The 55,010-nt window shown below is 71.7% G+C and carries 56 protein-coding genes (1 of these 56 running past the window's edge); 22 read left to right on the top strand and 34 right to left on the bottom strand.

Annotated elements, in window-relative coordinates:
• Nucleotides 1–579 precede the first annotated feature (579 nt).
• Entirely contained in the window at nt 580–2,268 is a 1,689-nt protein-coding gene (locus miv_RS16970; protein WP_207177884.1) for a methyl-accepting chemotaxis protein, read from the top strand.
• Between the two features lie 70 nt (nt 2,269–2,338).
• On the opposite strand, the gene miv_RS16965 is transcribed toward miv_RS16970, so the two are convergent.
• The 8 genes from miv_RS16965 to hrcA all read right to left on the bottom strand — a co-directional run bounded on the left by miv_RS16965 (nt 2,339) and on the right by hrcA (nt 9,902).
• Nucleotides 2,339–2,890, bottom strand: a complete 552-nt coding sequence (locus miv_RS16965; RefSeq protein WP_131800358.1) for a PH domain-containing protein — start codon at nt 2,888–2,890, stop codon at nt 2,339–2,341.
• Between the two features lie 205 nt (nt 2,891–3,095).
• Entirely contained in the window at nt 3,096–3,677 is a 582-nt protein-coding gene (locus miv_RS16960) for a hypothetical protein (protein WP_048461641.1), read from the bottom strand.
• A gap of 82 nt (nt 3,678–3,759) precedes the next feature.
• Entirely contained in the window at nt 3,760–4,029 is a 270-nt protein-coding gene (gene minE, locus miv_RS16955; protein ID WP_048461642.1) for a cell division topological specificity factor MinE, read from the bottom strand.
• On the bottom strand, nt 4,026–4,841 hold the full coding sequence (gene minD, locus miv_RS16950) for a septum site-determining protein MinD (RefSeq protein WP_207177883.1): 816 nt from the start codon (nt 4,839–4,841) through the stop codon (nt 4,026–4,028). Before minD ends, minE begins: the two co-directional genes overlap by 4 nt.
• A 168-nt stretch (nt 4,842–5,009) precedes the next feature.
• Nucleotides 5,010–5,714, bottom strand: a complete 705-nt coding sequence (gene minC, locus miv_RS16945; protein WP_048461603.1) for a septum site-determining protein MinC — start codon at nt 5,712–5,714, stop codon at nt 5,010–5,012.
• Nucleotides 5,715–5,794: 80 nt separating this feature from the next.
• Entirely contained in the window at nt 5,795–6,646 is an 852-nt protein-coding gene (locus miv_RS16940; protein WP_207177882.1) for a tellurite resistance TerB family protein, read from the bottom strand.
• A 182-nt stretch (nt 6,647–6,828) separates the two neighbouring features.
• A complete protein-coding gene (locus tag miv_RS16935; RefSeq protein ID WP_207177881.1) occupies nt 6,829–8,673 on the bottom strand; it encodes a DEAD/DEAH box helicase in 1,845 nt (614 codons plus the stop codon).
• Between the two features lie 122 nt (nt 8,674–8,795).
• The gene (gene hrcA, locus miv_RS16930; protein ID WP_048427015.1) at nt 8,796–9,902 is read right to left on the bottom strand and encodes a heat-inducible transcriptional repressor HrcA; all 1,107 of its coding nucleotides are present in this window, start codon (nt 9,900–9,902) and stop codon (nt 8,796–8,798) included.
• A 218-nt stretch (nt 9,903–10,120) separates the two neighbouring features.
• Between hrcA and miv_RS16925 the strand changes: the two genes are divergently transcribed.
• The 3 genes from miv_RS16925 (at nt 10,121) to rdgB (ending at nt 12,182) form a co-directional block, all read left to right on the top strand.
• Nucleotides 10,121–10,450 (top strand): hypothetical protein, encoded by a 330-nt coding sequence (locus miv_RS16925; protein ID WP_244496731.1) that lies wholly within the window; start codon nt 10,121–10,123, stop codon nt 10,448–10,450.
• A gap of 386 nt (nt 10,451–10,836) precedes the next feature.
• Entirely contained in the window at nt 10,837–11,550 is a 714-nt protein-coding gene (rph, locus tag miv_RS16920) for a ribonuclease PH (protein WP_048427016.1), read from the top strand.
• Nucleotides 11,550–12,182 carry an RdgB/HAM1 family non-canonical purine NTP pyrophosphatase gene (gene rdgB / locus miv_RS16915; RefSeq protein WP_207177880.1) on the top strand — a complete coding sequence of 211 codons (633 nt, stop codon included), beginning with the start codon at nt 11,550–11,552 and terminating at the stop codon, nt 12,180–12,182. The genes rph and rdgB overlap by 1 nt, the downstream gene beginning before the upstream one ends.
• A gap of 82 nt (nt 12,183–12,264) precedes the next feature.
• Here rdgB and miv_RS16910 read toward each other — a convergent pair whose 3' ends face one another.
• Nucleotides 12,265–12,690, bottom strand: a complete 426-nt coding sequence (locus tag miv_RS16910; protein ID WP_048427018.1) for an organic hydroperoxide resistance protein — start codon at nt 12,688–12,690, stop codon at nt 12,265–12,267.
• Nucleotides 12,691–12,912: 222 nt separating this feature from the next.
• Between miv_RS16910 and miv_RS16905 the strand changes: the two genes are divergently transcribed.
• The gene (locus miv_RS16905; protein ID WP_048427019.1) at nt 12,913–13,395 is read left to right on the top strand and encodes a MarR family winged helix-turn-helix transcriptional regulator; all 483 of its coding nucleotides are present in this window, start codon (nt 12,913–12,915) and stop codon (nt 13,393–13,395) included.
• A 25-nt stretch (nt 13,396–13,420) separates the two neighbouring features.
• Here the strand turns inward: miv_RS16905 and miv_RS16900 are convergent, their stop codons facing one another.
• A complete protein-coding gene (locus miv_RS16900; RefSeq protein ID WP_058620220.1) occupies nt 13,421–14,260 on the bottom strand; it encodes an aldo/keto reductase in 840 nt (279 codons plus the stop codon).
• 287 nt (nt 14,261–14,547) lie between these two features.
• Between miv_RS16900 and miv_RS16895 the strand changes: the two genes are divergently transcribed.
• The 4 genes from miv_RS16895 (at nt 14,548) to miv_RS16880 (ending at nt 17,770) form a co-directional block, all read left to right on the top strand.
• Nucleotides 14,548–15,726 (top strand): methionine ABC transporter ATP-binding protein, encoded by a 1,179-nt coding sequence (locus miv_RS16895; protein ID WP_058620219.1) that lies wholly within the window; start codon nt 14,548–14,550, stop codon nt 15,724–15,726.
• On the top strand, nt 15,716–16,381 hold the full coding sequence (locus miv_RS16890) for a methionine ABC transporter permease (RefSeq protein WP_048427022.1): 666 nt from the start codon (nt 15,716–15,718) through the stop codon (nt 16,379–16,381). Before miv_RS16895 ends, miv_RS16890 begins: the two co-directional genes overlap by 11 nt.
• Nucleotides 16,382–16,427: 46 nt before the next feature.
• Nucleotides 16,428–17,207, top strand: coding sequence for a MetQ/NlpA family ABC transporter substrate-binding protein (locus tag miv_RS16885; protein WP_058620218.1), 780 nt, complete (start codon nt 16,428–16,430; stop codon nt 17,205–17,207).
• 305 nt (nt 17,208–17,512) lie between these two features.
• Nucleotides 17,513–17,770 (top strand): hypothetical protein, encoded by a 258-nt coding sequence (locus tag miv_RS16880; protein WP_058620612.1) that lies wholly within the window; start codon nt 17,513–17,515, stop codon nt 17,768–17,770.
• 145 nt (nt 17,771–17,915) lie between these two features.
• On the opposite strand, the gene miv_RS16875 is transcribed toward miv_RS16880, so the two are convergent.
• From miv_RS16875 to miv_RS33740, 3 genes are all read right to left on the bottom strand, one after another.
• Nucleotides 17,916–18,125 (bottom strand): hypothetical protein, encoded by a 210-nt coding sequence (locus miv_RS16875; RefSeq protein ID WP_048427024.1) that lies wholly within the window; start codon nt 18,123–18,125, stop codon nt 17,916–17,918.
• Between the two features lie 206 nt (nt 18,126–18,331).
• Complete coding sequence (locus miv_RS16870) at nt 18,332–20,155, bottom strand: cation:proton antiporter domain-containing protein (protein WP_048427025.1); 1,824 nt, start codon at nt 20,153–20,155, stop codon at nt 18,332–18,334.
• 178 nt (nt 20,156–20,333) lie between these two features.
• Nucleotides 20,334–20,459, bottom strand: coding sequence for a hypothetical protein (locus miv_RS33740; RefSeq protein WP_274534361.1), 126 nt, complete (start codon nt 20,457–20,459; stop codon nt 20,334–20,336).
• A 381-nt stretch (nt 20,460–20,840) separates the two neighbouring features.
• Between miv_RS33740 and miv_RS16865 the strand changes: the two genes are divergently transcribed.
• Together miv_RS16865 and miv_RS16860 are read left to right on the top strand one after the other, a co-directional pair.
• Nucleotides 20,841–21,425 (top strand): DUF2147 domain-containing protein, encoded by a 585-nt coding sequence (locus miv_RS16865; RefSeq protein WP_048427026.1) that lies wholly within the window; start codon nt 20,841–20,843, stop codon nt 21,423–21,425.
• 541 nt (nt 21,426–21,966) lie between these two features.
• Complete coding sequence (locus miv_RS16860) at nt 21,967–22,470, top strand: Ros/MucR family transcriptional regulator (protein ID WP_048427027.1); 504 nt, start codon at nt 21,967–21,969, stop codon at nt 22,468–22,470.
• Nucleotides 22,471–22,695: 225 nt separating this feature from the next.
• Here miv_RS16860 and miv_RS16855 read toward each other — a convergent pair whose 3' ends face one another.
• Complete coding sequence (locus miv_RS16855) at nt 22,696–23,043, bottom strand: DUF6481 family protein (RefSeq protein ID WP_048427028.1); 348 nt, start codon at nt 23,041–23,043, stop codon at nt 22,696–22,698.
• Between the two features lie 281 nt (nt 23,044–23,324).
• Between miv_RS16855 and miv_RS16850 the strand changes: the two genes are divergently transcribed.
• From miv_RS16850 to miv_RS16835, 4 genes are all read left to right on the top strand, one after another.
• Complete coding sequence (locus miv_RS16850; RefSeq protein WP_048427029.1) at nt 23,325–24,371, top strand: HD-GYP domain-containing protein; 1,047 nt, start codon at nt 23,325–23,327, stop codon at nt 24,369–24,371.
• Entirely contained in the window at nt 24,368–27,376 is a 3,009-nt protein-coding gene (locus miv_RS16845; protein WP_244748557.1) for a hybrid sensor histidine kinase/response regulator, read from the top strand. The genes miv_RS16850 and miv_RS16845 overlap by 4 nt, the downstream gene beginning before the upstream one ends.
• Nucleotides 27,377–27,551: 175 nt before the next feature.
• A complete protein-coding gene (locus miv_RS16840; protein ID WP_048427030.1) occupies nt 27,552–28,532 on the top strand; it encodes a cation diffusion facilitator family transporter in 981 nt (326 codons plus the stop codon).
• A 369-nt stretch (nt 28,533–28,901) separates the two neighbouring features.
• Nucleotides 28,902–29,327, top strand: a complete 426-nt coding sequence (locus tag miv_RS16835) for a Ros/MucR family transcriptional regulator (RefSeq protein WP_048427038.1) — start codon at nt 28,902–28,904, stop codon at nt 29,325–29,327.
• Nucleotides 29,328–29,476: 149 nt separating this feature from the next.
• Here the strand turns inward: miv_RS16835 and rimM are convergent, their stop codons facing one another.
• The 4 genes from rimM to miv_RS16815 all read right to left on the bottom strand — a co-directional run bounded on the left by rimM (nt 29,477) and on the right by miv_RS16815 (nt 32,534).
• On the bottom strand, nt 29,477–30,199 hold the full coding sequence (gene rimM / locus miv_RS16830) for a ribosome maturation factor RimM (RefSeq protein WP_207177879.1): 723 nt from the start codon (nt 30,197–30,199) through the stop codon (nt 29,477–29,479).
• A 10-nt stretch (nt 30,200–30,209) separates the two neighbouring features.
• Nucleotides 30,210–30,569 (bottom strand): 30S ribosomal protein S16, encoded by a 360-nt coding sequence (gene rpsP, locus miv_RS16825; RefSeq protein WP_048427032.1) that lies wholly within the window; start codon nt 30,567–30,569, stop codon nt 30,210–30,212.
• A gap of 76 nt (nt 30,570–30,645) precedes the next feature.
• Nucleotides 30,646–32,280 (bottom strand): signal recognition particle protein, encoded by a 1,635-nt coding sequence (gene ffh, locus miv_RS16820; RefSeq protein ID WP_207177878.1) that lies wholly within the window; start codon nt 32,278–32,280, stop codon nt 30,646–30,648.
• 32 nt (nt 32,281–32,312) lie between these two features.
• Nucleotides 32,313–32,534 (bottom strand): eL24 family ribosomal protein, encoded by a 222-nt coding sequence (locus miv_RS16815; protein ID WP_048427034.1) that lies wholly within the window; start codon nt 32,532–32,534, stop codon nt 32,313–32,315.
• 275 nt (nt 32,535–32,809) lie between these two features.
• On the opposite strand from miv_RS16815, the gene miv_RS16810 reads away from it, so the two are divergent.
• The 3 genes from miv_RS16810 (at nt 32,810) to ribB (ending at nt 36,094) form a co-directional block, all read left to right on the top strand.
• Entirely contained in the window at nt 32,810–33,316 is a 507-nt protein-coding gene (locus miv_RS16810) for a hypothetical protein (protein ID WP_048430613.1), read from the top strand.
• A 266-nt stretch (nt 33,317–33,582) separates the two neighbouring features.
• Nucleotides 33,583–34,725: a chorismate synthase gene (gene aroC, locus miv_RS16805; RefSeq protein ID WP_207177877.1), complete on the top strand. Its 1,143-nt coding sequence runs from the start codon at nt 33,583–33,585 to the stop codon at nt 34,723–34,725.
• Between the two features lie 274 nt (nt 34,726–34,999).
• On the top strand, nt 35,000–36,094 hold the full coding sequence (gene ribB / locus miv_RS16800) for a 3,4-dihydroxy-2-butanone-4-phosphate synthase (protein WP_407942722.1): 1,095 nt from the start codon (nt 35,000–35,002) through the stop codon (nt 36,092–36,094).
• Nucleotides 36,095–36,532: 438 nt separating this feature from the next.
• Here the strand turns inward: ribB and miv_RS16795 are convergent, their stop codons facing one another.
• From miv_RS16795 to miv_RS16755, 9 genes are all read right to left on the bottom strand, one after another.
• On the bottom strand, nt 36,533–37,822 hold the full coding sequence (locus miv_RS16795) for an O-acetylhomoserine aminocarboxypropyltransferase/cysteine synthase family protein (RefSeq protein ID WP_058618632.1): 1,290 nt from the start codon (nt 37,820–37,822) through the stop codon (nt 36,533–36,535).
• A gap of 26 nt (nt 37,823–37,848) precedes the next feature.
• Nucleotides 37,849–38,172, bottom strand: a complete 324-nt coding sequence (locus tag miv_RS16790) for a response regulator (RefSeq protein ID WP_244276617.1) — start codon at nt 38,170–38,172, stop codon at nt 37,849–37,851.
• Nucleotides 38,173–38,406: 234 nt separating this feature from the next.
• Entirely contained in the window at nt 38,407–39,603 is a 1,197-nt protein-coding gene (locus tag miv_RS16785; protein ID WP_207177875.1) for a sensor histidine kinase, read from the bottom strand.
• A gap of 143 nt (nt 39,604–39,746) precedes the next feature.
• A complete protein-coding gene (locus miv_RS16780; protein ID WP_048430617.1) occupies nt 39,747–41,024 on the bottom strand; it encodes an O-acetylhomoserine aminocarboxypropyltransferase in 1,278 nt (425 codons plus the stop codon).
• Nucleotides 41,025–41,256: 232 nt separating this feature from the next.
• Nucleotides 41,257–41,529 (bottom strand): hypothetical protein, encoded by a 273-nt coding sequence (locus miv_RS16775; protein WP_207177874.1) that lies wholly within the window; start codon nt 41,527–41,529, stop codon nt 41,257–41,259.
• 156 nt (nt 41,530–41,685) lie between these two features.
• On the bottom strand, nt 41,686–41,886 hold the full coding sequence (locus miv_RS16770) for a Trm112 family protein (protein ID WP_048430619.1): 201 nt from the start codon (nt 41,884–41,886) through the stop codon (nt 41,686–41,688).
• Between the two features lie 87 nt (nt 41,887–41,973).
• Nucleotides 41,974–42,642 carry an LON peptidase substrate-binding domain-containing protein gene (locus miv_RS16765; RefSeq protein WP_048430620.1) on the bottom strand — a complete coding sequence of 223 codons (669 nt, stop codon included), beginning with the start codon at nt 42,640–42,642 and terminating at the stop codon, nt 41,974–41,976.
• Nucleotides 42,643–42,781: 139 nt separating this feature from the next.
• Nucleotides 42,782–43,690, bottom strand: coding sequence for a thioredoxin (gene trxA / locus miv_RS16760; RefSeq protein WP_048430621.1), 909 nt, complete (start codon nt 43,688–43,690; stop codon nt 42,782–42,784).
• 166 nt (nt 43,691–43,856) lie between these two features.
• Nucleotides 43,857–44,321: a MarR family winged helix-turn-helix transcriptional regulator gene (locus tag miv_RS16755; RefSeq protein WP_058618637.1), complete on the bottom strand. Its 465-nt coding sequence runs from the start codon at nt 44,319–44,321 to the stop codon at nt 43,857–43,859.
• 77 nt (nt 44,322–44,398) lie between these two features.
• Between miv_RS16755 and miv_RS16750 the strand changes: the two genes are divergently transcribed.
• Nucleotides 44,399–46,186 (top strand): chloride channel protein, encoded by a 1,788-nt coding sequence (locus miv_RS16750; RefSeq protein ID WP_207177873.1) that lies wholly within the window; start codon nt 44,399–44,401, stop codon nt 46,184–46,186.
• Nucleotides 46,187–46,192: 6 nt separating this feature from the next.
• Here miv_RS16750 and miv_RS16745 read toward each other — a convergent pair whose 3' ends face one another.
• From miv_RS16745 to miv_RS16735, 3 genes are read right to left on the bottom strand one after another with little or no spacing between them, the layout of a single operon-like run.
• Entirely contained in the window at nt 46,193–46,681 is a 489-nt protein-coding gene (locus tag miv_RS16745; RefSeq protein WP_048461592.1) for an Lrp/AsnC family transcriptional regulator, read from the bottom strand.
• A 51-nt stretch (nt 46,682–46,732) separates the two neighbouring features.
• On the bottom strand, nt 46,733–47,656 hold the full coding sequence (locus miv_RS16740) for an ROK family protein (protein WP_207177872.1): 924 nt from the start codon (nt 47,654–47,656) through the stop codon (nt 46,733–46,735).
• A 4-nt stretch (nt 47,657–47,660) separates the two neighbouring features.
• Entirely contained in the window at nt 47,661–49,007 is a 1,347-nt protein-coding gene (locus miv_RS16735) for a dicarboxylate/amino acid:cation symporter (protein ID WP_207177871.1), read from the bottom strand.
• 439 nt (nt 49,008–49,446) lie between these two features.
• Between miv_RS16735 and lgt the strand changes: the two genes are divergently transcribed.
• Nucleotides 49,447–50,088: a prolipoprotein diacylglyceryl transferase gene (lgt, locus tag miv_RS16730; protein ID WP_207177870.1), complete on the top strand. Its 642-nt coding sequence runs from the start codon at nt 49,447–49,449 to the stop codon at nt 50,086–50,088.
• Between the two features lie 367 nt (nt 50,089–50,455).
• Nucleotides 50,456–50,638: a prolipoprotein diacylglyceryl transferase family protein gene (locus miv_RS33385; protein WP_244748556.1), complete on the top strand. Its 183-nt coding sequence runs from the start codon at nt 50,456–50,458 to the stop codon at nt 50,636–50,638.
• A gap of 8 nt (nt 50,639–50,646) precedes the next feature.
• On the opposite strand, the gene miv_RS16720 is transcribed toward miv_RS33385, so the two are convergent.
• Nucleotides 50,647–51,549 (bottom strand): CYTH domain-containing protein, encoded by a 903-nt coding sequence (locus miv_RS16720; RefSeq protein WP_048429768.1) that lies wholly within the window; start codon nt 51,547–51,549, stop codon nt 50,647–50,649.
• A gap of 151 nt (nt 51,550–51,700) precedes the next feature.
• Entirely contained in the window at nt 51,701–52,303 is a 603-nt protein-coding gene (locus miv_RS16715) for a TetR/AcrR family transcriptional regulator (RefSeq protein ID WP_244748554.1), read from the bottom strand.
• A gap of 92 nt (nt 52,304–52,395) precedes the next feature.
• Between miv_RS16715 and miv_RS16710 the strand changes: the two genes are divergently transcribed.
• The gene (locus tag miv_RS16710; RefSeq protein WP_207177867.1) at nt 52,396–53,697 is read left to right on the top strand and encodes an MFS transporter; all 1,302 of its coding nucleotides are present in this window, start codon (nt 52,396–52,398) and stop codon (nt 53,695–53,697) included.
• A 25-nt stretch (nt 53,698–53,722) separates the two neighbouring features.
• Here the strand turns inward: miv_RS16710 and miv_RS16705 are convergent, their stop codons facing one another.
• A complete protein-coding gene (locus miv_RS16705) occupies nt 53,723–54,130 on the bottom strand; it encodes a DUF2000 domain-containing protein (RefSeq protein WP_207177866.1) in 408 nt (135 codons plus the stop codon).
• Between the two features lie 33 nt (nt 54,131–54,163).
• On the bottom strand, nt 54,164–55,010 hold the 3' portion of the coding sequence (locus tag miv_RS16700) for an AraC family transcriptional regulator (protein WP_244748553.1). The gene runs 8 nt beyond the window's last position; 847 of the gene's 855 nt are visible here — the last part of the coding sequence; its start codon lies off the right edge, out of view; its stop codon occupies nt 54,164–54,166.

Genomic DNA, 55,010 nt, shown 5'->3' with positions numbered 1-55,010 from the left:
CGCGCGGCGAACGACGCGCCGGCGCGCGAGAAGACCATCCTGCGCGGGATCTCGCAGGCGCAGGACAAGAAGTTGGTCGTCGGACAGAAGATACGGCGCAACCGTTCCGTCCGTCGATCCGCCGCTCCGTCTCGTCCATGGCCGTGTTCCGTCGTCGCAGCCCCGCCGCAGAGGGCCGAAGATGCGCAACGACGGGCGATGCAGGCGGCCAACGGACGGGACCGGCGATGGCTTCGCGTCGATGGCGATCCGTCTCCGGGCGCGGAGCCGCCAGGATTTCGGAACGATGGGACGCGGCTCCAGCCGGTTTCGTCCACGAGCATGCGACAGGACGATCCTCGGATCGTGTCGTCGCTCCAATCGTTGCCGTGCCGCGCCGACGGATTGCAACCGCCAGTAGTTGAATAGTAGATTGTTCATAAAATAAAACCAGGGGTATATTACCAATTTTTCCTGTTCTCACTCTTATCTTATATATTTCTCAGTTGGCGAAATCTCAAAGTAGGAACTTTGTTAAGAAATAAATCTTATCAACGGCCACGTCATAGTTTGGAACGACGTCGGGTACTGGATTCTACGATGGTCAAGCTCAGCATCGGGCGCAAGCTGGCGCTGTCCTCCACGGTCACGGCATTGTTCGTCGGCGGCGCCGTCTACAACCAATGGTCCAGCAACACGGAGATCCGCGCGGCGAACGACGCGCTGGCGCGCGAGGAGACCATCCTGCGCGGGATCTCGCAGGCGCAGGTCGCCGTGGCCCGGATCCAGCTCAACCAGAAGACCATGGAGTTGGCGCGCAACGCCACCGCCTCCGACGCGGCGGCCGCCGCTGCGCTTGAGGAGGCACGCGGAGTCGCGGCGGCCCTCGAACGGCCGATCGCGGTCGCACTCGAACCCGAGATCCTGCGCGAGAGCGCGCGTGCCGTGAGCGACCTCGCCGCCGAGGTGCAGCGTTACGCCGACGCCGTGCGGGTCGATCCCTATGGCCGCCAGTCCGACCCGGCGGCAGCCACCGCCTCGCGCGAGGAGATCGCGACCCTGATCGAACGGGCAGAGACGACGATCGGCAAATCCGTCGCCAACGCCAACCGCCTCACCGAGGCCGCCATGACGGCGGCCTCCGAGCGGATCGACTCGGCCACCCGCCTCGGCCTCCTGGCCGGGGCCGCCATGCTGCTCAGCCTGCTCGGCGCCGCGATCCTGCTGATGCTCAACATCCAGCGGCCCCTCTCGCGCCTCGTCGCCGTGCTCGAGCGCATGGCCGCCGGCGAGATCGACGCCACCATCGCCGAGGCCCGCCGCAACGACGAGATCGGCGCCCTCGGCCGCGCCGTCGAGAGCATCAAGGCGATGGTCGCCCGCAAGGCCGCCGAGGACCTGGAACGCCGCCAGATCGCCGATGCGGCCGCCGCCGCCGCTCGCCAGACCGCCATGACCGAACTGGCCGACGGCTTCGAGACCGCGGTCGGCGGCATCGTCGGCGCGGTCTCGTCCTCGGCCTCCGAGCTTCAGCTCACCGCCCAGTCGATGACCGCCACCGCCACCCAGACGGCGGCGCAATCGACCAGCGTCGCGGCGGCGGCCGAGGAGGCGGCGACGAATGTCGGCACGGTGGCGGCGGCGGCCGAAGAACTCGGCGCGTCGATCTCGGAGATCGGCCGCCAGGTCGCCGGCTCGGCGCAGCTTGCCCAGAAGGCGGTGTCGGAGGCCGACCACACGACGCAGTTCGTGCAGGCGCTCGGCCAGACCTCGGCGAAGATCGGCGACATGGTCGGGCTGATCTCGAACATCGCGAGCCAGACCAACCTGCTGGCGCTGAACGCCACCATCGAGGCGGCCCGGGCCGGCGAGGCGGGGCGGGGCTTCGCGGTGGTGGCCGCGGAGGTCAAGGAACTGGCCAACCAGACCGCGCGGGCGACCGACGAGATCGCACGCCAGATCGGCGAGGTGCGGGACGTGACGGACCAGACCGTGGGGGCGATCGGCACGATCACGGCGCTGATCCGGGAGATCGACGTGGTGGCGGCCTCGATCGCGGCGGCGGTGGAGCAGCAGGGTGCGGCGACGCAGGAGATCGTGCGCAACGTGTCGCAGGCATCGGTGGGGACGAGCGCGGTGACCGGCAACATCGCCGGGGTGGCGCAGGCCTCGGAGACGACCGGGATGGCGGCGACGCAGGTTCTGACCTCGGCCTCGGCCCTGTCGCGCCAGTCCGAGCATCTGACCGCGGAGGTGCACCGGTTCCTGGCGACCGTCCGGGCCGCCTGATCCGGCGCTCGAACCGTGATGCGGCCGGCCCGGGAGCGATTCCCGGGTCGGCCAACTCGGCTCGACGGGGTCAGCGGCGCGACCGGCTCTCGATCAGCGCGTAGACCGCATCGGGATCCGGGATCCCGATGAATTGCGGCGTCGCATCGAGCGTCGGCGTCCACAGGCCAAGACCGGCGCCGAAATTGTTGTTGTATGTCCGCAGCTCCGGCGCGCCGAACACGATCGTGCCGGTTCCATCCGGGTGGTTCTTGATCTCGACCTCGGGCAGGTGCGCGAGGTCGAGGGAGGTCCGCTTCGGCCACAGGCCGTCCCGTACGATCAGGATGCGCCGGTCGGTCACCGCGTAGGAGAGGTGCCGGCGCAGGTACCGGTCCACGACGAAGCGGCCCACCAGCATGTAGAGCCCGGCGGCCAGGAACGGGAGGCCGAGCAACTGGGGCACTGGCCCCATCCCGGCCTCCCAGGCCCTGGCCGTCGCGACCAGCAAAGAGCCGGTCCAGAACAGGCCGAAGGGAATCAGCGCGAGATCGATCCAGCGCAGCATCACGCCGGAATACGGCTTGCCCTGCCAAAGAATTCGCTCGTCGGCGAGAAGCTGTGGCGCAACCGTTTCGTTCATCATCCCTCCGCGTCGTCGATCATGTCTGCGCAGCGCCGTGACGAGGCAGACAGTCATAGATCGGACGACGTTCGTCGGGAAAGCCTGACGCTGCGGGACGGCAGATGACCGAGGACCGATCGATGACGCCCGGTCCGCCTGCCGGTCCGCGCCGCGACGAGCGGTGAAACGCCGGGCTCGCGACATGCCCCGGCGCGGCGTGGGGTCAGGCCTTCGGGGCCTCGTCCTCGGGCGGCGCGTCGGGGGGCGGTGCGTCCGGGGGCGGCGGCGTGTCCGGGGCTGGCGGTGCCGGTGGGACGTGGTCCTTGCGCCACTGGGCGAAGAGGCTCTGGAGCACCGCCACGGTGTCGCGCACGGCCTTCGCCTCGTCGTCGACCGAGACGCCCTCGGAGACCGAGTTGCGGGTGGTGAGCACCGCCCGCTCCTCGATCTCGGTCAGGCGCTCGAGGAAGTCGGGGCGCGCGGCGAGCAGATCGAGGGCGTCGCCCATGGCGGTGGCGAGGGTCGTGGCGAGGAGGCCGGCGGTCGCGACGTCGCCGACCGAGGCCTCGTAGGGCTCGGGGACTTCGTCGTCCTCGTCCTCGTCGGCCTCGGCCGCCGCCTGGAGCCCTTCGACCAGGGCCTCGACGATCTCGACCGCGGTGTCCTCCGGCACGGCGAGCCGCACCGCGACCTCGACGTCCTCGCCGCTGAACCCGGCGGTGCCGAGGGTGACCTGGAGGATGCCCGGGCGGCGCAGGCTCAAGGCCATCAGGGTGTTGGCGTAGATGGTGGGCGCGTCCGGCATGACCTCGACCTCTTGCGGTCGGGCGCCGCAAACCCGGCGCCCGACCGCCCTATAGGATGCTCTCGTCGCCGATGCGACGGGCTCAGGCGCTGGCGAGCCGGGCGACCTTGTTGTCCGGCAGCTCGATGTCGACGCCGAGCGTCGAGACCGCGTCGCCCCGCTCCATCGTCACCTTCACCTTGTCCTTGTCGATGGCGACGTGCTTGGCGATCACCGCCAGGATCTCCTCGCGCAACACCGCCACCAGGTCCGAGCGCCCGAAGGCCGTCCGCTCGTGCGCCAGCAAGATCTGAAGACGCTCGCGCGCCACCGGCGCCGTCCCGCGCCGCGACAGGAAGCTCAGCAGGTTCATGCTGCCCTCCGCGTGAACAGCTTGCCAAGGAGAGACCGCTTCTCGGACGGCACGGTCATCGCCACCGTCTCGCCCTTGAGGCGGCGCACCGCGTCCGCGTAGGCCCGCGCCGGTGCGCTCTGCGGCGCGTTCAGCGTCACCGGGCTGCCGAGGTTCGAGGCCTTCAGCACCTCCTCGCTCTCCGGGATCACCGCCAGAAGCGGGATCGACAGGATCTCGAGAACGTCGTCGATCTTCAGCATCTCGCCGCGCTCGGCCCGGCCGGGGTCGTAGCGGGTGAGGATCAGGTGCTTCTCCAGCCGCTCGCCCTTCTCGGCCCGCTCGGTCTTGGAATCGAGCAACCCGATGATGCGGTCGGAATCGCGCACCGAGGAGACCTCGGGGTTGGTGACGACGACCGCGATGTCGGCGTGGCGCATGGCGAGCGTGGCGCCGCGCTCGATGCCGGCGGGGCTGTCGCAGATCACCCAGTCGAATTTTTCGCGCAGCTCGCCGATGACGCGGGCGACGCCCTCGTCGGTGAGCGCGTCCTTGTCGCGGGTCTGGGAGGCGGGGAGGAGCGAGAGGGTGTCGAGGCGCTTGTCGCGGATGAGGGCCTGGGGGAGCTTGGCGTCGCCCTGGACGACGTTGATGAGGTCGTAGACGACCCGGCGCTCGGCGCCCATGATGAGGTCGAGGTTGCGCAGGCCCACGTCGAAGTCGACGACGCAGACGCTCTGGCCGGTCTTGGCCAGGGCGGCCCCCAGAGCGGCCGTCGTGGTGGTCTTGCCCACCCCTCCCTTGCCGGATGTCACCACGATGACCTTGGCCATTGGACCCCCTTAACCGATCGAATTGCGAAGTCGCGGCCGGCGCGGCCGCTGCGTGTGTTTTCTTTCGAGATCCGTCCCCGGCGGGTGGCCGGAGCGGGGTGCGACGAGAGCGTTTTCGGACGAGGCGGGCACCGGTTCGTCGATAGAAAATGCAGCAAAATCAATATTCTAGTCGAGGGCTGCCGCCTTCATCGCGTCGCCTTCGAGCCAGACCTGCACGGCGCGGCCGCGCAAGGACGGGTCGATGTCGTCGGCGATGCGGTAGAGGCCGTCGATCGCGAGCAGTTCGGGCTCGAACTTGCGGCAGAAGATGCGGGCGCCCGGAGTGCCGGCGGCCCCCGCGATGGCGCGCCCGCGCAGGGCCCCGTAGATGTGGATCGACCCGCCGGCGATCACCTCGGCGCCGGAAGCCACCGAGCCCATCACCGTCACGTCGCCCTCGGGGAAGAGGATCGCCTGGCCGGAGCGGACCGGGCTCTCCAGCATCAGCGACTTCGCGCCCGTCACCCGCTCGACGGGAGCGGCGGGCGGCGCCTCGCCGGGCATCGCCACCTCGCCCGAGGGCCGGCCGCCGTTGAGCGGCGGCGGCATCCCGGGGCCGAGGGATCCCGCCCCGGCGCCCTCGATCCCCATGATCGGGATCTCGCGCGCGTTGAGGGCGGCCACCAGATCCTTGAGCGCCTCCCGGCTCGGGGCCAGGGCGGTCACGTCGAGGATCACCGCGCGGCCGGCGAAGAACGCCGGAGAGCGCTTGGCAAGCGCGTCGAGATCGGCGAGCCAATCCTCGATCGGCGCCTCGGGCGCGAGCACGACCGCCAGGAACGAGCGGCCGCGGAAGCGGATCGGTGGGCGGGGTGGGGTCTGGCTGGTCACAGGTTTACGACTCGTTACCAGCCCATCAGGCGCGCCGGATGGTTAGCGAATGGTTAACGCCGGTAACGAAGTCTTCACCTTTACGGTGAGGCGGCGGCGAGCGTGGCCTCGATGTGGCGCGCAAGCCCCGGATCGAGCCCGAGCCGCCGGGCGAGATGGTCGAGATAGGCCCGCTCCTGGGCCGTGTCGACGCTGATCGCCATCAGCGAGGCGGTGTAGAGCTCGCTCGCCTGTTCCGGGCTGCGGGCGAGGCGCGCCACCGCTTCGACGTCGACGGGTGCGCGCAGGGCATCCATCAGGAAGGCCTTGTCGTCGGCGTCGAGCGCGTGCCGGTCCATCTCGCCGAAGATCCGCCGCTGCTCGTCGGCGTCGATATGGCCGTCGGCCTTGGCGGCGGTGATCATCGCGATCAGGAGCGCGCGGGCCCGGTCCTGCTCGTCGGCCGCCGAGGCCGGGGCGAAGCGGGTGCCGCCGAGCATCCGGGCCGCCTCGTCGGCGGAGGGGATGAAGCCGGCCGCCCGCGGGGCAGCGGTGCCGCGCTGCCCCTGGTTCGCCTGCCAGCTCTGGTAGGCCTGATAGGCCAGGGTGGCGACGAGGGCGAGGCCGCCGACCCGGCCGGTGGAGCCCATGCCCCTACCCATGCCCCTACCCATGCCGGGTATTCCGAACCCGCCTCCGAACCCGCCATGCCCACGCCGCCCGCCGAGGACGAGCGAGGCGAGGCCCCCGAGGATCGCCCCCTTGGCGCCGCCCCCGCCGAGGGACCGGGCGACCTGTTCGAGGGGGGAGGGGGCATGCCCGGACTGGCCCTGGCCGTAGGGCGCTTGACCGGGATGGCCGCCGAAGGGACCGCTGGCAAAGGGACCACTGGAATGCCCGCCCCGGGGCGCGCCGCCGAGGAACTGGTCGAGCAGGCGCTTGGCGTCGAACATCTGGGGGCTCCTCCGGTCGGAGCCGACGAGATGGGGAGTAGGGGCAGTCCCGCAAGGGCTGCGAGGGAACGGCAGCGGCGGAAGTGTCACGTCGTATCGCCCAGTCGAGCGCATTCCCCTCTCCCCCACGGGAGAGGGAATCCCGCGCCTTTCTGGCGCTCGGGTTTGTCAGATCAACGTCGTCACCCCGGCCGCCGCTCCATTCCCGCCCAGCGCCGCCGCACGCTCCAGGCGTAGCGGGTGTCGCCTTCCAGGAGATGCAGGTGGTCCTGCAGCCGGTTGCGCTCCAGCCAGGCGAGCGCCGATTCCAGCTCCTCGGCCGTCATCGCGGCCCGGCTCTTGTTGCCGAAGAGGCGTTTGAGCACCGCGTTGTAGCGGTGGGGCAGGGGCGCGCCGCCGGGGCGCCGCAGCTCGGCCTCGTCGTCCACCGCCTGCGCCGTCACCATGGCGGCGACCCGGGCGCGCAGGGCCCGCTCGATCCGCGACGGCGGCACGGCGACGGCGTCGCCGTCCTTCGCCTCGGGGCGGGCGAGGGCGACCGAGGGGCCGGGCCGCAGCATGGCGTAGCGCAGGCCGAGCGCGTTGCTCTCCAGCGGCACGATGCCGTCGTCGGTCGGCGCCGGCGGTCGCGGCTCGGGCGAGCCGGCGCCGGCCGGGCGCTTGCGCGGGCGGGTCGCGGTCGCCTGCTCGGTCTCGATCCGGGCCCGGAACTGGGCGAAGAGCGGGTCGTCGGGGTGGAAGACCAGGGCGTGCTGGTCGGCATAGTCGCCGGCATGGGGATCGACCCGGGTCGCCCGGGCGATCATCTGCTCGAGCCAGGGGCGCGAGCGGATGTGGGTGAGTGCCGCCACCACCGCGACCTCGGGGGCGTCGAGCCCCTCGTAGGCCATCGCCACCGTGACCAGCACGGCGGGTTCGGGGGTGAGGCGGAAGGCGGCCAAGGCCGCATGGGCGTCGGCCTCGGCCGAGGTGGCGATGCGTACGTCGCGGCGTGCCTGCTCCTCCGGCATCCAGGCCTGGAGCATGGCGTGGTAGCTCTGCGCGCTCGCCTGGTCGGGGGCGACGACCAGGAGCTTGCCGAGGCCGCGCACGGCATCGGTGCCGCGCAGGCCGCGCTGGCGCCGCCGCTCGGCCCGCAGGCGGCGGGTAGCGAAGAAGGCTTCCCGCAGGAGGTCGCGGGCGAACCCGGTGCGGAGCGCCGTGAACAGGGCCGGCCGGGTCGTCGCGCTCGGACCCGACCCCGAGAGCCGGTGCGGGCCGACCCGGGCCTGACCGGAGGTGCGCCCGCCTTCCAGCCAGCTCGCCTCGCCGTCGAGGGCGCCGAAATTGACCGGCAGCACGGCCTTCTCGGCCAAGGCCTCGGCCCGCGAATAGCCGATCACCGCCCATCCCGGCGCGTCGATGTCCGGCGTCGGGGCGCCGTTCTCGGTGCGGTAGGGCAGCCACAGGATGCGCCGGCCGTCGGCCCGCTCCAGGGTGCCGGAGAGCAGGAGCCGCAGATGCGCGGCGCGAAACAGCGGCAGCAGCGCCTGGCTCCAGGCCGCGGCCTCGGTTCTGGCCGCCTCGCCCCCGGCATCCCCCTCGGCCAGCGCCGGCAGGTGGTGGACCTCGTCGACGACGAGGAGGGTGCGGTGGCGGCGCATCTCGGCGAGGTGCAGGGCGGGAGCGGCCGCCACCGCCTGGTAGGTGGTCACGTAACCGGAGAGCCCCCGGCTCGGATCGGGCGAGTTGTCGGCCGCCCGCACCGAGAGATCATGACCGAGCGCCGCCCGCCAAGCCGGATCGGCGAAGGCTTCCTCCGCCTGGAGCCGCAGGGAATCCCGCGGCACGATCCAGACCACCCGCTCGACGATCCCCGCGGCGATCAGCTTCGAGGCGGCGATGACCGGCAGCAGCGACTTGCCGCCCCCGGGCGTCACCGCGGCCAGGATGTCGCCGATGCCCGATGCCTCGCCGCGGGCGAGCGCGGCCACGAGCTCGGACAGGCTGCGCTGGTGGCTGCGCAGGGGGCGGGACGGGGCACTCAAGGTGTCAGGGAATCACGGACCATCCCCCGACCATGACGGAGCCGGTCGCGCTTGTGAATCCGGGGGACAAGCGGGATTTTCGCGTTTCCCACACCACAAACCGGTTGCGCCGCAGGCGTGGTTCAGCCGCGCCCGCGCTCCAGCATCCGCGACACTACCCGGGCGGTGAAATCGACCATCGGGACGATGCGGGCGTAGTTGAGCCGGGTCGGGCCGATGACGCCGACGACGCCCACGATGGTCTGGCTGCCGTCCCGGAAGGGGGCCGCGATCATCGACGAGCCGGAGAGCGAAAACAGCTTGTTCTCCGAGCCGATGAAGATCCGCACGCCCTCGCCGCCCTCGGCGCGGGACAGGAGGTCGATCACGTCCTTCTGGCTCTCGAGGTCGCTGAAGAGCAGGCGGATGCGCTCCAGGTCCTCGGCCGCCCGCAGGTCGTCGAGGAGGTTGGCCTGCCCCCGCACGATGAGCTGGCGCTCCTCGCTCGGACCGACCGAGCGGGCCAATCCCGCATCGACCAGGCGCTCGGTCAGTTCGTCGAGCTCCTGCTTCATCGCCGCCCGGGCCGCCTCGATCTCGCCGCGCACCTCGCCGAGGGTGCGGCCGCGGATGCGGGCGTTGAGGAAGTTCGAAGCCTCCTGGAGCGCCCCCGCCGGCAGGCCGTGCGGCAGGTCGAGCAGGCGGTTCTCGACCGAGCCGTCGTCGGAGACCAGCACCACCAGGGCGCGGCCGGGATCGAGGCGCACGAACTCGATGTGGCGCAGGCGCGGGTTCTGCTTGGCCGTGACGACGACGCCCGCCCCGCGCGAGATGCCCGACAGGAGCACGGAGGCTTCGGTCAGCGCGCTCTCGAAGGTGTGGTGGCGCGAGGCGGCGGCGCGCATCTGCGCCTCGATCCGGCCCTTCTCCTCCTGGCCGACATCGCCGAGTTCGAGCAGCGCATCGACGAAGAAGCGCAGCCCGTGCTCGGTGGGAAGCCGCCCGGCGCTGGTATGGGGGGCGTAGATCAGCCCGGCCTGTTCGAGGTCCGACATCACGTTGCGGATCGAGGCCGGGGAGAGCGCCATCGGCAGGATGCGGGCGAGGTTGCGCGACCCCACCGGCTCACCGTTGGAGAGATAGCTCTCGACGATCTGCCGAAAGATCTCCCGGGACCGCTCGTTGAGCTCGGCAATGGCACGGGCCTGCCCGGAACCGACCGGCAGGGGTGGAAGATCGCGCGTGTTCATCAACCCTACGGGAGCCTGACTACCCCTCACTGTGAGGCGCCGCCGCGCCGGGCGCAAGCGGACGGGAAGCCGCGCGAGGCCGGAATCGCGGAGTCCGCCCGCGTCTAGCGCGTCACGCCTGAACGGGGGCCGACACGCGGTCTCACGACGCGTTCAGCCCGCCGGTCCCAGAGTGCCGCCATGCCCGCAGCGATGCGGCGGAACCAACGGAGGCGGACATGCTGACGATGCGCGATCCCGTGAAGGCCGGCAGGCGGCTCCTCGCGGCAGCGGCCCTGGTGGCGGGCGGTCTCCTCGCCGTCGGTGCGGCCGAGGCGGCGCCCTTCGCACCCGGCGCGGCTCCCGTGACCGAGGCCGGGGTGGTCCAGGTGCAGTACGGCCATCACCACGGCTGGGGCCACCGCCATCACGGCGGTTGGGGACGGCACCATCATCATCACGGCGGCTGGGGCCATCATCGCCGCCACCACGGCTGGGGCCATCATCACCACCGGCACTGGGGCCATCATCACGGCCGGCACCATCACCGGGGCTACGGCTACTATTGATACCGTTTCCGGAAGATTCCTTCCGGAAACGGTATGACAAACCCGCGCGGCGCTCGAGCGAAGCCGAAATCCGCATCGCGAAGCGATCAATCGGATTCCCTATGAGCCGATCGCCGCCGGACATCCCCCGATCATGGGATCCTCGCGGATTCCCCTCTCCCACGCGGGCGGAGGGAAGCCCGCTCGATTGATCGAAACTCGATTCGGAAGGGAGCCGTGGACGATCGGGCGTACAACCGCGACCCCACCCCCGCTTCTCCGGACATCCTCTCCCACCCGGCTCCCCACCCGGCTCCTCTTGCCGCTCCCGACAGCAGCGCCTAAGAGCGCGCGACCTCGCGATCCCGCGTCGCGCCGTCGCGCGCCGCTCTGCACAGGAGTTGCCCATGCGCCCCTCGAAGCGCGCCCCCCACGAGCTGCGCAAGGTCACCCTGGAGCGGGGCGTCTCGCGCTACGCCGAGGGTTCGTGCCTCGTGACCTTCGGGGAGACCAAGGTGTTGTGCACCGCCTCGCTGGAGGAGCGCGGGCCCGGCTGGCTGCGCGGCTCCGGCAAGGGCTGGGTGACGGCCGAGTACAGCATGCTGCCGCGCGCCACCCACGACCGCAACCGGCGCGAGGTCAATGCCGGCAAGCCCTCCGGGCGCACCCAGGAGATCCAGCGCCTGATCGGCCGGTCGTTGCGCGCCGTCGTCAATCTGCCGGCGGTGGGCGAGCGCCAGATCGTGGTCGATTGCGACGTGCTCCAGGCCGATGGCGGCACCCGCACGGCGGCGATCACCGGCGCCTGGGTGGCACTCCACGAGTGCTTCACCTGGATGCGCGGCCGCTCGATCATCTCGGTCGACCCGATGCGCGACCACGTCGCGGCGATCTCCTGCGGCATCCACAAGGGCACGCCGGTGCTCGACCTCGACTACGCCGAGGATTCCGGCGCCGAGACCGACGCCAACTTCGTCATCACGGGCAGCGGCGGTATCGTCGAGGTGCAGGGCACGGCGGAAGTGAAGCCCTTTTCCGAGGAGGAGTTCCTGAGCCTCCTGCGGCTCGCCAAGGCGGGCGTCGCCGAGCTGGTCGCGCTCCAGAAGCAGGCGATCGCCTGATGGGACGCCTCCTCTCCGGGCGGGTCGTGATCGCGACCCACAATGCCGGCAAGCTGCGCGAGATGCGCGAGTTGCTGGCCCCCTTCGGCGTCGAGGCGGTCTCGGCCGGCGAGCTGAACCTGCCCGAGCCCGACGAGACCGGCACGATGTTTGCCGAGAACGCCGCCATCAAGGCGCGGGCGGCGACGAACGCCACCGGCCTGCCGGCCTTCGCGGACGATTCGGGGCTCTGCGTCGACGCCCTCGACGGGGCGCCCGGCCTCTTCTCGGCCCGCTGGTCCGGCGGCTCCAAGGACTTTTCCGGCGCGATGGTGCGCATCGAGCGCGAGCTCGCGACCCGCGGCGCCACCGACCGGCGCTCGCACTTCGTCTCGGCCCTGGTCCTGACCTGGCCGGACGGCCACGAGGAGCTGTTCGAGGGCCGGGTCTTCGGCGAGCTGGTCTGGCCGCCGCGCGGCGACAAGGGGTTCGGCTACGACCCGATGTTCAAGCCCGACGAGTCTCCGCTGACCTTCGGCGAACTCTCGTCGGAGGAGAAGCACGGCATCGATTGGGACAGGCGTGAGGCTCTGTCGCACCGCGCCCGCGCCTTCCTGGCGCTCGCCGCCGCCTGCCTGCGCCGGCCCGACTGACCTGCGAGAAAGGCGCCCGCTCCGGGAGGAGGGGCGCCTCGAAAGGAGACGGGCGGCGTGGAGCCGCCCGGACTCCGAAGGATTACGCGACCGTCAGGCCGACATCGACGTTGCCGCGGGTGGCGTTCGAGTACGGGCACACCTGGTGGGCCTTCTCGACCAGCGTCTCGGCGGTCGCCTTGTCGAGGCCCGGCAGCGAGATGGTGAGGTCCGCGGTGATGCCGAAGCCGCCCTCGGAGCGCGGGCCGATGCCGACCTTGGCGGTCACGGTGGTGTCGGCCGGGACGGCGATCTTCTCCTGGCCGCCGACGAACTTCATCGCGCCGAGGAAGCAGGCGGCGTAGCCGGCCGCGAAGAGCTGCTCGGGGTTGTTGCCGGCGCCGCCGGCGCCGCCGAGCTCCTTGGGGGTCGACAGCTTGACGTCGAGGCTGCCGTCCTGGGTCTGGGCGCGGCCGTCGCGGCCGCCGGTCGCAGTCGCCTGGGTGGTGTACTTCACGTCGACGGACATCGGACTTCTCCTGCTGTCGGGGCGGCCGTGCTCCCGGGACGGGTCGATCCCGGGCGGTCTCGGATCCGCCGTGGCGGCTTCTTAGGCCAGTTTCTCATTGTGCGCAATTTGATTTTTGCGCAACGATACCGATATGATGGGAGATGGCGCTTGCCGATGCGGGGTCGTGTCGGGCGCTCCGGCGGTCGGGCCCGCCCGACGGAGTACCTCGAGGAGCGGGACATGTCCGAGATCGATGCCGGCGCCGATGGCGCCGACGCGCTGCACCTTTCCAGCCAGATCTGCTTCGCGGTCTATTCCGCCGCGCACGCCTTCAACCGGATCTACAAGCCCCTCCTCGACCGGCTCGGCCTGACCTATCCGCAATACCTGGTGCTGCTGCTGCTCTGGGAACAGGACGGGCAGACGATGAAATCTCTGGGTCAGCGCCTCTATCTCGATTCCGGCACGCTGACGCCGCTCCTCAAGCGCCTGGAGGCGGCGGGCCTGGTGCACCGGGCCCGGGACGTCCAGGACGAGCGGCTGATGCGCATCAGCCTGACCGAGGCCGGGGCGGCCCTGCGTGACAAGGCGATGCCGTTCCCCGACGAGATCGTCTGCGCCTCCGGCCAGCCGGCGGACCGGTTGATGGCTCTGCGCGACGAGATCCTGGCCCTGCGCGACAGCCTGCACGCCTCCGCGGCGCCGGATCGCGGGGCGGCCTGACGACGGCAGGCTCCGGCCGGCGTCCCTACAGCATCGGCAGGTGCCGCGGCTTCGGGCCGCGCGGGAAGGCGGCATCGATCCGGGCGAACTCGGCGTCGCTCAGGGTGAGGCTGCCGCCGCCGGCATTCTCGGCCGCGTGGGCCGGGCTCGACGCCTTCGGGATCGCCAGCACACCGTCCCCCCGGGTCAGCGCGGCGAGCGCCACCTGGCGGGGCGTGGCGCCATGGCTGTCGGCGATCTCGGCCAGGACCCGACCGCCGGGCGTCGCCGGTCCCGGGAAGCTGTCGTGGCCGAACGGGCTGTAGGCCACGACCGCGACGCTGTTCCGCCGGCACCAGGGCAGCACCGCATGCTCGATCGCGCGCTCCTCCAGGTGGTAGAGGACCTGGTTGCAGGCGATGCGGCCGGGACCCGCCACGGACAAGGCCTCGTCGAGGTCGTCGGCGTCGAAGTTGCTCACGCCCCAGGACAGGATCTTGCCCGCCCGCACCAGGTCCTCGAAGGCCGCGAAGGTCTCCGAGAGGGGATGGGGGCCGCGCCAGTGCAGGAGGTAGCAGTCGAGCCGGTCCGTGCCGAGGCGCCGGAGCGAGCGCTCGCAGGCCTCGATCGTGCCGCGGCGCGAGGCGTTGCCGGGCAGCACTTTCGAGACCAGGAACACCTCGTCGCGCCGGTCGCCGATCGCCTCGGCGATCAGCGGCTCGGCCTCGCCGTACATCTCGGCGGTATCGACGTGGCTCATGCCGACGTCGAGACCGCGATTCAGGGCGGCGGCCGCCACGGTGGGCTCGCCCTGGTCGAGGTACCAGGTTCCCTGCCCGATCACCGGCACCGCGGGCCCGGCATGTCCGAAGGGTTGGCGTCGCATCGCGCACTCCTGCGAGCCCCGTCCTGGGCCGCGCGGACCCGGGAGGGCAAGGGCGGAGCAAGGAGAATGCACGGTTTTCCGCACCCCGTCGCGCGGCCCGGGCGTTGACGGGAGCGAGGCCACGCGAAAAAAGCTCTTCTCTCCCGGCGTGTTCTTCAAAAAGAACATTCCGGTTGACAGAAAGTCCGGTTCTGGGGTTCTGTGCCGGCCGCCATCCGGCTCGAGACACCCCGCCGAAGGACCCCGATGACCGCCACCGTTTCCCCGCCCGCCCGGACCCGCGTGCCGTGACGGCCCCCGTCCGCGTGCCGGTGCCGGCGGACCTGAGCGGCCGGCTCGATCCCCGCGACGCCCTCGTGCGCCTCGAAGGGGTGGCGAAGACCTATACCGCTCGCCGCGGTGCCGGCGCCGTGACGGCGCTCGAGGACATCGACCTCTCCGTGCCCCGCGGCCGGGTGCTCGGCGTCATCGGCCGCTCGGGCGCCGGCAAGTCGACGCTGATCCGCCTCGTCAACGGGCTGGAGCGGCCGAGCCGCGGCCGGGTGATCGTCGGCGAGGCCGAGATCTCGAGCCTGTCGGAATCCGCCCTGCGGCGGGAGCGCCGCGGCATCGGCATGATCTTCCAGCACTTCAACCTGCTCTCGGCCCGTACCGCCGCCGGCAACGTCGCGCTGCCCCTCGAAGTGGCCGGCACCGACAAGGCCGCGATCCGCGCCCGGGTGGCCGAACTCCTCGATCTCGTCGGGCTCGGGCCCCAGGCCGACCGCTACCCGGCGGAGCTGTCCGGCGGCCAGAAGCAGCGCGTCGGCATCGCGCGGGCGCTCGCCACCAACCCGAAGGTGCTGCTCTCCGACGAGGCGACCTCGGCCCTCGATCCCGAGACGACCCGCTCGATCCTCGACCTGCTGGGCCGGATCAACCGGGAGCTCGGCCTGACGATCCTGCTCATCACCCACGAGATGGCGGTGATCCGGGCGATCGCCCACGAGGTCGCGGTGCTGGACGGCGGCCGCATTGCCGAGAGCGGCGACGTGTTCGAGGTCTTCACCCGGCCGAGAGCCGCGATCACCCGCACCTTCTTCGACGAGGAGACCGGCCGCACCCTGCCGCCGGCGCTCGCCGCGCGCCTCACGCCCGGCCCGGTCCCCGCAGGGCAGGGCGACGGCAAGCAGGCGGTGCTGCGCATCACCTTCCGGGGCCCGCACGCCACCGACCCGGTGCTGGCCCAGCTCACCCGCGACCTCGACATTCCGGCCGGCATCCTGTCGGGCACCGTCGACGAGATCGCCGGCCGTCCGTTCGGCACGCTGGTGGTCGGGATCCCGCCCGACGCCGCCACGGTGACCCGCGCGACCGAGTTCCTCGCCGCCCGCGGCCTCGACGTCGAATGGCTCGGCACCCTCGACCTCGCCGGCTGGCAACGGACCGCCGCGCCCGGCGCTTCGGATTCGTCTCATGTCGCCTGAATTGACCCGCCTCCTCGTCCAGGCCACCCTCGACACGCTGCAGATGGTGGCGGTCGCGGCCGCCATCGGCACGCTCGTCGGGCTGCCGCTCGGGGTCTTCCTCGCCACCAGCGGACGGGGTGAACTGCTCGCCGCGCCCTGGGCCAACCGGGTGCTCGGCCTCGTCGTCAACGCCACCCGCTCGACGCCGTTCATCATCCTGGTGGTGGCGATCATCCCGTTCACCCGACTGATCGCCGGCACCTCGATCGGCACCAGCGCCGCCACCGTGCCGCTCACCGTCGCGGCGATCCCCTTCATCGCCCGCCTCGTCGAGGGCGCGGTGCGGGAGGTCGATGGCGGCCTCGTCGAGGCGGCCCGGGCCTTCGGGGCGAGCCCGCTCCAGATCGTCCTCAAGGTGCTGATCCCCGAGGCCCTGCCCGGCATCGTGCTCGGCCTCACCCTGGCGGTGGTGTCGCTGATCGGATTCTCCGCCATGGTCGGCGCCGTCGGCGGCGGGGGTCTGGGCGACCTCGGCATCCGCTACGGCTACCAGCGCTTCATGCCCGAGATGATGCTCGCCGTCGTGGTGGTGCTGATCGTCCTGGTGCAGCTGGTCCAGACCCTCGGCGACCGGCTGGCGCGGCGCATGAACAAGCGCCTGCGCCACGGCTGACCCCCCCTTCCGTCCTCTTTCGATCGTCCCCCGGAGCGTGACCCCGATGCTGCGTAGCCTCACCCTGGCGGTGCTCCTCACCGCCGCCAGCCTTCCCGCCCTCGCGCAGGGCCAGCGCGTGCGCGTCGGCGTCACGCCGGGCCCGCACGCCCAGATCCTCGAGGCGGTGAAGCCGATCGCCGCCAAGAAGGGCCTCGACCTCCAGGTCGTCGAGTTCTCGGACTACGTGGTGCCGAACGAGGCCCTGTCGTCGGGCGAGCTCGAGGCCAACTCGTTCCAGCACCAGCCCTATCTCGACAACCAGAAGGCCGATCGCGGCTACAAGATCGAGAGCGTCACCCAGACGGTGAACTTTCCGATGGGCGTCTACTCGAAGCGCCACAAGAGCTTCGACGCGGTGCCGGCGGGCGGCACGGTGGCGATCCCGAACGACCCGACCAACGGCGGCCGCGCCCTGCTGCTCCTGCAGGACAAGGGGCTGATCAAGTTGAAGCCCGGCGTCGGCTTCAAGCCGAGCGTCGCCGACATCACCGAGAACCCGAAGCGCCTGCGCATCGTCGAGGTCGACGCGGCCCAGACCCCGCGCTCCCTCGACGACGTCGACGCGGCGGCGGTCAACACCAACTACGCCACCGCGGCCGGCCTCAAGCCCGGCGACGCGATCCTGAAGGAGGAGCCCAAGGGCCCCTACGTCAACGTGATCGCGGTGCGCAGCGTCGACAAGGACAAGCCCTGGGTCGCGACGCTCGTCGAATCCTACCGCTCGCCGGAGGTGAAGGCCTTCATCGAGAGCAAGTTCGGCGGCGCGGTGCTCACCAGCTGGTGAGCCGGCCGCTCGCGGTCTGCAGCATTTTCCGACGACGTGGATGCCGGTTCGTCGCAGAAAATGCGGCTGGATCAAAGATCGAGAAAGCTTCGCGATGGCAGCGCGATCGTGACGCGCTCGAGGGAGCCCGGCGGGGGAGGGGGCCGGCCGCCGGCCGGGCCCTTCGCTCCCAGTGCCCGGTCCCGGAAGCCCGCTCTCCACAGGAGATAACAGGGAATCAAGCGGGGCCATGAAACCAAACCCGGCCGTGTGCGTCTTCTCAGCACGGCCCGACTTGACGGGCTGCCTTATTGTCGAGGTGCCCGATGAACGTCCTCAAGTCCTGCCTGGTCGCGGCAGTCCTCACCGTCGCCGCCGCTCCGGCCTTCGCCCAGGGCGGCTCGCCCTACAACAATTCCGGCTCGCAGGCCGGCGGCCCGCTCGGCGGCGTGCAGCGCGAGATGGGTGCTCCCGGCGGCGCCCCGGCCATGCGCATGGCCCCGCGCCAGTCCATGCAGCCGACCATGCGCCACAAGCGCATGATGAAGCATCGCCGCATGCACCGTCACCACCACGCCCGCTGATCCCGTTCCACGAACGAGATCCAGCCCTGTTTCGGCGCGCTCGCCCGGCGGTTCTTCCGTCCGGCGGGCGCGTTTCGTCTTGGCCGAAGCGCCGGCGAACGGCCTTCGGATCGTCATGGGGGGATCGCAGGGCGACCGGCTCTGCTCAGAAGCCCCCGGTGCGCCACAGGGCGATGGCCGCCGCGACCAGACCGGCGAGCCAGGCCCCCGCGACGAGCGCGAGGTTGCGCCGACGCCCCGGGGCGGGCCGGTTGTCGTTGGCGGCGCGCCGTGCACGCAGGGCCGCGGCGTAGCCATGGGTGGCTGCCGCGATCGTGGCCGGACGGACGGAGGCGGTCTTGCGCAGGCTCGTCATGGGCGAATCGTGCTCGGGCATTCTGAATAGCATGGGCCGACGCCGAAGGTGAGCCGACCGAACGACGCAAGACCTCGTCCATGTCCGGGATGGACGAGGTAACGGTCACATGTCGCACCGACGAGCGTCGTCGCGCGACGGGGCCGGATCCTGGGCTGGATCCTGGGCCGGATGGTGCCGCCGGCGCGGTCCTCGATCACGCTTCCTTACGATTCCGCCTGCGCCTCGCGGTGAGGGCGCAGTTCCGGGGCGCCGAGTTCGGGCTCGGCCTCCACGACGGGCTCGGCCCGGCTCTCGGCCCGGCTGGTGTCGATGAAGAGGCGCGCCTCGCCCTCGCCGAGGCCGAGGCTGCGCAGGGCGTAGAGCGCCATGCCGAAGCCGACCTCGCGCTCGGCCATCAGCACCAGGCCGACCTTTTCCTCCTCGAGGCTGCGACGCTCCGTGTCGCTGTGGGTGCGCACCACCGTGTCGATCCCCGGATTGGCCTCGCGGGCGATCTCGATCAGGCGGCGGGCCTGATGCGAATCCGGGCTCGCCACGACCAGCAGGCGCGCCCGTCCGACATCGGCGGCGTCGAGGATCCCGGGCGCGCCGGCATCGCCGAACACGGTCGCGATCCCGGCGCCGCGCAGTTCCTCGACCCGGCGCCGGTCGCGCTCGACCACCACGAAGGGCAGCTCCCAGGCTTCGAGCGCCTTGCCGATCGCGCCGCCGACCCGGCCGTAACCGACCACCACCGCGTGGCCTTCCCGGCCCTTGTCGTGGGTGGCCATCGCGATTTCGTCGCCGCCGCGCTCGAACCGGGCGGCGAGCCCCGGCCGCGCCTCGACGAAGCCGGCGAGGCGGCTCAGCGCGGCGAAGATCAGCGGATTGAGGGTGATCGACAGGAGGGAGCCGGCGAGGATCAGGTCGCGGCCCTCCGGCGGCAGCAGCTTCAGGCCGATCCCGAGGCTCGCCAGGATGAACGAGAACTCGCCGATCTGGGCGAGGCTCGCCGCGATGGTCAGCGCCGTCGAGAGCGGGTGGCGGAAGGCGAGCACGATCGCGACCGCGGCGAGCGACTTGCCGACCAGGATGACCGCCAGGGTGGCCACCACGGCGAGCGGCTCGCGCAGCAGGATCGTCGGGTCGAACAGCATGCCGACCGAGACGAAGAACAGGACCGCGAAGGCATCCTGCAAGGGCAGCGAATCGGCGGCGGCCTGGTGGCTGAGGTCGGATTCCGCCAGCACCATGCCGGCGAAGAAGGCGCCGAGCGCGAAGGAGACGCCGAACAGCTCCGCCGAGCCGAAGGCGATGCCGAGCGCCAGCGCCAGGACCGCCAGGGTGAACAACTCGCGCGAGCCGGTACGGGCGGCCTGGTTGAGGATCCAGGGCACCACCCGCCGGCCGCCGGCCAGCATCACGACCGCGAAGGCCGTCACCTTGGCGAAGGTGAGCCCGAGGGTGAGCCAGATGTTGCCGTCGCCGGCGATGCCGTGCGCCGCCCCCGCGCTCTCGCCGCCGAGGGGCCCCGCGAGCGCCGGCAGCAGCACCAGGGCCAGCACCATCGCCAGGTCCTCGACGATGAGCCAGCCGACGGCGATGCGGCCCTTGTCGGAATCGAGCAGTCCCCGTTCCTCGAGCGCCCGCAGCAGCACCACCGTCGAGGCGACCGAGAGGGCGAGGCCGAAGACGAGGCCGGCGCCGAGGCCCCAGCCCCACGCAAAGCTCAGGGCCAGGCCCATCAGGGTGGCGACCGCGATCTGCACCACGGCGCCGGGCAGCGCGATCGCCCGCACCGACATCAGGTCGCCGATGGAGAAATGCAGGCCGACCCCGAACATCAGCAGGATCACGCCGATCTCGGCGAGCTGTCCGGCCAGCTCCGCATTGCCGACGAAGCCCGGGGTATGTGGCCCGACCGCGAGGCCCGCGAGCAGGTAGCCGACCAGCGGCGGGAGCTTCAGACGCTGCGCGAGCATGCCGCCGACGAACGCGAAGACGAGCCCGAGGGCGATGATGGCAATCAGCTCGGAGGCGTGCGGCACGGTCGGGTCGGCTCCTCGGGGTCTGGGGCGCCGCGACGGCGCGACCTATGACTTGCCGAAGTCTAGCAGCCTTTCCGGGTTCCCGCGGTGCTGCACCGCACCAAAAACCACGAGATCTCCCCGTAATTTCCCTGTTTCCGGACGAGGTCGCACGGCCGGTGGCCCCGGGTCGCTCGCCTCAGCGTCCGGCGGGTCGGCGGGCGGCGCCGACGGCCCTGGGCAGCCGCGGCAGGCTCGTGCGCAAGCTGACGCCCGGCCGGGCGGCGAGCACGATGACGATCGCCCCGAGGGTGGCGGAGGTCATCACGAGAAGCTCGGTCGTGAACATGCGGCAGCCCTGGCGGTGATGCGGGACGCCGCGGCGCGGCAGTCGGGAAAGCGGCGGTCGAGATCGCGAATGTCGAGATTGCCGACATCGAGATCCCATGGAGATCCCATGCGTCGAGTTCGCGAGACCCGAAATCGACAGTGGTTCGGCCTGTGCGGGATTGCCGCCCGGCGTCGCTGCTCTAGCTCGCCGCAGGAGCGGCCGGCCATGTGACATCCCGCCGTGAGGCAGCATGTCCGCCTCGGCCGCCCACGATTCCGACGCAATGGGCCGGCCTCTGGCATCCGGCCGCGCGATGCGGCATCAGCGACGGATCACGGCATGCGCGGACCGCACCGCCAGACGAGGGTGTATAGTATGAAGAAGGTCCTGACCGGGGCGCTCGTGGCCCTCGGCCTGTCCTCGGGAGCGGCGCTCGCCACCCCCAAAGACCCGAGCGGGACTTGGCTGACCGAGGACGGCCGTGCCCGCATCCGGATCGAGAAGTGCCCGAGCCGCACCGACCGCGTCTGCGGCTACGCCGTCTGGCTGAAGACCCCCAACGACGACAAGGGCCAGCCGCGGGTCGACTTCAAGAACGCCGACGCCAAGAAGCGCGGCCGGCCCGCCCTCGGCCACCAGCTCATCATGGGTCTCAAGCCCAACGCCGACAATCGCTACGAGGGCCAGATCTACAACGCCGACGACGGCAAGCTCTACGACGTCTCGATCTGGACCGAGGAGCCGGGCGAGCTGAACGTCAGGGGCTGCCTGATGGGCTTCCTGTGCGGCTCCCAGACCTGGACCCGCGTCAGCGACACCGCCGCGGGCCAGCTCACCGCCCCGACCGGTACCCCGAGCGGTCCGCGGCCCGACCCTGAATGGGCCGCCGCCGCCAAGGCCGCTCCCGCCGCTCCGGCGACCGGCAAGCCCGCGACCCCGGCCGCCGCGCCGAAGCCCTGAGGGCCTGGCGCGCGCGAGCGAGACCAAGGCGTCGGAGGATCGGCCGCGAGGCCGCTCCGGCGTGAGCCCGCCGCCGTCGTGCGGGCCTGCCGCCTCCATGCGGCCCGAAGGGCACCCGCGAGAGCGGGTGCCCTTCTTCGATTCGCGGGATCGAAATTTTTTGGTGCATCTTAAGATTGCATGGACGGCCGCGACCCGTGTGCCGTGCCGACACTACTATTGAGTAAGGCCGATCCCGGCATCACAACCGATAGTATTGATTTCGTAGGGTAACCGACCGCCGAGCTGTAACCTTGTAACAGTCATCATCGGACGGTCTTAAGTCGCCTGGCTAGGTTCGCATCGAAATCGCGGCGGAGCAAATTTTCCTTCTACAACCGCTCATGGGCAATGAAGTGCTCGCTTCACAAGCAGCACCTTGTCGGCAACGGTGTTTCGACCGCTCTTATCCGTTACAATCTACTCGCCAATAAAAAATTTCATTGACTGTTAGGCTTTTTGGCGACATGTGCAAATAAGTTTTCCAAAAAGGAGGGGCTACATGAGCGCTGACGAACTGGCACCGACCTCGCATCTGATCAATCTTTCGGCCGATATCGTGTCGGCCTACGTGTCCAAGAATTCGGTGCCGGTCGGAGAACTCGCGAACCTGATCGCGGCCGTCCATGCCTCGCTCGAGCGCGTCGCCGCTCCCCCGGCCCCCGAGCCCGAGAAGCCGACGCCGCCTGTGCCGATCCGCAAGACCGTCACGCCCGACCACATCATCAGTCTCGAGGACGGCAAGCCCTACAAGTCGCTGAAGCGGCACCTCACCACCCGCGGGCTGTCCCCGGACGAGTATCGCCAGAAGTGGGGCCTGCCGCACGACTACCCGATGGTCGCCGCCACCTACGCCGCCCAGCGGTCCGAACTCGCCAAGACCCTCGGCCTCGGCCAGATCCGCCGCGACCGCGCCGCGGCGGCCCGGCTCGCGGCGGAGAGCGCCAGCGCCAGCGACACCGCCCCGAGCCCGGCCCGCCGGGGCCGTCCGCGCAAGGGCGAGTGAGGTCTCTCTCGCGAGCGAGGGTCCCCCACGCCTGAGCGCAGCCGGCACGTGCCGCGCGAAGGCGGTCCCGCGATGGGCGCCCGGTACACGTGGCCCGATGTCGGGTCGTCGCGACCGCGCCGGGAGGGCTTAGCGGCCCGCGGACGAAAAAGCCCGCCGGGAGCGGATCCCGGCGGGCTGATGAACGATGGCGGCCGTCCCTCGGGGCGGCCGCAGGCGTATCGGCTACTTGCGGCGGGCCTTGCGGGCGGCGTAGCGGGCGTCGCGGGCGGCCTTGCGCTCGATCTCCATGGCGGCCTCGCGCTCCGCGGCTTCAGCGGCCTCGCGCTCGGCCTGGGCCTTGGCCTCGGCCTCCTCGGCGGCGCGGCGCTCGGCCTCGGCCTGCTTGGCGGCGTCGCGCTCCGCGGTGCGGGCGGCGCGGGCCTCGGCGATCTTCTGGCGCTCCGCCAGGCGCGCCTGGACCTCGGGGTCGTCGGCGGCGGGCCGGGCCTTGAATCTCTCCAGCAGGGCCTTCTTCGCGTCCGCGGACGTGCTCCGCCGGTCGTTGAAGTTCTGGTCCTTGAAGCCGGCCATCGTGTTGGTCTCGTCTGTCCTGCGTGCGGGGGCGCGCCCGTCTCGTGTCGCGCCGGGAAGTGTGCGGAGCTGTCCGGCCGCCGCTCCGGGTTTCGCGCGGCCGCCGCCAGTGCTCTAGCGCCGCCCGCGTCCAGTTTCAAAGCCTAAGACGCCGCAAACCGCCGCGGAACCACCGGAACGGCGGCCGATCGCGCGAAATCGCCGCTCTGCGGGGAGTGAGTTGTCAAGGTTTCCCCGGCACGGTCGCGGGGCGGGGGCGAGCTCCCGCCGGAGGAGACCTCATGCGTGCGATCGTCCTCGACGATGCGGAGTTGAACAACCTGCTGATGCTCGAGGCGTTGCGGCCGATCGTGGGGTGCCGCCCCGAGAGCTTCACGCGGCCGGCCGACGCGCTCGCCTGCGCGGCCGCCCACACCGACGAGATCGGCATCGTGCTGACCGACTACGAGATGCCGGGCATGGACGGCCTCGCGGTGATCCGGGCCCTGCGGGCGCTGCCGGGCTTCGCCCACGTGCCGATCGTGATGGTGACGAGCTTCGACCAGCGCGCCCTGCGCCGCTCCGCCCTGGAGGCCGGCGCCACCGACTTCGTCAACAAGCCCTGCGACCCGGTCGAGATCCGGGCCCGCGTCACCAACCTGCTGGCGCTCCGCCGCGCCCACAAGGCCGAGGCGGCGCAATCCGCCCGGCTCGCCGAGGAGGTCGCGGCCGCCGTCGCCCAGGTCGAGGCGCGCGAGCGCGAGATCGTCACCGTGCTGATGCGCGCCGCCGAGCACCGCGACACCGATACCGGCGATCACGTCGCCCGGGTGGCGAACTACACGGTCCTGATCGCCGAGGCCCTCGGCCTCTCGCCCGACCAGTGCCGGCTGATCAGCCTCGCCTCGACGATGCACGACGTCGGCAAGATCGCGATTCCCGATGCGATCCTGCTCAAGCCCGGCCCCTTGAGCGCCGAGGAGCGCCGGGAGATGGAGCGTCACGCCGAGCGCGGCGCCCGGATCCTCGCCAACAGTTCGTCGGACGTGGTGCGCCTCGCCGCCGAGATCGCGGTGAGCCACCACGAGCGCTGGGACGGCACGGGCTACCCCAACGGGCTCGCCGGCACCGACATCCCGCTGCCCGGCCGCATCGTCGCGGTGGCGGACGTCTTCGATGCCCTGACCAGCGACCGGCCCTACAAGCGCGCCTGGACGCTGGACGCCGCGCACGCCTTCCTGCTGCGGGAATCCGGTGCGCATTTCGATCCGGCGGTGGTCGAGGCCTTCCTGTCCCGCTGGGACGCCGTCGCGGACCTGGTCGGCCGGGCCGCGAGCCGGGCCGCGTGAGGTCGGGGATCGTGACGGGCGGGACGATGGCGGACGGCGACATGCCGCACCCGGGGCCGGGCCAGAACCGGGACCTGCGCGCCCGGGTGATCCGCGTCGCCGAGGCGCCCGACGCTCCGCCCCCGGGGCGCCCGGCCGCCGGACCGGTGGCACCCGCGGCCGACCGGGCGACCGGTGCGGCGCCCTCCCGCTTCGCCCGATCCCGGCTCGGCCGGCGGCGCGCCGATCCCGGTCCGCCGTCGCCCGCCCCCCGGCCGGCCGCCGATCCCGCCGGCCCGGCGCGCGGGGCGCGCAGCCTGGCAGTCCGCCTCGGCCGGGCGGTGCTCGGCGCGGTGATCGTCGCGCTCGCCGCCGGCACGGTGATCGGCGGCTGGCAGGAGACCAACCGCTACGCCGCCGATACCCGCCGGGCGCTGACCGACCTCGCCAACGTCTTCGCCGCCGCCGCCGCGGGCGCCGCCGCCGCCAACGACGCGGCGGGCGCCCACGCGGCGCTGCGGGCGATCAACAAGGTGGAGGGCGTCGGCTATGCCGGGCTGACCCGCCCGGACGGATCGGTGCTCGCCGAGCAGGGCAGCGGCCTGCGCCTGTCCGACGACATCGACCTCGACGACGGGGGTTTCAGCCCCTTCCACCTTCTCTTCGTCCACACGGTCAAGGTCAGCGTACCGGTCGTGGAGAACACCCGGATCGTCGGGCGGGTGACCCTGATCGCCGATGCGTCCGAGCTCGCCGGCCGGCTCTACGGCGTGGTGCGCAACGGCCTCCTGGCGGCCGCGCTCGCCATGGCGGTCGGGTTCGCGGTGGCCTGGCGCCTCGGGCGCGCCCTGACCCGGCCGCTCACCGCGCTCGCCCGCACCATGGATGCGGTGCGCGAGAACCACGATTACGGCCGTCGGGCCGCGATCCTCTCCGGCGCCGACGACGAGGTCGGCCGGCTGGCCACGAGCTTCAACGGCCTCCTCGATACGGTGCGCGAGCGCGACCAACGCCTCGTCGAGCATCAGGCCCGGCTGGAGCAGGAGGTGAGCGACCGCACCCAGGACCTGAGCGAGGCCAAGGAGGCGGCGGAGGCCGCCAACAGCGCCAAGTCGTCGTTCCTGGCGACGATGAGCCACGAGATCCGCACGCCGATGAACGGCATGCTGGTGATGGCCGAACTCCTCGCCGCCGCCGACCTGCCGGCGCGCCAGCGCCGCTACGCCGAGGTGATCGCCCGTTCCGGCCAGAGCCTGCTCGCGATCATCAACGACATCCTGGACTTCGCCAAGGTCGAGGCCGGCAAGCTCACGCTCGAGCGCATCGCCCTCGATCCGGCCGAGGTCGCCGACACCGTCGTCACCCTGTTCGGCGAGCGTGCCCGGGCCAAGGGGCTCGACCTCGCGGCGTTCGTCGGGCCCGACGTGCCGCTCTCCGTCGCGGGCGACCCGGTGCGCCTCGGCCAGGTCCTCGGCAACTTCGTCAACAACGCCCTCAAGTTCACCGAATCCGGCCACGTCCTGGTCCGTCTCGAGACCCGGGACGCGGGAAAGACCCTGCGTCTCGGCGTCACCGACACCGGCATCGGCATTCCGGCCGAGACCCTGCCGACGATCTTCTCCGCCTTCTCGCAGGCGGACGGTTCGACCACGCGACGCTTCGGCGGGACCGGGCTGGGCCTGTCGATCGCCGAGCGCCTCGTCGCCGCGATGGGCGGGCGGATCGGGGTCGAGAGCGAGGTCGGACGCGGCTCGACCTTCTGGGCCGAGATTCCCCTCGACATCCTGGCCGAGGCCGAGCCCGTGACGCGGGCGCCGGAGATCGTGCCGGCCGTCGTCGTGGCGGTGTCGGGAGAGGCCACCGGCACCGCCCTGGCGGCTGGCTTGCGGGCGGCGGGCTTTATCCCGCAGGCCGCCTCGGCCGAGGCGGGGGAGGGCGCCCACCACCTCGTCGAGGCCGCCGCCCTCGCCCGGACCGGGCGGCGCCCGGACGGGGCCGGCCGGGTCGTGGCGCTGGCGCCGATGGGCGAGCCGAGCGGAGCGGCGGTGCTCTCCTCGGGCCTCGCCGACGCGCTGCTGCGCTGGCCGCTGGCGCAGGCGGAATGGCGCCCCGCCCTCGCGGCGCTCGCCGCCGGCAACGGCTTTGCGGGGATCGGTGCCGAGGCCGGGCCGGTCTCGGCCCTGCCGCGCTACCCCCATGCCCGGGTTCTCGTGGCCGACGACAACCCCGTCAACCGCGAGGTCGCCGTCGAGGCGCTCGGCCGTCTCGGCGTCACCCGGGTCGTCACCGTGGAGGACGGCTACCGCGCCCTCGAAGCGGCACGCGACGGTGCCTTCGACCTGATCCTGATGGACGGCAGCATGCCGGTCCTCGACGGGTTCGACGCCGCCCGGGCGATCCGGCAATGGGAGGCGGCGCAAGGGACGCCCCGCACCGCCATCGTGGCGGCGACCGCCCACGTCGTCGGTACGGCGGCCGAGGCCTGGCGCGAGGCCGGGATGGACGGCGTGCTGCTCAAGCCCTTCACGCTCACCGACCTCGCCCGCACCCTCGCGGCCGCGCTCGGCGAGACCGGGACGACGGCCGGCGACGCTCCGATGGAGTCCGTCACGGAGACCGCCCCCGGGGCGGAGCCCGCGGGCTCGGCCGTCGCGCTCCTCGACCCCGACACCCTGGCGGGGCTCGCCGAGATGGCGGAGGGCTCCGGCTCGGCCTTCGTCGAGCGGGTGCTCGGGCTCTTCGCAGCGCATGGCCCCGACGGCCTCGCCGCCCTGGCGGCGGCGGGCTCCGATGCCGAGGCCGCCGCTCGGGCCGCCCACGGGCTGAAGTCGATGAGCCTCAATGTCGGCGCCGCGGCGCTGGCCTCGCACCTGCGCGACATCGAGCACGCGGCGCGGGTCGAGGGACGCGCCCCCGACGCGGCGGCGCTGGCGCCGCTCGGCGACCTGCTCGCCGCGAGCATCGCGGCCCTCCACGGGCATTTCGGCCTGCCGGTCCCGGCGCCTGCCTTGCGCGACGCGGCCTGAACCGCGCCGCGCAGGACGGATCCGCTTTTCGAGGACGGAGCGGCGCACGATCGCTCGCGGCGGCCGGACCCATCCGGCCTTTCCCAGCGTTAGCACAGGTTGTGCCACGGCCACGCTCGATGCGGGGCCGCGGCCATCCCGATGCGGAACCACCCCCGAGGAGCGCGAGACGACCATGGCCCACGAAAGCAGCGGCGCGATCTACACCGCCGCGGGCGCCAACCTGGCGATCGCCGTGGCGAAGTTCGTCGGCGCCTTCTTCACCGGCAGCAGCGCGATGCTGGCCGAGGGCGTCCATTCGGTGGTCGACACGGCCAACCAGATCCTGCTCCTCGTCGGCCTGAAGCGGGCGCAGCGGCCGGCCGATGCCCGCTTTCCCTTCGGCTACGGCCGCGAGGTCTACTTCTACGCCTTCCTGGTCGCCCTGCTGATCTTCCTCGGCGGCGGCGCCTTCGCGGTCTACGAGGGCATCCACAAGCTGCAGCACCCGGAACCCGCCGCCGACGCGGTGATCCTCGGCCGGACCATCCCGGGCGTGATCGTCAACCTGGCGATCCTCGGCTTCGCGGTCGCGGCGGAGGGATATTCCTGCTTCGTGGCGCTCAAGGCGTTCTGGGGCGAGAAGGGCCGGCTGCCGCCGATCACCGCGATCCGGCGCAGCAAGGACCCGGCTCTGTTCACCGTGCTGATCGAGGACGTCGCGGCGCTGACCGGTCTCGTCGTGGCGATCGGCGGCGTCATCCTGGCCGAGACCCTGAAGCAGCCCGCCTTCGACGGCGCGGCCTCGATCGTGATCGGGCTGATCCTGATCGGCATGGCGATCTTCCTGATGATCGAGACCCACGGCCTCCTCGTCGGCGAGGCGGCGGAGCCGGAGCTGGTCGCCAAGATCCACGATATCGTCGGCTCCGAACCCGGCGTGACCCACGTCAACGAGGTGCTGACGCAGCATCTCGGGCCGGCCGACATTCTGGTCAATGTCAGCCTCGACATGGACGACCGGCTCGACGGCGGCCAGATCGAGCGGCTGGTCAGCCAGCTCGAGGCACGGATGAAGGCGCAGAGCCCCAAGGTCCGGCGCGTCTTCATCGAGATCCAGTCTCGCAAGGCCGCCGTCCCCCAGGCCGAGCGGTCGTCGCCCGTGCCGGCGGCGTGAGCCGGAGGCCGGCCCGGTCGCGGGGCGGCCCGCGCCCGGGCCGCGGACAGACCTGTTCCCCGGGCGTCGCCGCGACCGATTGATCTTTATGCAATTATCCGCGAAATCAAGTCGCGGTTTGCAACCTTGAGTATATTCAATCTGATTGTATCTGCGTGAAATCCACAAGAACTACCTGATTTTATCGCTGCGTTGCTGATGCCGTCTTGCGATCCGTCGAAAGACTTGCCAACGATTCTGTGGGATCGGGCAATGGCCCCTGTCGGCCTGGCGGGCAACGGCTCCCAAGAAGATCGAGTGGCGGTGCGGACCCGAGCCGGCCCGCTCCAACGCCTCCGTCCACCACACTCTCGAAGCGGAACCCTTATGATGTCAGACGTGGAAACTCAGGACCAGGAGCCGGGCGAACTCGTCATGCTCACGGCCGATATCGTGTCGGCCTACGTGTCGAAGAATTCGGTTCCGGTCGGAGACCTCGGAAGCCTGATCGCGGCCGTCCACGCCTCGCTCGAGCGCGTCGCCGCCCCGCCGGCCCCCGAGCCCGAGAAGCCCACGCCGCCGGTGCCGATCCGCAAGACCGTCACCCCGGACTACATCATCTCGCTCGAGGACGGTAAGCCCTACAAGTCGCTCAAGCGCCACCTGACCACCCGCGGCCTGTCCCCGGACCAGTACCGGCAGAAGTGGGGCCTGCCGCACGACTACCCGATGGTCGCCGCGACCTACGCCGCCCAGCGCTCCGAGCTCGCCAAGAGCTCGGGCCTCGGCCAGCAGCGCAAGAACCGCGGTCGCTGAGGCCCGCGCGGGCCGCGATCCGCCCGATCGAACGAAGAAAGCCTGCCCGGCGGATCGCCGGGCAGGCTTTTTCGTGTCGTTCGCGACCGTCCACCGGGTGAATGGGGGCAGGGATCCGGTCCGTCGCGACCGAGCGGTCGCCCGGCGCTTCAGGCGGCGTCGGGATCCCGCGGCGCGGCCGGCGCGAACAGATCCTCGGGCGGCTCGACGACGACCCGGCGGCCGGCGACGTCGATCTCGGGCACGAAATCCCGGGTGAAGGGCAGGAGGGCCGGGCTGCCGCCCGAGGCCGGCGCGATCTCCAGGAGATCGCCGCCGCCGTAATTCGGTACCGCCCGCACCGTGCCGATCGTGTGGCCGGCGCGGTCCACGACCGCGAGGCCGACGAGGTCGGCGGCGAAGAATTCGTCGTCGTCCTCCGGCGCGCCGAGGCGCTCGCGGGCGACGTAGAGGCCGAGGCGGTTCAGGCTCTCGGCGCCGTCGCGGCCCGAGACGCCCGCGATCCGGGCGATGAGGATGTCGGCGGCACCTGCGGCCGGACGCAGGGACAGGATCTCGATCCGGCGGCCGTCGGCCCCGGTGAGCGGCCCGTAGGACCCGATCGCGACCGGGTCGGCGGTGTAGGATTTCAGCCGGACCTCGCCCTGGAGGCCATGGGCGCGGCCGCATTCCCCCAGCAGCACGAAGGCGGGGTCCTGGGCGATTCCTCCGCCCTGTACTGGGGCAGCCGGGGAGGGGGCGCCCCGGGATCCGGTCCCGGAGCGCGCGTCTTGTGCGGGCGCGGTGCGCGCGGGCGCGCCTGCGCCCCGGCGCGGATCGGAACCTCCGCGGGTGGAACCGCGGGAGGAACGGGCGTCGGGGCGGCGCGCCATGATCGCGGTCTTACTCGGCCGAGTCGGCGGCGGCGCCGGCCTTCTCGGCGCGGGCGGCGGCGCGCTCCTTGGCCTTGGTGCCGGGCTCGGCCTTCTGCGGGTTGTTGCGGGTCGGACGCTTGGCGAGGCCGGCGGCGTCGAGGAAGCGCAGGACGCGGTCGGTCGGCTGGGCGCCCTTGGCGAGCCAGGCCTGGACCTTCTCGGTCTCCAGGATCACGCGGGCCGGATCGTCCTTCGGCTTCATCGGGTCGTAGGCGCCGACCTTCTCGATGAAGCGGCCGTCGCGGGGCGAGCGGGCGTCGGCGACGACGATGCGGTAGTACGGGCGCTTCTTGGCGCCGCCACGGGTGAGGCGGATCTTGAGGGACATGGGTCTCTTCCTTGTTGGAGGGGTGCGAGGATCGTTCGACGATGTGGGCGGGTGGGACCTTCCGGCCCCGCGCCACCTACTTCTTCTTGCCGAAGGGGAGGCCGCCGAGGCCGGGCAGGCCCGGGAGCTTGGCCCCCAGGCCCGGAAGCCCGGGGGCGGCGGGGGGCGCCTTACCGGCAGGGCCTGCCGGCAGCTTGCCGGCGGGGCCGGACGCCTTGGGGCCGCCGAGGCCGGGCGGCATCGGCGGAAGGGAGGTGCCGGGCGGCAGGGCCTTCTGCAGCTCGGCGAGCATCTCGGGGGTGGGCTGGGGCATGCCGCCGCCCATCATCTTGCCGAGGCCCCCCATGGCACCGCCCATGCCGCCGCCGCCGAGCCCGAACATGCTGCCGAGCGCCTGGCCGATGCCGCGCTTGCCCGAGCCCATGGCCTTCATCATGTCGGCCATGGTGCGGTGCATCTTGAGGAGCTTGTTGATCTCCGAGACGTCGACGCCGGCGCCCTTCGCCACGCGCTTCTTGCGCGAGGCCTTGAGCACGTCGGGGTTGCGGCGCTCCTCGGGGGTCATCGACGAGATGATGGCGCGCTGGCGCTTGAACATCTTCTCGTCGAGGTTGGCGCCCTCGACCTGCTTCTTGATCTGGCCCATGCCGGGCAGCATGCCCATCAGGCCGCCGATCCCGCCCATCTTCTCCATCTGGGCGAGCTGCATCGACAGGTCGTCGAGGTCGAACTTGCCCTTGCGCATCTTCTCGGCGACGCGAAGGGCCTGTTCCTGGTCGATGGTCTCGGCCGCCTTCTCGACGAGCGAGACGATGTCGCCCATGCCGAGGATGCGGTTGGCGACGCGGGCCGGATGGAACTCCTCCAGCGCGTCGACCTTCTCGCCGGTGCCGACGAGCTTGATCGGCTTGCCGGTGACCGCCCGCATCGAGAGCGCCGCGCCGCCGCGGGAATCGCCGTCCATGCGGGTGAGCACGATGCCGGTGACGCCGAGCCGCTCGTCGAAGGCCCGCGCGGTGTTGACCGCGTCCTGGCCGGTCAGGGCGTCGGCGACGAGCAGCACCTCGTGCGGGCCGGTGGCCGCCTTGACGTCGGCGGCCTCCTGCATCAGCGCCTCGTCGAGGGTGACGCGGCCGGCGGTGTCGAGCATCACCACGTCGAAGCCGCCCAGACGCGCGGCCTCCATGGCGCGCTTGGCGATCTGCACCGCCGACTGGCCGGCGACGATCGGCAGCGACTCGACGCCGACCTGTTTCGCCAGAACCGCCAGCTGCTCCATGGCGGCCGGGCGGCGGGTGTCGAGGGAGGCGAGCAGCACCCGGCGCTTGTCGCGCTGGGTCAGGCGCCGGGCGATCTTGGCGGTGGTGGTGGTCTTGCCCGAGCCCTGGAGGCCGACCATCAGGATGCCGACGGGGGCCGGCGCGTTGAGGTCGATGATGCCGGCCTCGCCGCCCAGCATCGCCACGAGCTGGTCGTTGACGATCTTCACGACCATCTGGCCGGGCGTGACCGACTTCAGCACGACGGCGCCGACCGCCTGCTCGCGCACCTTCTCGGTGAAGGTGCGCACCACCTCGAGGGCGACGTCGGCCTCCAAGAGGGCGCGGCGCACCTCGCGCAGGGCGGCGGTGACGTCGGCCTCGGTCAGGGCGCCGCGGCGGGTCAGCCCGGACAGGATGCCGGAAAGACGATCGGAGAGGCCTTCGAACATGCGCGTCAGTCTCCGGGTTTACTCGTCCGAGGTCATTCGTGCAGGCCCGCGGAGGCGGCGCGCCGGGCCTGGAGGGCACCCTCGAAGTGGTGGAGCGCCCGCTCGAACTTGTCGCGGCAACCGGGATTGCAGAAGCCAACGACCGCGCCGTTGTAGAGCGTCAGCGAGTCGGCTGCGATCGGCTTGCCCGACCAGGGGCAGAGCTCGTTCACCGCGTCCTCGATGCGCAACGGCGTGGGGTCGGTCCTGGTCATCCGGTCTCCTGCGGGCCCCTCGATGGAGCGGCCGATCGCGAGGATTCGCCCAACGCAAGTCGCGCCCGAGGGCGCATCGCGCTGTCGGGCGTTGACCTCCGGCCTCACGGGCCGGTCGGCGTCGGGACGAGACCTCGTCCTGAGCGGCGGGGCCTACCGGCCGCCGCCCGCGATGTCAAGGCGGGACCGGCGCGGGACGCAGGGGTTGGGGTGCGTTTACCGGTTCTTAACCATCCCGCCGTTAACTCGCAGGCAAGATTTGCAGGAGACGCGGCGTGTCCGAACCCGCTTTGAAGACGCAGACCACCGCCGCGCCGCGGCCGGCCCAGGGCCCGCTCCAGGACTGGCTCGCGACCCTCTCCCGGATCGACGCCGCCGACCAGGCCGCCGCCGCCGCGCCGCGCCGCCCGGCCGAGGCCCAGACGGCCTGGGAGCCGCGCATCGTCGCCCCGGCCGAGGCCGGTGCCGAGACCGCCAAGGTCGCCGCCGAGACGGCCAAGGCGCCGGTATCCGCCCAGGCGCCTGCGACCGCCGCCCCGGCCCTGCGCGGCGAGGACGACGACCTGGCCGCTCTGATGGCCGAGAACATGATGCTCAAGGCGCGCCTGCGCCAGGAGAACGACCGCTACGACGAGCTGCAGGCGATGCTGGCCGATGAGCTGCGGGCCCTGCGCTCCCACGTGCAGCAGGAGGTCGACAAGGCCGAGGAGCTGCGCGCCGAGCGCGACCTGTGGATGGCCCGTGCCGAAGCCCTGGCCCAGCCGCTGTTCCAGCGCCGCTGATCCGCCCGACGACCCGGGAGAGACGCGCCCGGGCGGCGCTCCCGAAGGGGATCCGGCAACATGACGACGCCCCGGTGCCGATCTGCTCGGTGCCGGGGCGTCCTTGCGTTCGGGAGGCTTGCCGCGGCGAGCCCGTCCCGTCCAGTTCCGGCGGCACCGCTGGCCAGTGGTACCGTCGTAGGCGCGAAATGCCATGCCCCGCGAGGCGATTTCCCGAACGGCACAAAATGCTCTAGAGCGGCGGCGCCATTTCTCGCAGACCCCCGATGTCGCATAACAGCTTCGGCCACCTCTTCCGCGTCACCACCTTCGGCGAGAGCCACGGGCCGGCCCTCGGCTGCGTCGTCGACGGCTGCCCCCCGCTGATCCCGCTCGACGTGGCGGAGATCCAGGCGGATCTCGATCGCCGCCGGCCGGGCCAGTCGCGCTTCACCACCCAGCGCCAGGAGCCGGATCAGGTCCGCATCCTCTCGGGCGTCTTTGCCGACGACCGGACCGACGGCCGCCAGCTCACGACCGGCACGCCGATCGCGCTGATGATCGAGAACGTCGACCAGCGTTCGAAGGACTATTCCGAGATCCGCGACAGCTACCGGCCGGGCCACGCCGACTACGCCTACGATGCGAAATACGGCATCCGCGATTATCGCGGCGGCGGCCGCTCCTCGGCCCGCGAGACCGCGGCGCGGGTGGCGGCCGGGGCCATCGCCCGCAAGGTGCTGGCTGGAATCACCATCCGCGGCGCGCTGGTTCAGATCGGCCCGCACGCGATCGACCGCGCCCGGTTCGACTGGGACGAGGTGCAGAACAACCCGTTCTTCTGCCCGGACGCGACCGCGGCGGCGGAATGGGCCGTCTATCTCGACGGGATCCGCAAGGCCGGCTCGTCGGTCGGCGCGGTGATCGAGGTGGTGGCCGAGGGTGTGCCCGTCGGCCTCGGCGCGCCGATCTATGGCAAGCTCGACGCGGATCTCGCGGCGGCCATGATGTCGATCAACGCCGTCAAGGGCGTCGAGATCGGCGACGGCTTCGCGGCCGCCGCCCTCCGGGGCGAGGAGAATGCCGACGAGATGCGGCCCGGCAACGACGGCCGGCCGATCTTCCTCGCCAACCATGCCGGCGGGGTGCTGGGCGGCATCTCGACCGGCCAGCCCCTGGTCTGCCGCTTCGCCGTCAAGCCGACCTCGTCGATCCTGACCCCGCGGGCCAGCGTCACTCGCGACAACCGTCCGGTCGACGTGCTGACCAAGGGCCGGCACGACCCCTGCGTCGGCATCCGGGCGGTGCCGGTGGGCGAGGCGATGATGGCCTGCGTGCTCGCCGATCACCTCCTGCGCCACCGGGCGCAGGTCGGGACCGAACCCGGTCCCGTGCCGGTGTTTCAGCCCGAGTCGTTTCAGCCGGAGTGAAATCACGGCGATTTCAGTTGGACTGAAATCGCCGCGGGTCTATGACGACGGCGTGAAACTCGGCGACTGGCTCCGGCAGCAGGGCGTGACCCGCATCGACTTCGCGCGGCGCTGCGGGCTCTCTCCGGCGGCGGTGACGGGGTTGTGCAACAATCCCGAGCCCTGGCTCTCGCGGGAGACGGCCGCCGCCGTGGCGCAGGCGACCGGCGGCGCCGTCACCCCCAACGACTTCCTGGGGCTCGTCCCCTCGGGGCTTGGCCCCTCGCGGCAGGAGATGCCCGTGTCCCACGCATCAATCATCGAGGCCCTCGACGCCTTCGCCCGCGGCGAGATCGTGGTCGTCACCGACGACGACGATCGCGAGAACGAGGGCGACCTCGTCGTCGCCGCCTCGCTCTGCACGCCGGAGAAGATGGCGTTCATCATCCGCAACACCTGCGGCATCGTCTGCGCGCCGATCACGGTGGCGGAGGCCAAGCGCCTGCGCCTCGAGCCGATGGTCGCCTCGAACGACGCGCCGCTCGGCACCGCCTTCACGGTCACGGTCGACGTCAAGCACGGCCTGACCACCGGCATCTCGGCCGAGCAGCGCTGCAACACCGTCCGGGCGCTCGCCAACGGCAACATGGGCGCCACCGATTTCGTGCGCCCCGGCCACGTGTTTCCGCTGATCGCCAAGGACGGCGGCGTGCTGATGCGCTCCGGCCATACCGAGGCCGCCGTCGACCTGTGCCGGCTGGCGAAGCTCCCCCCCGTCGGGGTGATCTGCGAACTCGCCAACGACGACGGCACGGTGATGAAGGGGCCGCAGATCACGGCCTTCGCCGAGAAGCACGGCCTCAAGCAGATCTCGGTCGCCGAGCTGATCTCGTACCGCCAGGCGCGCGAGAAGCTGGTCGAGCGGGTCGGCACCTTCCCGGTCAAGACCGAGTGGGGCGAGATGACCGGCTACGCCTACACCACGCCGTTCGAGCCGATGCAGCAATTCGCCTTCGTGCACGGCCGCATCGGCGAGGGCCGCGACGTCCTGGTGCGCCTGCACCGCTCGAACGTGGTGGCGGACGTGATCGAGGGTGGCCGTACCATCGAGGCGGTGATGCGCCGCTTCGCGCAGGAAGGCCGCGGCGTGCTCGTCTACCTGCGCGACGGCACCGCCGGCGTGCCGCTGTCGCAACTGCCCGACGGCGCCGGCGAGGACGGGGCGGAGGCCGCCCGCGTCCGCCAGTGGCGCGAGGTGGGCCTGGGCGCCCAGATCCTGCGCGACCTCGGCGTGGTCTCGATCCGCAACATCTCGAGCGCGGCGCGGTCCTATGTCGGCCTGTCGGGCTTCGGTATCGAGATGGTCGGCGACGAGCCGTTGGAAGGGTAGGGGGCCTCGGCACCACCGGCGCGGTGCCGAAACCCTCCGCGTCGTCCTGGGGTCCCGGAAGCCTCGGCGTGTCGCGCCGGACGACCCTCGAACGGCATCGAGCGCGACAGGTTGAGATCGCGCCCGCCCTGCTTCGGGCGACGGGACGAGAGCGTCGCCGCAGCCACTCGCCGCCCTGCGCGGCCACCTCGCCGAGATCGGGATGGCGACGGCCCGGGGCCGGCCGGCGACCGGGGTTCATGGACGCCGGTCACCCCGCATCCCGTCGATGTTGCGTCGGTCGGGCAACGGCACGAGAGGATCGGGGCCCGGGAGAAGACGGATCGGGCAACCGAGCGGCTGACGACCCCGCTCCTCACCGAACCGATGTTCGTGCGTGTCACGCATGCGAGGGGCGGCGATCCGGAAGCATGTGGGGGCCGGAATGCCGCCCGACGCTCAATCCAGCGCGTCGAGCGATTGCGCCACGTCGGCGATCAGGTCCTCAATCGATTCGAGCCCGATCGACAGGCGCACCGTGTCGGGACCGACCCGGGCGGCCTCCTTGTCGGCGGCGGGGAGCTGGCGGTGGGTCGTGGTGGCCGGGTGGATCGCCAGGGACTTGATCTCGCCGATATTGACGAGGTGCGAGATCAGGTTGAGCCCGGTGATGAACTGCTTCGCCGCCGCCTCGCCGCCCTTGAAGCCGACGGTGAAGATCGAGCCGGCGCCCATCGGCGAGTAGCGGTTGGCCATCGCCTCGCCGGGCTGGCCGGGCAGGGACGGGTAGCTGACCCAGGCGACCTTCGGGTGGTCCTTCAGGAAGGCCGCCACCGCACGCGCGTTCGAACAGTGGCGCTCCATGCGCAGCGGCAGGGTCTCGGTGCCGGTGAGCGTCAGGAAGGCGTTCATCGGCGACAGGCCGGGGCCGAGGTCGCGCAGGCCGAACAGCCGGCAGGCGACCGCGAAGGCGGTCTCGGGGAAGCGCTCGGAGACGACGAGGCCGTCATAGTCCGGCCAGGGCTCGTTGATCAGGTTGTAGCGGCCGGTTCCCTTCCAGTCGAAGCGGCCGCCGTCGCAGACGATGCCGCCGATCACCGTGCCGGAGCCCGACAGGAACTTCGAGGTCGAGTGGACCACGATGTCGGCGCCGTGCTCGATCGGGCGGATCAGGGCCGGGGAGGCGAGCGTGTTGTCGACGATGAGCGGCAGGCCGTGCTTGTGCGCCACCGCGGCGACGCCCGCGAGGTCGATCACCGTCCCGCAGGGGTTCACGATCGACTCGCAGACGACCGCCCGGGTTCGGTCGGTGATCGCCGCTTCGAAATCCTCGGGGGTGAGCCCCCGGGTGAATTGCGGCACGAGCTCGTAGCGGCCCTCGAGCCGCCGCATCAGGCCGAGGGACCCGCCGAACAGGCGCGAGGAGGCGACGTAGGCGTCGCCCGAGCGCATCAGGGTCATCAGCACGAGCAGCATCGCCGACTGGCCCGACGCCACCGCGACCGCCGCCTTGGCGCTCTCCAGCGAGGCGACCCGGCGCTCCAGCGCCGCGACGGTCGGGTTCGAGCCGCGGGAATACGAGAAGCCCGTCGCCCGCATGGCGAAGATGTCGGCGGCCTGCTCGTTCGATTCGAACACGAAGCCGTTGGTGAAGTAGATCGGCTGCGCCCGGGCACCGGTGGCGGGATCGGGAGCGGTGCCGGCATGGACCGCCCGGGTGGCGAAATGGAGCGTGGTCGGATCGGTCATCGGCAATCGTCCGTGGAGGGATCGGCTCAGGCGGCGCGGCGTACGGTGGCGTGCAACGTCCGCACCAGGGCCGAGGGTGCGTAGGGCTTGGGGATGAAGCGGGCGCCGGGGGGCATGTCGTGCGGGCCGGGGCTCCCCATGCCGGAAACCACCAGCACGGGAATGCGCGGCCAGCGCCGCGAGACGAGGCGGGCGAGGGCGAAGCCGTTCATCGAGCCGAGCGGCATGTCGACGTCGGTCATCAGCACCTCGACGTCGGAGCGGCTCTCCAGCACCTTGAGCGCCTGGTCGGCGTGGGGGGCCTCCAGCACGGTGAAGCCGGCCTCCGCCAGGGTGTCGGCGGCCTCCATCAGCAGCAGGCCGTCATCCTCGACGAGGAGCACCACCGGCGGGGCGTCGGTCTGCTCCCGACGAGCGTCGTTTCCCGGGCGGGTCTCTCCGTGGAGAACGTCCTGGGGTGGTCGGTCCGGGTCAGATGTCATCGCGGGCAATGCGGGCGGGGGCGAATGGTTGCGGCCGAAGGGTTGCTGCCTATGGGGCCGCATCCCCTGGGTCAAGCGCGGCCGGGCGCGGTGCCGGGCAGGTCAGGCCGTCCCGTCCTGAAGCGCGGCGAGGGGCGCCTCCAGTTCCATCACCGCCCCCTCGGGCGGGAACAGGAGCGCGACGCGGCCGCCGAAGCTGTGCACCAGGCTGCGCTCGATCAGCCGCGACCCGAAGCCGCCGCGTGCCGGCGGCGCGACCAAGGGGCCGCCGCTCTCGCGCCAGCGCAGGTGCAGGACCGCCCGCGGGCCGCCGACGACCTCCCAGGCGATCGCGACGCGCCCGGCCGGGCTCGACAGGGCCCCGTACTTCGCCGCGTTGGTGGCGAGCTCGTGCACCATCAGGGACAGGGTCAGGACCGCGCGGGGGCCGAGGGCGACCGCCGGCCCCGCGGCGGTGCAGCGGTCCGGCACTCCGTCGAGATGCGGCGCCATCGCGCCCGCCACGACCGCCGCGAGGTCGGCCTCCGCCCAGGCGCCTCGGATCAGCACGTCGTGGGCATCCGCCAGCGCCATCAGGCGGCCGTTGAAGGCGTCGGTGGCCGCCTCCAGGCTCGTGGCGCTGCGCAGGGTCTGGGCGGCCACCGCCTGGACGAGGGCCAGGGTGTTCTTCACCCGGTGGGCCATCTCCTGCATCAGGAGTGCCTGCTGTTCCTCGGCCCGGTAGGCCTCGGTCACGTCGCGGGAGACCGCGAGCAGCCGCTCGGGCGTGCCATCGGCGCCCTGGATGGCCGAGACCACCACGTCCCACCAGCGTGGGGCCTCGGCGGGGCCGGAGGCGGCGCGGAAGCGGCCGGTGCGGCCGGCCCGGGCGGCGGCCAGCGCGAGGTCCGCGGCGACGCGGTCGGTCGGGTCCGGCCAAGAGGTCGCCCAAGAGGTCGCCCAGGGCGTGCCGGTTCCCGATTGGTCGGCGGTGGTCGCCCGGCCGTCCTCGCAGCGCCACTGCACCGTCCCGTCGAGGGTGAGGACCTGGATGGCATCGCGGCTAGCGGCGAGGAGCCGCGCGGTGAAGGCCTCGCTCGCCTGGAGCCGCGCGTTCAGCTCCTCGGCGGTGGCGAGCCGTACCTCCCAGTCGGGACGCGTCCGAGCCGGCGGGGGCGGTTCGGCCGGCGAGGCCTGCCGCGCCTCGCGAAGGAGCGCACGCAGGCGGACGATCTCGTCGCGGATCGCGCGCTGCCGTGCGAGCTCGCCGCCGGCCGGAGGGCCGGCGCGAGGGTCAGGGTCGGTGTCGTGGACGACCATCGCACCCGCCTCCAGGCCCGACCGGGCGGTCCCGCGATCCGGCTCGTCCGGCACCGAATCCGGACGTGCCCCAATAGATCACGGGACCAGGCTTGGCGGCAATCGCGGTGCGTCGCCGCGGCGGACCGGCGAGGGCCGGTCGGTTAGGCGAGCGCCTGGTCGAGGTCGGCGATGAGGTCGCCCGGATCCTCGATGCCGACGGAGAGGCGCACCACCTCCGGGCCGGCGCCCGCCCGAGTCTTCTGCTCGTCGGTGAGCTGGCGGTGGGTGGTCGAGGCCGGGTGGATCACGAGTGACCGGGTGTCGCCGATATTGGCGAGGTGCGAGAAGAGCTTCAGGTTCGAGACCAGCGCCACGCCCGCCTCGTAGCCGCCCTTCAGGCCGAAGGTGAACACCGCGCCGGCGCCGTGCGGGCAGTACCGGCGGTGGAGCTGGTGGTAGCGGTCGGCCTCGAGGCCCGGATAGCTGACCCAGGCCACCGCCGGGTGGCGGCTCAGGTGCTCGGCCACGGTCTTGGCGTTGTCGGAATGGCGCTGCATGCGCAGCGGCAGGGTCTCGATGCCGTTGATGATCAGGAACGCGTTGAACGGCGACAGGGCCGGGCCGAGGTCGCGCAGGCCGAGCACCCGCACGGCGATGGCGAAGCCGAAATTCCCGAAGGTTTCGGACAGGACCATGCCGGCATATTCCGGCCGCGGCTGCGACAGCATCGGGTAGCGGGCGTCGCCCGCCCAGGCGAACGAGCCGCCGTCGACGATGAGGCCGCCGATCGAGTTGCCGTGGCCGCCGAGGAACTTGGTGGCCGAATGGACCACGATGTCGGCGCCGTGCTCGAACGGCCGGATCAGGTACGGCGTCGCCATGGTGTTGTCGACGACGAGCGGGATGTTGTGGCGCTTGGCGACCGCCGCGATCGCCGCGATGTCGGTGATGACGCCGCCCGGATTGGCGATCGACTCGATGAAGATCGCCTTGGTGCGCGGCGTGATCGCCGCCTCGAACGAGGCCGGGTCGTCGGTATCGGCCCAGACGACGTTCCAGCCGAAGTTCTTGTAGGAATGGTTGAACTGGTTGATCGAGCCGCCGTACAGCTTGTTGGCGGCGATGAACTCGTCGCCCGGCTGCATCAGGGCGTGCATCACCAGGAATTCTGCGGCATGCCCCGAGGCCACCGCCACGGCGGCGGTGCCGCCCTCCAGCGCGGCGATGCGCTCCTCGAGCACCGCGTTGGTCGGGTTGGTGATGCGGCTGTAGATGTTGCCGAAGGCCTGCAGCCCGAACAGCGAGGCGGCGTGGTCCACGTCGTCGAACACGAACGAGGTGGTCTGGTAGATCGGCGTCGCCCGCGCGCCGGTGGCGGCGTCCGGCGCCGCGCCGGCATGGATCGCGAGGGTGTTGAAGCCGGGCAGGCGGTCGGTCATGGCGTCCTCGGGCGTCGGTCTCGTGCCGACGTGCTTAGGACCCGCGGCGGCCGCGGGTCAAGCCGCGCCATCCCTCGAATTGCAAAGTCATTTCTGGTCATTGCGGCGGATGCCGCGCTCGGACACTTCGATGGAGAAGCAACGTCTAAAAATCGCGACGATCTAAAAAGATCCGTCTTTGCAACGTCGCGGCGGAGCGGACGGTATGACTTCGCCCGCTCCGCGCCCGCCCTCAGCGGCCGTGACGGTGCCGGCGGTGGTGGTGGTGATGGCGTCCGCGCAGGTTGGTGCGGTAGGCGCGCCGGCCGGGATCGATTCCGAGCACGCCGTTGACGCCGCCGACGGCGCCACCCACCGCTCCTCCGACGATGCCGCCGACCGGGCCGGCGACGCGGTTGCCCTCGCGGGCGCCCCGCTCCATGCCGCCGGGGATGCCCTGCGCCTCGGCGGCGCCGGCGAGCGCCAGGGTCGAGAAGGCGAGGGCGGCGATGAGCCTGAGCTTCATGATCGTCACTCCGAGGGGCCGGCACGGTGCCGGCCCGGCGCAGGACTAACGGCCGAGCCGCCCGGAGGGTGGCATGCCGGCCTCGCGATCGGCCAGGGTCGTTACCGAAACGTCACAGGCCGGTCGGGGCGACGAGGCGGACGGCCGGGGCCGTCCTCACTCCGCCAGCGCGCGAGCCTCTTCCGGCAGCATGATCGGGATGCCGTCGCGGATCGGGTAGGCGAGCTTGGCCGAGCGGCTGATCAGCTCCTGGCGGGCCGAATCGTAGTCGAGCCGTTCCTTGGTCAACGGGCAGACCAGGAGCTCGAGGAGCTTGGGGTCGACGCGGGCAGCCTCGGAGGCGGGAGAATCGGTCATGGGTTTCCTCGAAGGTCCGTCCGGGTGGTCCGGCGGGGCATGTGCCGGGACGGCTTAGCGCCGGGAGGCCCTGGCGCAAAGCCCGGCCTATTGCAGCGTCGGCTCTCCGCCCGCTCCCCGCACCAGTTCCATCTCGGTCACGGCGATCAGCACCTCGGCCCGGGTCTTGAGGTCGGGGGCCTCCAGCATCGCCTGCTTCTCGCGCGGGCCGAACGGGCTCATCATGCAGAGCGCGTTGACCAGCGCCTCGTTCGGCGCCTCCTCGATCCCCGCCCAGTCGACCTTGAGGTCGTTGGCGTCGACGAAATCGCGAAGGGCCTTCAGCACTCCGGCGCGGTCCACCGCTTCCTCGCCGGCCCGGGCGTGGAAGTCGCTCTCGAAGGGCGCGAAGGTCACCTTGCAGCGGCGGTAGCCGGTCGTGGTGGAGAGCTCCTCCTCGACGCGGAAGCGCGCGATGCCGGTGAGCGAGATCAGGTAGCGGCCGTCGCCGGTCTCGGCGAACTGGGTCACCCGGCCGGCGCAGCCGACGCGAAACAGCTTCGGCGAGAGCGGCGTCTCGCCGGATTCCGAATCCGGCTGGATCATGCCGATCACCCGGTCGGTGCGCAGCGCATCGTCCACCATCGCGAGGTAGCGCGGCTCGAAGATGTTGAGGGGCATCTGGCCCCGCGGCAGCAGCAGGGCGCCGGGGAGCGGAAAGACCGGGATCACGACCGGGCAGTCGGACGGTCCCTTGTAGGCGACGTTCATGCTCATCGGCGTCGCTCCCGCGAAACGAAGGGGACCCGGGCCCGTCGTCGCGGGTCCGGGATCGCATCCGTTGTTCTAGGGCGCCGCCCTCCGGCGTGGATACCTGTCCGGCGTAAATGCCGCGCCGGAGTGGCCTTTCGGTCCGTCAGGAGAACATCAGGGTCGAGAGCTTGCGTCGGCCGCGGATGGTCATCGGGTCCATCGGGCCCCAGGCCTCGAAGAGCTGCAGCAGCTGCTTGCGGGCGCCGTCCTCGTTCCAGGTGCGGTCGCGGCGGACGATCTCGATCAGCTGGTCGACCGCCTCCTGCTGCTGGCCCTTGGCGTTGAGGCCGAGCGCGAGGTCGAACCGGGCCTGGTAGTCGGCCGGGTCGGCCTCGATCCGGCGCTGGAAGCCGGCGAGGTCGCCGAGGGAGGCCGCCTGCTCGGCGAGCTCGATCGCCGCGCGGACCGCGGCGATGGCCGGGTCCTTGGCGGTCTCGGGCGGTGCCGAATCCAGGAACTGGCGCGCGCCCTCGATGTCGTCGCGGTCGAGGAGCAGGCGGGCGAGTGCCGCGATGGCGCCAGCATGGCCCGGCTCCTGGCCGAGCACGGCGGCGTAGATCTCGGCGGCGGCGTCCTGGTCGCCAGTCTCGGCGGCGGCTTGCGCCTCCGCCATCAGGTCCTCGACCGCGGTGGGGCCGAGGGGGCCGACCAGGCGCTCGATGAAGGCCTTCACCTGGCCCTCGGGCAGGGCACCCATGAAGCCGTCGACCGGCTGGCCGCGCTGAAACGCGATCACCGCGGGGATCGACTGGATGCCGAGCTGGCCGGCGATCTGGGGATGCTCGTCGATGTTCATCTTAACGAGCTTCACCTTGCCGCCGGCGTCCTTGACGGCCTTCTCGATGATCGGGGTGAGCTGCTTGCAGGGCCCGCACCAGGGCGCCCAGAAATCCACCAGCACCGGCTGCTGCAGGGATTCCTGCATCACGTCCTGGCGGAAGGTCGCGGTGGTGGTGTCCTTGATCAGCGCGCCCGCAGGAGTCTGGCCGGCCGCGGGAGTGTCGGTAAGCATCGATGACCTCGGGAGAACGGCCTTCACGTCGCGGGCCCGGTTGGCCCGCCGAACAGATGGGGTAGACCGGCCGCCCCGGCCAGGGCAAGGCGCAAGGATAGGCGCGAGGCCGAGGACCTGCACGAGGCCGAGACGGGTATGCGATCCCGGATCCGCGTCCCGGATCTCACCCGTCGCCGCGCCGCCTCATGCGGCCGAGGGCCTTCGTCAGCGCCGGCTCCAGGGTGCGCAGCTCCTCCAGATGTGCCGCGGTCAGCCGCGCCAGCAGCGCCTCGGCCTTCGGGGTCGGCGTCAGCGCCACCCGGCGACGGTCCTGGGGCGAGGCAGCCTTCGTCAGGAGGCCCGCCTCGACCATGCGCGAGACGAGCTCCGCCGCCGTCTGCGGTGCGACCAGGAGCTGCGCGGCCACGAACCCGACCGTCGGCGGGCCGTCATGGCCGGCGATGGCCAGGAGCGCCTGGTGCTGCTGGGCCGGCAGGCCGACCTTCGCGGCCGCCGCCTCGCTGAAGGCGAGAAAGCGCCGCAGTTCCAGCCGGAACGCCGCGATCGCCGCGTATTCCTCCCGCGCGAGTCCCTCGCCCGCCGCCTCGTCCCCTGCAGCATCCCGGCTCTCGCCTGCATCCCCATCCATCGGCTCGCGTCCCGTTTAAAAACATCGTATTGCGATATATATCGATCGACATCGAAGACCCGCCCGAGAGCCCTCGCATGCCCCGTTCCCCGACCGCCGCACCGGTCCGGCGCCGGCCCCTGGCCGATTTCCGTGCCGATCCGCGCCTTCTCGTCCTCGTCGCCATGGCGCTGCTGATCGGGCTTGCCGGCACGGTCGCCGCCTGGGGGCTTCTCGCCCTGATCGCGCTCGTCACCAACCTCGCCTGGTTCGGACGGTTCGCGATCGGCAGCGCGTCGCTTGCGGGAGCGACGCCCTCGCTGTGGATGGTCTGTCTTCCCCCGCTCGGCGGCCTCGTCATCGGGCTGATGGCACGGTTCGGCTCGGAGAAGATCCGCGGTCACGGCATCCCGGAGGCGATCGAGGCGATCCTGATCGGCGGCAGCCGGATGTCGCCCAAGGTCGCGGTGCTGAAACCCGTCTCCTCGGCGATCTCGATCGGTACCGGCGGTCCGTTCGGCGCGGAAGGGCCGATCATCATGACGGGGGGCGCCCTCGGCTCGCTGTTCGCGCAGTTCTTCCATCTCAGCGCCGCCGAGCGGAAGACCCTGCTGGTCGCCGGCGCGGCGGCCGGCATGACGGCGATCTTCGGAACGCCGGTCGCCGCCGTGCTGCTCGCGGTGGAACTGCTGCTGTTCGAATGGCGCCCGCGCAGCTTCATCCCGGTGGTCGCCGCCGCCGTCACCGCGACGGTGCTGCGCCCGGCCCTGTTCGGAGAAGACCCGCTGTTTCCGTTCGCCGCCGATCCGGTCCTGCCGTGGTGGGGGCTGATCGCCTGCGCGGGCCTGGGCGTCGCGGCCGGATTGCTGTCGGGGCTGCTCACCACGCTGCTCTACGCCTGCGAGGACGCCTTCGAGCGCCTGCCGATCCACTGGATGTGGTGGCCGGCGCTGGGCGGCCTCGCGGTCGGCCTCGGCGGGCTGGTCGAGCCCCGGGCGCTCGGCGTCGGCTACGACGTCATCGCCGATCTGCTCGGCGGACATCTGGCGCTGAAGGCCGTGCTGCTGATCCTCGGCGTCAAGGCGGCGATCTGGCTCGTCGCGCTGTCGTCCGGTACTTCGGGCGGCGTGCTCGCCCCGCTCCTGATCCTCGGGGGAGCCATGGGCTGGGTCGCCGGCACGCTGCTGCCGGGCCATCCCGGCTTCTGGGCGCTCCTCGGCATGGCGGCGATGCTGGGCGGTACGATGCGGGCGCCGCTCACCGGGGCGCTGTTCGCGGTCGAGCTGACCGGGGACGTGCACGCGCTGCCGGGGCTGCTCGCCGCCTCGGCGGCGGCCTACGCGGTGACGGTGCTGCTTCTCAAGCGCTCGATCCTGACGGAAAAGATCGCCCGGCGCGGCCAGCACGTCACCCGCGAATACGGCATCGACCCGCACGAGCTCACCCGCGTCGCCGACGTGATGGTGCGGGACGTGGACACGCTGCCGGGCGCCATGCCGCTACCGGAGGCGGCCGCTGTGCTGGCGGCCGGGCGGCACCGGACCTACCCGGTGGTGGACGATGCCGGACGCCCGGTCGGCCTCGTCTCGCGGGCCGATGCGCTGCTGTGGACGACGGAGCCCGAGCACGGGGGCGAGCGCCTCGACGGGCGGGTCCCGGAGGACGCGCTCGCCGTAGTCCATCCCGGCGACGTCACGGCGCACGCCATCGAGCTGATGCTGGCCACCGGCCAGGGCCGCCTGCCGGTCACCGACCCGGAGAGCGGCCGGCTCGTCGGGCTCCTCACCCGCAAGGACCTGCTGCAGGTGCGCGCTGCGTTCGGGCGGGCGGAGGCGGAGCGGCAGGCGTATTTCGTGCGGGGGCCGAAAGCTGCGCAGAGCGCGTGAGACGGGTCACCCCTTCAAGTGATCCAGCGGCAACGCCGTCGTGTACTTCACCTGATCGAGCGCGAAGCTCGACCGGATCTTCGCCACCCCGGGGATGCGGGTCAGGTAATCGACGATCAGCCGCTGGTACTCGGCCAGGTCCTCCACCACCACCCGCAGCATGTAGTCGGCCTCGCCGCTCATCAGGTAGCATTCCATCACCTCCGGGCGGTGGCGGATGGCATCCGAGAAGGCCTGGAGGGCGGCCTGGGTCTGCTTCTCCAGCGAGACGTGGACGAAGACGTTGACGTGGAGGCCGAGCGCCTGCGGGTCGGCCACCGCGACGCAGCGCCGGATGATGCCCCGGGCCTTCAGGTCGGCCACCCGGCGCCAGCACGGCGAGGTCGAGAGCCCGACCGCCTCGGCGAGGTCGCCGATGCCGATCTCGCTGTCCTTTTGCAGGTGCTCGAGGATGCGGATCGAGGCCGGATCGAGGTCGACGGGTCTGGCCGGCACAGGCGATCTCCGGAAACGCGACAAACGGTCGAGACGACCGCCTAACATGCCTCAGCCGGCAGGCGCATCCGCGTCGTTCCACAGCCAGGCCGCCCCGCGCACCCCGGAGGCGTCGCCGTGGCGGCTCGGCCGGATCGGGGTGTCGAACCCGCCGCCGAAGACGTGCGGGGCGACGCGCCCCGGGAGGGCGTCGTAGATCTCGGGGATGGTCGAGAGGCCGCCGCCGAGCACGATCACGTCGGGGTCGAGGACGTTGACGATGCCCGCGATGCCGCGTCCGAGCCGGTCGAGCCAGCGCGCGAAGGTCGCTCGCGCACCCTCGTCCCCGGCCCGCATCGCCGCGACGATCGCCTCGCCGGTCATCGCCCGGTCGGTGTGCCGCGCGTGATCGGCGGCGAGGCCCGGACCCGAGAGCCAGGTCTCGATGCAGCCGTGGCGGCCACAATAGCAGGCGGGGCCGGGGCGCTCGTCGTCGCGGGGGGCGGGCAGGGGATTGTGGCCCCACTCGCCGGCGATGCGGCGGCGCCCGGACAGGGCCCGTCCGGCGAGCGCGATGCCGGAGCCGACCCCGGTGCCGAGGATCACCGCCCAGACGACCGCCGCACCCGCCCCCGCGCCGTCGACCGCCTCGGAGACCGCCAGGCAGTTGGCGTCGTTCTCGAGCCGCACCGGCCGGGCGAGGACGCGTTCGAGGTCGCCGCCGAGCGGCCGCCCGTTGAGCCAGGTCGAGTTGGCGTTCTTGACGAGGCCGGTCCCCGGCGCGAGCGCGCCGGGGATGCCGATCCCCACGGTCCCGGATCCGCCGGCCGCGTGCTCGAGCGCGGCGACGAGGCCGGCGATGGCCCGGAGCGAGGCGTCGTACTCGCCCCGCGGGGTCGCGATGCGCCGCTCGGCCAGCACCTGGCCCGACGCATCGAGGGCGATCCCGGCGATCTTGGTGCCGCCGAGATCGATGCCGATGCGAAGCCGACCCATCCGCCTAGGGCGCGACCGGAACCGGCTTCTCGTCGGCGATCTCGGTGCCGATGGCGAGGGGATTGGCCATCACCTCGCGCAGCTTGACCGGATCGAGTTCGCCCTCCCAGCGGCTGACCACCACGCAGGCGACGCCGTTGCCGACGAGGTTGGTGAGCGCGCGGCATTCCGACATGAACTTGTCGATGCCGAGGATCAGCGCCATCGCGGCGACCGGGACCGGGTTGCCGGGAATCGCCGCGAGCGTGGCGGCCAGCGTGATGAAGCCGGCGCCGGTGACGCCGGAGGCGCCCTTCGAGGTCAGCATCGCGACCGCGATGATGGTGGCGTACTGCGCGAAGCTGAGATCCGCCCCCACGGCCTGCGCCAGGAACAGGGTCGCCAGCGTCATGTAGATGTTGGTGCCGTCGAGGTTAAACGAGTAGCCGGTCGGGATGACGAGGCCGACGACCGAATCCGAGGCGCCCAGCCGCTTCATCTTCTGCATCATGTGCGGCAGCACCGTCTCGGACGAGGAGGTGCCGAGCACGATCAGGAGCTCGTCCTTGATGTAGGCCAGGAACTTGAGGATCGAGAAGCCGGAGAAGCGCGCGATCAGGCCGAGCACCACCAGCACGAACAGGAGGCTCGTGAGGTAGAAGGTGGCGACGAGGCCCGCGAGGTTGCCGAGCTTGCCGATGCCGTACTGGCCGATCGTGTAGGCCATGGCGCCGAAGGCGCCGATCGGCGCGAGCTTCACGATCATGCCGATGATGCGGAAGAAGATCTCGCCCGCCGCCTCGATGGCGTGGGTCGCCGGCTTGCCGCGCTCGCCGAGCCCCGTGATGACGACGCCGGTCAGGACCGCGATCAGCAGGATCTGCAAGAGGTCGCCGCCCGCGAAGGCGTCGAAGTAGCTCTTGGGGATGATCGCCATGATGTGGGCGATCGTCGAATCGGCCTGCGCCTTGCTGACGTAGCCGGCCACCGCCTTGGCGTCGAGCTGCTCCGCCGTGGCGCCGAAGCCGGCGCCTGGCCGCACGATCTCGCCGACGATCACGCCGATGACGAGGGCGAGGGAGGACACGACCTCGAAGTAGACCAGCGCCTTCAGGCCGACGCGGCCGACCTTCTTGAGGTCGCCGATCGACGCGATGCCGTGCACGATGGTGCAGAAGATGATCGGCGCGATCATCATCTTGATCAGCGCGATGAAGGCGTCGCCGAGCCACTTCATCGCCTTGGCGGTGTCGGGGGCGACGTAACCGAGCAGGACGCCGAGCGCGATGGCGATCAGAACCTGGATGTAGAGGACCTTGTACCAGGGCTGCGACGAGCCCGGGGCCGTCGCGGACGGCGTGGCGTGCTGCATGATCGTTCTCTCCCCACGCTGCCCCGGCCGTCTTGAGTTCGGCCGTCGCGGTGCGGCCTTCGCCGCGTATTCAACCGGAAGTTGCTCGATGGCCGGGACGTACCGACGGTCCGGCCCGCTCGTTCGTCGACGAACACTCGCATCGACGAACACTCGCATCGACGGACACCCGCGGACGTCTCCGGTGGTCGTCCTGCCGGCCCTGGGACCGGTGGCGCGGCATGCAGCGTGGGAGTAGCGACGTCAACGCCCTCGCGGCATGTTTCGCCACTCCGCCACGAGTTCGGCGCGGTGGCAATCCCGTCATGGGGAAAAATTATCCGGGTCGAGACATGCCGGACACACCGGCCCCCGGCTCCCGGCGAGTCGCGCCGTGGTCGGGGATGACGGCGGCATGCCCGAACCTTGAGGCAGAAGTACCACGGTACTGGTGATCCACATGGCCTTCATGCAGCCGGACCTGTCGCCCGTTCTGGTCCAAATCGGTCCGGTCGCGGTCCGCTACTACGGACTGGCGTATGTCGTCGGCATCGTTGCAGGAATCTGGCTGATCCGCGCTGTCCTTCCGCGCTCTCCATTGGTCATCGATGCGCCGGCGATCGACGATGTCGCGGTCTTTGCCATCGTGGGCGTGGGCGGCCGGCTCGGCCAGGTGCTCGTCTACGAACCGGCCTACGACCTCGCGCACCCGGCGGAGATCGTCCAGACTTGGACCGGCGGCATGTCGTTCCACGGCGGGCTTGTCCCCGTCGTGCTGGCTGGCTTGGTCTTCTGCCGCATCCGGCGGCTCGATCCGCTCGCCTTCGGCGACCTGCTGGTGCTCGTCGCTCCGGTCGGGATCGGGCTCGGGCGGCTGGCGAACGTCATCAACGGCGAATTGTGGGGGCGGGTCACGGCCGTGCCCTGGGCCGTCATCGTCCAGCGCGCCGGACCGGAGCCGCGGCACCCCTCGCAGCTCTACGACGCGCTGGGCGAGGGTGCGCTGCTCTTCGGCCTGCCGTGGCTCCTCGCCGTGCGGGCCGGCAGCCTGCGCCGGCCTCAGCGGACTTGCGTTGGCAGGCCACACGGTACACGACATTGAAGAAAGTGGAGGCCACCACGCGGGCGTTCCACCCCCTTTCCCGGACGACTGGAGCGTCAGCGGAAGGAGATCCGGGATCCAGCAGAGGACATGCCGCGAAGCGGCTCAACCTGTTGCACCGTCGCAGACAATGAGACGCTTCGCGGCTTTTCGTGCTGGATTCCGGATCTCTTTCCGCTTCGCTTTAGTCGTCCGGAAAAGGGGTTGGTTTGCAATGGGTCATGGAGCCTGGCTGCACGGTTCCCGGCCAGTGTCGTGGACCGTGGGCAGGCCAACGCTTCGCCCGCTTGGGTTCTTGTTGTGTCGCAGATTTTCGGCGCCGAACCGGTATCCACTTCGGCGAAATCTGATCAGCGACATCGTCGGCGTGTTCCTCGTCGGCTATGCGGCGGCGCGCTCGGCCTGCGAACTCGTCCGCGAGCCAGACGGCATCGTCACGGTCGCCGGTGTCACGCTCACCGCGGGGCAGTGGCTGCCGCTGCCGATGGCCGTCGTCGGTCTCGTGCCGATCGTCCGCCCGCGCCTGGCGGCGCGGACGGCGTCTTCGTGAGCGACGCGTCAGGGCGTCGGCTGGGTCCGGCGCGGGCGCACGGTCCAGCGCTCGAAGGCCGGGGTGCCGTCGTCGCGCGCGGCATCCCCGCCCGGCACCGCGGCGCCGAGGGCCTGCGACAGGCTCTCGATCACGTCGTCGATGCGGGTGTCCTGCGGCGGCTCCGGCGGGGGCGGGGGCGGCGCCGGCTCGTGAGCCGGCTCGGCCTCGGCCTGCGGCGGCGCCGGCTCGGGGGCGGCCTGGTGGACCGGCTCGTGCACCGGCTCGGGCTCCGGCGGTGGAGGCGGCGCCGGCTCGGGGGCGGGCGGCGTCGCGATGCGGCGGAGCGCGCTCGCCATGCCGGCCTCCTCGCCGCCGCTTCGCGGCGCGGCGTAGCGGCCGAAGCCGTAACGCGGCTCGATCAGGTCGAGCACGGCGTCGAGGGCGGCGTTGGACAGGCCGATCTCGCCGGGCTGCGGCACGCCCTGGAGGGCGATGCTGCGGCCCTCGTAGGCCGGATCGGCGGTCACCTCGGGGCCGAACCACGGCGGGGCCGGGAAGCCGTTGGCCTCGTCCGGGTTGTCGAACGTCACCGTCACCACGTCGACGGTGCCGGGGGCGACGTAGCGGTCGATCAGGGCGTCGCGGCCGTTGCCGAGCGCCACCTGGGTACGGTCGTAGGCGGCGCGGCCGGCGCAGACATCGAGGAGCGCGTCGCCATGGGCGCGGGGCACCTCGGTTCGTTCCTCGGTCGCGGCGCCGCCGTCGGAGGTGACCAGGACCAGGTGGCACTGGCCGCCATCGACCCGCACGAACGAGGTGCGGCCCGACTGGGACGGGAAATAGCCTTCGGTGATGCGGGAGGAGCCGCGCTCCTTGCGGATCAGGCGGACCAGCGCCGGCGCGACCTGGAAACGTCGTACGAGGGTCATACGCTCAACTCCACGGGGGTCGCGGCCTCAACGACCGCGATCGGCGTCAACTCTCGCGTATCGGCTCAACGGGACGACGGAATCAAGGCCGGGACGGTGATGTCGCGGATTTATTGACCGTTTTCGCGTCACGGAGCGCAAATTCGGGGCGTCACTCCAGGCTCGCGGCGATCAGCGCCTCGGCGGCCCCGGCCAACGAGCGGTTCGGCCCCTCGGCTCCGAAGATCTGGCCACAGGCGAAGGCGCCCTCGATCAGGAGCAGCAGGGCGTCGGCGAGGGGCTCGGGCTTTCGGGCGCCGATCGTGCGGGCGACCTCGGCGAGGCGGGCATGCAGGGCGCGCTTGCTGGCGAGCACCGCGGCGCGGGCCGGATGGTCGGCCTCCGGGTACTCGACGAGGGCGTTGGTGAGGCCGCAGCCGCGAAAGCCCGGCCGGGCGCTGCGCCCCGCGATGCCGGACAGGAACGCCACCAGCCCCGCCCGGGGATCGTCCGCGTGCGCCGCCAGCGCCTCGTCGAGGCGGCGGCGCAGACCCGCGTCGTAATCCTCCAGGCAGGCGACCACGAGGGCGTCCTTCGAGGCGAACCCACGATAGAGGCTCGGCTTCGTCACCCCGGCCCGGGCCACGATCTCGTCGACCCCGACCCCGCGGATGCCCCGGCTGTAGAAGAGCTCCCGGGCGACCGCCCGGATCCGGTCGCCGGCCCGGGCCGGGCCGCTCCCGTTGGGCCCGTCCTCCGGGGTCCCGTCCGCCATACCCGTCGCCCCCATCCTGCGCCCGATGCCCTTGACGATGTTACTGACCGGTACGTACCCTCGTAGCACGATTCGGGGAGGGGTGTCCCAGCATGAGTTCGACCATGTCGCCGCGTGGCATCGCCCCGCCGAGGCCCCGGCCCTTCGGGCAGAACTACGCCTTCGTGGTGGTGGGGGTGATCTTCCTCTGCCTGCTCGCCGCCGCGGGCCTGCGGGCCTCGCCCGGCGTGCTGATCCTGCCGCTCGAGCAGGCCTTCGGCTGGAGCCGCTCCACCACCTCGTTCTCCGCCGGCCTCGGCATCTTCCTGTACGGCCTCGTCGGACCCTTCGCGGCGGCGCTGATGCAGAGCTTCGGCATCCGCCGCACGCTGCTCTGCGCGCTCGCCCTGATGTCGGCCTCGACGGCGCTGAGCGCGCTGATGACCGAGCCCTGGCACCTGATCGCGACCTGGGGCGTGCTGTCGGGCCTGGGCAGCGGCTGCGTTGCCATCGTGCTCGGCGCGACCGTGGTGAACCGCTGGTTTGCCGTGCGCCGCGGCCTGTTCATGGGGCTTCTCACTGCCAGCACCGCCACCGGCACACTGATCTTCCTGCCGGGCCTCGCGGCGATCGCGCAGGCCGGGGGCTGGCGCCCGGTGGTGCTCACGGTGGCCTGCGCCGTCGCAGCCCTGATCCCGCTCGTCGCCTGGCTCCTGCCGGAGCGCCCCTCCGATATCGGCCTCACCCCGTACGGCGCCGCGCCCGGCACCGTCGCCGAGCCGCCGCGCCGCGCCAATCCCTTTCGCGCCGCGATCGACGGGCTGGTGCGGGCGAGCGCCAAGGGCGACTTCTGGCTCCTGTTCGGCACCTTCTTCATCTGCGGGCTCACCACCAACGGGCTGGTCGGCACCCACCTGATCTCGTTCTGCGCCGACCAGGGCATCCCGGAGGTGCGCGCGGCGGGGCTCCTGGCGATGATGGGGATCTTCGACCTCATCGGCACCACCGGATCGGGCTGGCTCACCGACCGCTACGACCCGCGCAAGCTCCTGTTCGTCTATTACGGCCTGCGCGGGCTCTCGCTGATAGCGCTGCCCTTCACCGACTTCTCGTTCTACAGCCTGTCGATCTTCGCGGTGTTCTACGGCCTCGACTGGATCGCCACGGTGCCGCCGACGGTGCGGCTCGCCAACGAGACGTTCGGCGAGCGCGACGCCCCGATCGTGTTCGGCTGGATCGCCGCCGGCCACCAGCTCGGCGCGGCGACCGCGGCCTTCGGCGCCGGCCTGGTGCGGGCCTCGGAAGGGCGCTACCTCGAGGCGTTCCTGGCCGCCGGACTCACGGCTCTCATGGCCGCCCTGATGTCGCTGATGATCGGCCGGATGCGCCGGGCGGCGCCGGCCGTGGCGGCCTGACGGACGGGGGCGTGCGCCCGGCCCGTCACGGGTGCAGCGACGCCCCCTTGGTGGCCTTGTCGACGTCCTTCTTCGGGCCGTGGAGGGCGAGGCCGACGAGGTCCGGCGCGTCGGCGGGCTCGGCGCGGAAGACCTCGCGGTTGGCGGCGTCGTGCCCGGTCTCGAACATCGCCCGGACATAGGCGCTGCGGGCGAGGTCGCGCTGGATCGCCTGCTGCCAGGCCCGCTGCAGCACCTCGGCCGAGGCGGAGAAAATCAGGATCGGCTGGCCGAGGAGCCGGGCGTGGGTGCGCCCGGCGGCGTCGCGGTAGGGCTCGCCCATCGCCTCGGGCACCGCCCCGGCGATGCCGGTCGCCAGGAACGCCGTGACGTTCAGCTTCTGCCATACGGCGAGGTCGTCGCGGACCAGGATGGCCACCTTGGTGTCGAACATCGAAACGCTCCCTGCGGGTGATCGGGTGCAGGGCTAGTCGAGGAGATGCGCGCCGTCTGGAACGTCCGTGCGCCCGCGCCGGTAGACGGCGGGGGTCAGGCCGTAGGCGCGGCGAAACCAGCGGCCGAGATGGCTCTGGTCGGAGAAGCCCGCCATCAGCGCGGCCTCCGCCGGCGGCACCCGCTCGCGCAGCAGGGCGCGGGCCCGGGCGAGGCGCAGCTCGACCAGGCAGGCATGGGGCGAGGTGCCGAAGCGCCGCCGGAACGCCCGGGCGAGCTGGAACCGGTCGGCGGCGCCGACCGCCCGGGCGAGCGCGTCGAGGCCGAACGGCGTGGCGGCGTGGGCGTGCAGGTAGTCGAGCGCGCGGTCCGCCACGGCCGGATCGCCGTCGGGCGCCGGGCGCGGCGGGGCAGCGCCGAGATGGCCGCGCAGCCGCTCGGCGAGGTCGTCCATCGCCGCGTCGGTCGCGAGCGGCGAGCTACCGCCGAACACCGTCCGGCACGCCTGGAGGATGGCCGCGCCGAGGTGCCGGTCGTCGGCCAGGGTGGCCCGGAACCCGAGATGCCCGTCGCGGCCGCCCATCCGGTCGCGCAGCCAGTCCTGCGGCAGGTAGAGCATGCTGTAGCGAAAGCCCGCCGCGCGCAGGGCCTGCCCGTCGTGGCGCTCGCCGGGCTCGATCAGGATCACCCGGCCCGCCGTGCTCTGGCGGCGCGCCCCGCGGCAGAAGAAATCCTGGATGCCGTCATGGGTGACGCCGACCAGCCACTCGTCGTGGTGGTGCATGTCGTAGGCGTGGCCGTGGAAGCGCGCCGTCACCGCCTCGATCCCGCTCGCCGCATCCCGCCGCAGGTGGATCACGTCGCGGGGCGGTGCGCACTCG

This window comes from Methylobacterium indicum, assembly GCF_017347565.1.
GTDB classification, from domain to species: domain Bacteria; phylum Pseudomonadota; class Alphaproteobacteria; order Rhizobiales; family Beijerinckiaceae; genus Methylobacterium; species Methylobacterium indicum.
This window is presented reverse-complemented; position numbering and strand designations above follow the sequence as displayed.

Coding starts and splice junctions, on each gene's coding strand:
- miv_RS16970 (WP_207177884.1), top strand. CDS start 580: ATGGTCAAGCTCAGCATCGGGCGCAAGCTGGCGCTGTCCTCCACGGTC.
- miv_RS16965 (WP_131800358.1), bottom strand. CDS start 2,890: ATGAACGAAACGGTTGCGCCACAGCTTCTCGCCGACGAGCGAATTCTT.
- miv_RS16960 (WP_048461641.1), bottom strand. CDS start 3,677: ATGCCGGACGCGCCCACCATCTACGCCAACACCCTGATGGCCTTGAGC.
- minE (WP_048461642.1), bottom strand. CDS start 4,029: ATGAACCTGCTGAGCTTCCTGTCGCGGCGCGGGACGGCGCCGGTGGCG.
- minD (WP_207177883.1), bottom strand. CDS start 4,841: ATGGCCAAGGTCATCGTGGTGACATCCGGCAAGGGAGGGGTGGGCAAG.
- miv_RS16940 (WP_207177882.1), bottom strand. CDS start 6,646: ATGTTCGACGCCAAGCGCCTGCTCGACCAGTTCCTCGGCGGCGCGCCC.
- hrcA (WP_048427015.1), bottom strand. CDS start 9,902: ATGAACACGCGCGATCTTCCACCCCTGCCGGTCGGTTCCGGGCAGGCC.
- miv_RS16925 (WP_244496731.1), top strand. CDS start 10,121: ATGCTGACGATGCGCGATCCCGTGAAGGCCGGCAGGCGGCTCCTCGCG.
- rph (WP_048427016.1), top strand. CDS start 10,837: ATGCGCCCCTCGAAGCGCGCCCCCCACGAGCTGCGCAAGGTCACCCTG.
- rdgB (WP_207177880.1), top strand. CDS start 11,550: ATGGGACGCCTCCTCTCCGGGCGGGTCGTGATCGCGACCCACAATGCC.
- miv_RS16910 (WP_048427018.1), bottom strand. CDS start 12,690: ATGTCCGTCGACGTGAAGTACACCACCCAGGCGACTGCGACCGGCGGC.
- miv_RS16905 (WP_048427019.1), top strand. CDS start 12,913: ATGTCCGAGATCGATGCCGGCGCCGATGGCGCCGACGCGCTGCACCTT.
- miv_RS16900 (WP_058620220.1), bottom strand. CDS start 14,260: ATGCGACGCCAACCCTTCGGACATGCCGGGCCCGCGGTGCCGGTGATC.
- miv_RS16890 (WP_048427022.1), top strand. CDS start 15,716: ATGTCGCCTGAATTGACCCGCCTCCTCGTCCAGGCCACCCTCGACACG.
- miv_RS16885 (WP_058620218.1), top strand. CDS start 16,428: ATGCTGCGTAGCCTCACCCTGGCGGTGCTCCTCACCGCCGCCAGCCTT.
- miv_RS16880 (WP_058620612.1), top strand. CDS start 17,513: ATGAACGTCCTCAAGTCCTGCCTGGTCGCGGCAGTCCTCACCGTCGCC.
- miv_RS16875 (WP_048427024.1), bottom strand. CDS start 18,125: ATGACGAGCCTGCGCAAGACCGCCTCCGTCCGTCCGGCCACGATCGCG.
- miv_RS33740 (WP_274534361.1), bottom strand. CDS start 20,459: ATGACCTCCGCCACCCTCGGGGCGATCGTCATCGTGCTCGCCGCCCGG.
- miv_RS16865 (WP_048427026.1), top strand. CDS start 20,841: ATGAAGAAGGTCCTGACCGGGGCGCTCGTGGCCCTCGGCCTGTCCTCG.
- miv_RS16860 (WP_048427027.1), top strand. CDS start 21,967: ATGAGCGCTGACGAACTGGCACCGACCTCGCATCTGATCAATCTTTCG.
- miv_RS16855 (WP_048427028.1), bottom strand. CDS start 23,043: ATGGCCGGCTTCAAGGACCAGAACTTCAACGACCGGCGGAGCACGTCC.
- miv_RS16850 (WP_048427029.1), top strand. CDS start 23,325: ATGCGTGCGATCGTCCTCGACGATGCGGAGTTGAACAACCTGCTGATG.
- miv_RS16840 (WP_048427030.1), top strand. CDS start 27,552: ATGGCCCACGAAAGCAGCGGCGCGATCTACACCGCCGCGGGCGCCAAC.
- miv_RS16835 (WP_048427038.1), top strand. CDS start 28,902: ATGTCAGACGTGGAAACTCAGGACCAGGAGCCGGGCGAACTCGTCATG.
- rimM (WP_207177879.1), bottom strand. CDS start 30,199: ATGGCGCGCCGCCCCGACGCCCGTTCCTCCCGCGGTTCCACCCGCGGA.
- rpsP (WP_048427032.1), bottom strand. CDS start 30,569: ATGTCCCTCAAGATCCGCCTCACCCGTGGCGGCGCCAAGAAGCGCCCG.
- ffh (WP_207177878.1), bottom strand. CDS start 32,280: ATGTTCGAAGGCCTCTCCGATCGTCTTTCCGGCATCCTGTCCGGGCTG.
- miv_RS16815 (WP_048427034.1), bottom strand. CDS start 32,534: ATGACCAGGACCGACCCCACGCCGTTGCGCATCGAGGACGCGGTGAAC.
- aroC (WP_207177877.1), top strand. CDS start 33,583: ATGTCGCATAACAGCTTCGGCCACCTCTTCCGCGTCACCACCTTCGGC.
- ribB (WP_407942722.1), top strand. CDS start 35,000: ATGCCCGTGTCCCACGCATCAATCATCGAGGCCCTCGACGCCTTCGCC.
- miv_RS16795 (WP_058618632.1), bottom strand. CDS start 37,822: ATGACCGATCCGACCACGCTCCATTTCGCCACCCGGGCGGTCCATGCC.
- miv_RS16790 (WP_244276617.1), bottom strand. CDS start 38,172: ATGGAGGCCGCCGACACCCTGGCGGAGGCCGGCTTCACCGTGCTGGAG.
- miv_RS16785 (WP_207177875.1), bottom strand. CDS start 39,603: ATGGTCGTCCACGACACCGACCCTGACCCTCGCGCCGGCCCTCCGGCC.
- miv_RS16780 (WP_048430617.1), bottom strand. CDS start 41,024: ATGACCGACCGCCTGCCCGGCTTCAACACCCTCGCGATCCATGCCGGC.
- miv_RS16775 (WP_207177874.1), bottom strand. CDS start 41,529: ATGAAGCTCAGGCTCATCGCCGCCCTCGCCTTCTCGACCCTGGCGCTC.
- miv_RS16770 (WP_048430619.1), bottom strand. CDS start 41,886: ATGACCGATTCTCCCGCCTCCGAGGCTGCCCGCGTCGACCCCAAGCTC.
- miv_RS16765 (WP_048430620.1), bottom strand. CDS start 42,642: ATGAGCATGAACGTCGCCTACAAGGGACCGTCCGACTGCCCGGTCGTG.
- trxA (WP_048430621.1), bottom strand. CDS start 43,690: ATGCTTACCGACACTCCCGCGGCCGGCCAGACTCCTGCGGGCGCGCTG.
- miv_RS16755 (WP_058618637.1), bottom strand. CDS start 44,321: ATGGATGGGGATGCAGGCGAGAGCCGGGATGCTGCAGGGGACGAGGCG.
- miv_RS16750 (WP_207177873.1), top strand. CDS start 44,399: ATGCCCCGTTCCCCGACCGCCGCACCGGTCCGGCGCCGGCCCCTGGCC.
- miv_RS16740 (WP_207177872.1), bottom strand. CDS start 47,656: ATGGGTCGGCTTCGCATCGGCATCGATCTCGGCGGCACCAAGATCGCC.
- miv_RS16735 (WP_207177871.1), bottom strand. CDS start 49,007: ATGCAGCACGCCACGCCGTCCGCGACGGCCCCGGGCTCGTCGCAGCCC.
- lgt (WP_207177870.1), top strand. CDS start 49,447: ATGGCCTTCATGCAGCCGGACCTGTCGCCCGTTCTGGTCCAAATCGGT.
- miv_RS16720 (WP_048429768.1), bottom strand. CDS start 51,549: ATGACCCTCGTACGACGTTTCCAGGTCGCGCCGGCGCTGGTCCGCCTG.
- miv_RS16715 (WP_244748554.1), bottom strand. CDS start 52,303: ATGGCGGACGGGACCCCGGAGGACGGGCCCAACGGGAGCGGCCCGGCC.
- miv_RS16710 (WP_207177867.1), top strand. CDS start 52,396: ATGAGTTCGACCATGTCGCCGCGTGGCATCGCCCCGCCGAGGCCCCGG.
- miv_RS16705 (WP_207177866.1), bottom strand. CDS start 54,130: ATGTTCGACACCAAGGTGGCCATCCTGGTCCGCGACGACCTCGCCGTA.